Below are 54,314 nucleotides of genomic sequence, written 5' to 3' on the forward strand. Positions count from 1 at the left end.
CGGCGGCTGTGCTGGTGAACACCAGCGAGCAGGTGCTGAGGCAATGGTCCAGGTCTTCGAGCGGCCGGCATTGCACTGGCAGCTCGGGAAAATCCGCCGCCAGAGCTTCCGCCCGTGACACGGTGCGATTGAGCAGCACCAGCGCGCGGCAGCCCTTGGCCTGCAGGTGTTGCAGCAGCAACCGGGACATGCGCCCCGCTCCCACCACCGCCACCTGCTCACCTTCAAGGGAGACGAGGTCGTCGAGGCCGCGGCTCTGGCCGACCTTGAGCTGGGCCAGCTCCACCGCCGCCGAGCTGATCGATACGGCGCCGGTGCCGAGATTGGTTTCGGTGCGCACCCGCTTGCCGGTGCTCACCGCCTGGGTGAGCAGCCGGTTGAGGATCGGGCCGATCGAGCCGTGCTCCTGGCCCAGCCGCACCATTTTCTTCACCTGGGACAAGATCTGCCCTTCCCCCAGCACCAGGCTGTCGAGCCCTGAAGCCACCCGCAGCAGGTGCCCCACCGCCTCTTCGTGGTGATAGGTGAAGAGGTGGGGGGTGAGTTCGCCGAAATCAAGGCCCGAGTGCTGGCTGAGGAAGGAGCCCACGGCCGTGATGCCCTGCTCGGGGTGGCGCAGCAGGGTGTAGATCTCAAGCCGGTTGCAGGTGCTGAGGATGGACGCCTCAAGCACCTGGGCATCGCCGCGCAGGATGTGGAGGGATTCCTCCATCGTCTGCTCCGGGATGCTGAGGCGCTCCCGGATTTCGACTGGAGCCGTGCGATGGCTGAGCCCGACGACGGCGATGTGCATGGGGTGGGGTCAGCGCAGCGCGACGCTTTGAGCGCCGGGCTTGATGTGGATGGTGTCCGTGAAGCGGGCGCTGGAATCGAGCGAGGAAATGATCAGGCTGCTGGTGCGGGTGCAGTCACGCTCGAACTTCACGCCCTTGAACAGCAGGCCATCGGTGATGCCGCTGCCGGCGAACACCACGTTCTCGCCGGAGGCCAGCTCTTCGGCCTCGTACACCTTGTCGATGTCGGTGATTCCCATCTCATTGAGGCGGGCAATGTTGCCTTCCTTGGTGTAATCGGCCCATTCGGAGGTCTGGGCAACCGCCGGGTCGTACACGAGCTGGCCCTGGAAGTGGCCACCAAGGCAGCGCAGGGCGGCGGCGGAGATCACCCCTTCCGGAGCGGCGCCAATGCCCATCAGGCAATGGGTGCCGGTCCCGGAGAAGCCACAGGCGATGGCCGCCTGCACGTCACCGTCGCTGATGGGCTTCACCCGGGCGCCGGTGGCGCGGATCTCGGCGATCAGATCCTTGTGGCGAGCACGGTCCATCACCACGATCACCAGCTCATCGGCAGGCATGCCGAGGCAGGCGCTGAGAATGGCGATGTTTTCAGTGGCGCTCTTGCGGATGTCCACCTTGCCCTTGGCCGCCGGCGGTGCCGCCAGCTTCTTCATGTAGAAGTCGGGGGCGTTGAACAGGCCGCCGCGGTCGGAGGCGGCCAGCACGGCCATCGAACCGTCCTGGGCGTTGGCGCAGAGGTTGGTGCCTTCGCAGGGATCCACGGCGAAATCCACGCCGGGGCCGGTGCCGCTGCCCACTTCTTCGCCGATGTACAGCATCGGGGCTTCGTCGCGCTCCCCTTCGCCGATCACGATCCTGCCCTGCATGGCGATGCTGCCCATCCGCAGGCGCATGGCCTCCACGGCAGCAGCATCGGCTTCATCTTTCTTGCCGAGGCCGGTCAGGTGCGCAGAGGCAATGGCGGCCTGCTCGACAACTTCGAGCAGTTCCTGAATGAGGGTGCGATCCACAAAAGTCCGGCAGGGGGAGGGAGCGGCGGTGCCGAAGCAAGAACCGGCAGACCAGCTGCAGCAGGTTTGTTTCGGTATCTGGCCGTGGCGACTGTATCAGCGCCCCATGGGGCAAGCCGTCGGCTGGGGAAACGGTGCCGTCGTCTTCCTACAATGGGCGCGATCTCTTGCCCCGGTGGCCCCAGCCATGAGCACGAAGCCTCTGGTGATCGCCCCGTCGATCCTGTCTGCGGATTTTGCCCGTCTCGGCGACGAGGTGCGGGCCGTTGACGAGGCGGGGGCCGATTGGATCCATGTGGATGTGATGGACGGACGCTTTGTCCCCAACATCACCATCGGCCCACTGATCGTCGAAGCGCTGCGCCCCGTCACGCAGAAGCCGCTCGATGTGCACCTGATGATCGTGGAGCCCGAGCGTTATGTGGGCGATTTCGCCAAGGCGGGCGCCGATCACATCTATGTGCAGGTGGAAGCCTGCCCCCACCTCCACCGCAACCTTGGCCAGATCAAGGATCTCGGCAAGAAGGCCGGTGCGGTGCTCAACCCCGGCACACCGCTGGAAACGCTCGAATACTGCCTCGAGCTGTGCGATCTGGTGCTCATCATGAGTGTCAACCCCGGCTTCGGTGGCCAGAGCTTCATCCCCTCGGCGGTGGAGAAGGTGCGCCGGCTGCGTCGCATGTGCGATGAGCGGGGCCTCGATCCCTGGATCGAAGTGGATGGCGGCCTCAAGGCCAACAACACCTGGCAGGTGGTGGAAGCCGGAGCCAACGCGATCGTGGCCGGTTCGGCCGTGTTCAACGCGCCCGACTACCGCGAAGCGATCGCTGGCATCCGCAACAGCCGTCGCCCCGAAGCAATCCTGGTCTGATCGACCGCTGACGGTCAGCTGGTTCCCCCGAGTGGCCTCAGGTCGTTCGGGGGCGAGCAGCCTGAAAGCGTTCGGGGCAGAGCAGCCGTTAGGGGTGAGGCCGATGCGGAGCGGGCCGTTTGGGGGTGGGCCGGTACGGGAAACTCTGGGGCCTGCCCCATGGGCTTGCGCTCAGCACTCATCCGGCTCTCGGTCTGCTCTTGGGCTGCATTCGGTCTGCTCCACCAGTCCTCTTGCTTGCTCGCACCGGTTGGGCTCAGGCGCCCAAGAACCAGCCGTAGCTGTGCAGGCCGATGCCGAGCAGATTCACGCCGATGTAACAGACGACGATCACCACCAGACCGGCGGAGGCCACCAAGGCCGGGCGCCTGCCCTGCCAGCCGCGGCTCAGCCGGGTGTGCAGATAGGCGGCATAGACAAGCCAGCAGATCAGGGCCCAGGTTTCCTTGGGATCCCAGCTCCACCAGCTGCCCCAGGCCTCATTGGCCCACACAGCGCCGCTGACCAGGCCCACCGACAGCAGCAGGAAGCCCACGGTGATGGTGCGGTAGCTGAGGCTGTCGAGCTGTTCGCTCACGCCAATCGCCACGCTGCTGAGCTCAAGGCCCGGGCCGTTGGTGGCATTGGCATCGGCGCCCGCGGGCACCCCTGCCAGCTGGGCCCGGCGGAAGCCCCCACTGCCGATCGAACTGCTGCGCAGCTCCAGCTGGCGGCCCCGCTCGGTGAACAGCACCGCCACCGACAGCAGCGAGCCCACCAGCAGGGCGGCATAGCTGACCATGATCACACTCACGTGCATCACCAGCCAGCTGGAGCGCAGGGCTGGCACCAGAGGGGAAGCGGCCTGCAGGCGATCGGGCAGGGCGAAGCTGGCGAAGGCCACACAGCCCAGGCCCATCGGCGTAGCTGCAGCGGCCACCAGCGGGGACGACCAGGAGCGCTCCACCAGCAGCTGGGTGAGCGTGCAGGCCCAGGCCAGGAAGCAGAGCGATTCGTAAAGGTTGCTGATCGGGAAGTGCCCCGATTCCCACCAGCGCAGGGTGAGCTGGGCGGTGAGGCTCACGTTGGCGCCGGCGACCAGCAGGCGCACCACCGTGCTCGAACGGCCACCGCTCAAGCTCCAGAAGGCCAGCGGCAGGGCGATCAGCAGCAAGCCGAAAGCGATCAGGGCGAGGGTCAGAACCGGATCGGTCACAGAAAGCACGATTCCCAGAAAGCAGTTTGGTCAGTCTGCCTGGCGGGCAGGGAGATCAGCGGCTGGCCTGACGGAGCAGCACAAGGCCGCCCGCCAGACCGATGAACACTGGCATCCAGGCTGCCAGGAAGGGAGCCAGGGTGCCTTTCACCCCCAGCGAACTGAAGATGAAGGACATCAGGTAGTAAGAGAAAATCAGCAGCACGCTGATGCCGAACCCCTGGCTGCGGCTGGTGCGGGCATCTGGCCGTACGCCAAGGCTGCTGCCGATCAGGCCAAACACCAGGCAGATGGTGGGGAAGGCGAACTTCTCCTGGATCCGCACCCGCATCCGGCGCGCCTCTTTCTGGTCGCCGGCCTCCCTGAGCAATTGCTCGGCGCTCAGGGCCTCGCCCACCGACATGCTCGCGGCGTCCTTGGGCAAGGCAGCCAGTTTGAGCGGCCCCTGATCGAGCGGGTAGAGATAGCGGTCGAACTTGGCGGAGGTGGTGGTGCCCTGCTCCCCACCCGCCATCACCACCTGGCCGTCCCTGAACTCCCACATCCCCTGCTCCACGTTCCAGGTGCCCTTCCTCGCCTGCAGCATCTGGGTTCCGTTTTCACGGGTGAAATCCAGCACCGTCACATCCTGCATCTCCCCTTTGTCAAATCTGCGGGCATAAAAGAGCTGAGAGAGATAGCGGTCGGCGCCCGAATCATTGTTGGCAGGCCGCAGGCTGAAGCGCGAGTAAATGATGTTGCTGCCTTTCTCGGTGGCAACCGACCTGCCCAGGGCCTCGTTGAGCGTTTCGGCCGCCTGGAGATTGGCAGCGGGCACGATCAGATCATTGAACGCGAAGGTGAGCAGGCTCATCAGCACCGCCACCCCCAGAGCCGGCACCACCATGCGGGTGGTGCTGACGCCGATGCTGCGCAGGGCCGTGAGCTCGCTGCTGCCCGACAGCCGGCTGTAGGCCAACAGCGTGGCCATCAAGGTGGCCATTGGAAACGACAACACCAGAAATCCCGGCAGGCGCAGGCCCAGCACCTGCATTGCCGCCGCTACCGGTAAGCCTGATTCCGCCACCCGGCGCACCAGTTCGAACACCACCCCCACCGACAGCGACACCGTGGTGAAAGCGGCCACGCCGAACACCAGTGGGCCGAGCAGCTCGCCGCTCAGCCAGCGGTCCATCAGCGGCAGGCGCTCCCAGAGCAGCTGCACAGGTCGCAGCAGCCGCCTTGGTGCCATCAAGGGCTCGTGGGCAAGCGTCACAGCTGGAAGCCCTCCCCCAGGTAGTGCTGGCGCACGAGCGGGTTGCTGGCCACCTCAGCCGACGGCCCGGAGGCCAGCAGGCTGCCTTCGGTGAGGATGTAAGCGCGATCGGTGATGGAAAGGGTCTCCCGGACGTTGTGATCGGTGATCAGCAGACCCATGTTGCGATCCCGCAGAGTGCCGATCAGGGTCTGGAGGTCGGCAACGGCGAGCGGGTCGACGCCGGCGAAGGGTTCATCCAGCAGCAGGTAGCGTGGGCCTGCTGCGCCCACCGCCAGGGCGCGGGCCACTTCGCAACGCCGCCGCTCCCCCCCGGACAGCTGGAAGCCCCGTCGGTGCTGAAAGTTGGTGAGGTGGAACTCCTCCACCAGCTGCTCGACGCGCTCCCGGCGTCCCGCCACTGGAGCGCCGCTCTGTTGCAGGGCCAGCTGCAGGTTTTGGCGCACGCTCAGCTGCCGGAACACACTCGGCTCCTGGGGCAGATAGCCGATGCCCATGCGGGCACGCTCCGGCATGGCAAGGCGCTCCACCCGCTGCCCGTCGAGCAGCACGCGGCCCCGATCGGGTTTCAGCAAGCCGGTGACGAGGTTGAACGTGGTGGTTTTGCCGGCGCCGTTGGGGCCCAGCAGGCCGACCACTTCGCCGGGCTCCAGCTCCAGGCTCACCCCCTTGACCAGGGGGCGGCCGCCGAGGCTCAGGGCCACCCCTTCCAATACCAGGCTCATGGCGCGGCCGGCCCCGCAGGCTGGGCGTTCTGCTGGATCCTCAGCTGGCTGAACACCTGTTTGCCGTCGCTGGGTTGGGCCAGCACCCGCTCGGTGTCCACCAGGTAGACCACCCGCTCGGCGCGCAGCAGGTTGCCGCCTTCCTGGACCACGTCCACATCGCCGGTGAGCACGATGCGGCCCTCAAGCGTGAAGTACTGGGCCTGGCGGGCGGTGGCGGCCAGGCGGCGATCGGGATACAGGATCCGCACGTTGCCGGTGGCGGTCACGATGCCGGTGGCGTTGTCGGCGCGTTGGGTGTCCGACTCGATCGTGACCAGCCCGGTGGCCCTGTCCGGCGTCTGCGGGGTGAGCACCGTGCCCTCTGGGGCCGGTCTTGGCGCCGGTGCTTCTGGTGTTCTGCCAGCCGGCCGTGGCAACGCGGGAGCCTCGGGCACCTGGGATCCCAGCGGCAACGCCCGCGCCAGGGAGGGCTGGAGGCTCAAGAGCGCGAGCATCACCGCCGCCCCCGCTGGAGCGAAAGGAGAGCGGGGGCGGCGGCGAATCTCAGGCATGGTTCCGGCAGGGGCAGGAAGGGGGCAGGCGAGGAGCTCCCAGACCAGGCTCAGGGGGAGCGCTTCGGGCGATAAGGGACCAGCAAGGTCAGGGGGTTGGCATCAACACTGGCAGAGGAAGGGCCCCTGGATCGTTCCCCTGTTGCAGGCAGTGCAGCTGGTCGGCCACCCGGGCGCGCAGCAGTGTGAGGTTGAAGCCGAGGGCGTCGGCGGGAAACGGCGCCAGCCGGCCCAGCCCTTCGCCCAGCAGCAGCGTGGCGCCGCGCTGGTTGCCACTCTGCAGATGCAGGTGGGCCACGGCGATCTGCAGAAATCCCTGGAGCGCAGGCCGGTCGGGGCCCTGCGTTTCGTGCCAGATCTCCTCAAACACATCGTGGCAGGCATACCACTCGCCGTCGTTGAACAGCCGGGCAGCCAGCTGCAGACGGGGATCGGCGATCAGGTCGTCGGCAGGGGGCACCGGGCCGGGCTGGCGTGACGCCATCCCCTGGCTCATCGCTTGGCGGCTTTCTTCACCGGCATTTTGCGCAGCCGGATCGATTCCGGGGTCACTTCCAGCATTTCGTCCGGTCCGATGTACTCAAGCGCCCGCTCAAGCGTCATCTGGATCGGGGATTGCAGCGTGTCGAGCACTTCAGCACCGGCCGAGCGGATGTTGGTGACCTGCTTGGCCTTGCAGACGTTGAGCTCAAGATCGGGCGGCCGGTTGTGTTCGCCCACGATCATGCCTTTGTAGACCTTGGTGCCAGGCGTGATGAAGAACTGACCCCGATCCTCCGCGCCCTTGAGGGCGTAGAAGGTGGCGGTGCCTTCTTCAAAGGCCACCAGCACGCCGTTGCGGCGGGCATCGAAATCCCCCTGCATCGGGCGGTATTCAAAGAAGGAGTGGCTCATGATTCCCTCACCGCGGGTGGCGCGCACGAACTCGCCACGGAAGCCGATCAGGCCGCGGGCTGGCACCACGAATTCCAGCTGGGTGCGGCCGTCGTTGCCGGTTTCCATGTTCTGCATCTCGCCCTTGCGGGTGCCGAGCTTTTCGATGCAGGAGCCCACTGCATCTTCGGGAACGTCCATCACCAGGGTTTCCACCGGCTCGCAGGGGGTGCCGTCGATCGTGCGGAAGATCACCTGCGGCTGGGAGACCTGGAACTCATAGCCTTCGCGGCGCATGGTTTCGATCAGGATGCCCAGGTGCAGCTCACCGCGGCCACTCACGGAGAAGCGATCGGGGGAGTCGGTGTCTTCCACCCGCAGCGCCACGTTGGTGAGCAGCTCCTTCTGGAGGCGGTCACGCAGCTGGCGGCTGGTGACGAACTTGCCCTCCTTGCCGGCGAATGGCGAATCGTTGACCACGAAGGTCATCTGAAGGGTGGGTTCGTCCACCCGGATCAGGGGCAGCGCTTCGGGGTGATCCGGGCAGGCGATGGTTTCGCCAATGTTCACCTCATCGAAGCCCGCCACGGCCACCAGGTCGCCGGCGCTGGCCTGCTCGATCTCCACCCGCTGCAGGCCCTGGAAGCCGAGCAGCTTGCTGATCCGGCCACGCTTGATGCTGCCGTCGTCGCGGATCAGGGCGGCACTCTGGCCGGCCTTGATGGTGCCGTTGTGGATGCGGCCAATCATGATCCGACCCAGAAAGTCGGAATAGTCGAGTGTGGTGACCTGCAGCTGCAACGGCTTTTCAGGATCTCCGACCGGCGGCGGCACATGGCGCAGGATGGCGTCGAAGAGCGGCTTCATGTTTTCGCTCTCGGTGGCCATGTCGGGCTTGGCGTAGCCGCCCATACCGCTGCCGAACAGGTAGGTGAAGTCGCACTGGTCGTCGTCGGCACCGAGCTCCAGGAACAGATCCAGCACCTTGTCCACCGCCTGCTCAGGGTCGACGCGGGCCCGGTCGATCTTGTTGACAAACACAATCGGCCGCAGGCCCTGCTCGAGGGCTTTCTTGAGCACGAAGCGGGTCTGGGGCATGGGCCCCTCGTTGGCGTCCACGATCAGCAGGGCGCCATCGACCATGCCGAGCACCCGCTCCACCTCACCGCCGAAGTCGGCGTGTCCGGGGGTGTCAACAATGTTGATGCGCACGCCGGCGTAATCGACAGCAGTGTTCTTGGAGAGGATCGTGATGCCGCGCTCCCGCTCCAGGTCGTTGGAGTCCATCACGCACGTGGGCACAGCCTCGCCGTCCCGGAAGATCCCCGACTGTTGAAGCAGGGCATCCACGAGGGTGGTCTTGCCGTGGTCAACGTGGGCGATGATCGCGATATTGCGAATCGGTGCGCTCTGGGAAGCGGCGCTCATGCGTGATGTCTCCTTCAATCCTTTCTGACGCAACCACTACTGGTTGCAATGAACCTTCACCCTATCCCAGCCCGCTCCGCTGAGATCGCTGCAGCTGTCGGGCCGGTTCAAACATCCGCAGCGCCTCCGCTGAACCCTCGAAGCGCCAGTGCCAGGGCTCATAGGTGACGCCCTGGGCATTGCCGCGGGGAAACGACAGCTTGAAGTGATACCGGTTGGCGTTCTCCTTCAGCCAGCGGAAGGCGGGGGTGAGCTCGAAGCCCTCGCTGAAGTGGGCAGCGGGCCGGCTGCCATCGCCGAGATCGATGGCATATCCGGTGCTGTGCTCGGAAAAGCCCGGTGGCGCGCTCACCAGAGCGCGCTCCTCGGCGCTCTGGTTGCGCTCCGATTTGACATCAAAAAAAATCTGCTGCTGCAGATCCACTGAGCGGAAGCCGCTCAGCAGACGCAGGTCCACCCCGTCAGCGGCCGCCTGCCGCTGCATGGCGAGCAGCTCGCGGGCGGCCTCCTCATGCAGCATCAGGCCCGGTGCCACGTTGGTGAGCCGATCCGGCGGCGCCTCTGCATAGGGGAAGTGGCCCAGCAGCCTGCCATCGCTGCCCAGGCGGGCATCAAGGCCAGGCACAGGGGGCGGGGTGAGCAGCTGGGCCAGGGGCTCGCGAAAGAGAAATCCGAGCGTGCTGCCGCCCACGAGCAACACCAGCAAGGTGCCAAAAACCGTGCGCAGCGATTGCCGGCGGGGCTGCCCGGGGCGCACCGATCGCTGGGCCATCGGGATGTCGTCGCCCCGATGACGCGCGGACATTCGCGGGGGCAAAGGGCGTGGCAACAAGCTTGAAACAATCGTAGGGGCCAGGCCCTGCGGTGCCTCAAAAGCCCGAACAGGAGTGTTAGCTTCCAGCCCAGGATCGTTCCAGCGGAGCAGGTTTCAAGATGTTGCGAGTCGCGGTGGTGGGCGGCGGCCCAAGCGGTTCCTGTGCTGCGGAGGTCCTCGCCAAGGCGGGCATCGAAACCTGGTTGTTTGAGCGAAAGCTTGATAACGCCAAGCCCTGCGGTGGTGCCATTCCGCTCTGCATGGTCTCGGAGTTTGACCTGCCGGAGTCGATCATCGACCGCAAGGTTCGCAACATGAAGATGATTTCCCCTTCCAATCGTGAGGTGGACATTCATCTTGATAACGCGGATGAATACATCGGCATGTGCCGCCGTGAAGTGCTTGACGGCTTCCTGCGCAACCGTGCTGCTGAGCTTGGCACTCACCTGGTCAACGGGCTGGTTCAGAGCATCGACACCGGCAAGAACCGCCAGGGGCCCTACACCCTTAAATATGCGGATTACTCTGCCGGTGGCCCCACCGGCGTGATCAAGACCCTGGAAGTGGATCTGATCGTTGGTGCCGATGGGGCCAACAGCCGCGTGGCCAAGGCGATGGATGCCGGCGACTACAACGTCGCCATTGCGTTTCAGGAGCGCATTCGTCTTCCCAAGGAAGAGATGGCCTACTACGAAGATCTCGCTGAGATGTACGTGGGCACCGATGTGTCCCCCGATTTCTACGCCTGGGTTTTTCCGAAATTCGACCACGTGGCCGTCGGTACCGGCACCATGCAGGTCAATCAGGCGTTGATCAAAGGCCTCCAGAAGGGCATCCGGGAACGGGCCTCCGCTCGCCTGCTCAACGGTGAAGTGATCAAGGTGGAAGCCCACCCGATCCCCGAGCATCCCCGTCCCCGCCGGGTGGTGGGTCGCATGGCCCTGGTGGGCGACGCCGCTGGCTACGTGACCAAGAGCTCCGGTGAAGGTATTTACTTTGCTGCCAAGAGTGGCCGCATGTGCGCCGAGCAGATCGTGGCGGCCAGCGGCGCTGGAGCAACGATTCCCACCGAGAAAGATCTAAAGGTTTATATCAAGAAGTGGGACCGCAAATACGGCGCCACCTACAAAGTTCTTGAGCTTCTCCAGAACATCTTCTATCGCAACGATGCCGCCCGCGAGGCGTTCGTTGAAATGTGCGACGACAAAGATGTGCAGCGCCTCACCTTCGACAGCTACCTCTACAAGCGGGTGGTGATGATGAACCCCTGGCAGCAGCTCAAGCTCACCCTGCTCACCCTCGGCTCCGTGCTGCGCGGTCAGGCCCTGGCCCCCGTCGGCTATGAGCCGGTGAAGAGCGCTGTCCGCACCCAGGCGGAAATGGAGTTGTACGCCGCCACGGGTTCTCTGCATCCACGCCAGGTGGAAGCAGTGCCCGCCGCAGACGCCGTCGCCACTCAGGCCGAGGCCGAGGAGAGGGAACCCGCCTTGATGGGCCACTGACGCGCATCCGTTTTGGTGGCGCCGCTGGATGTCCAGCGGCGTCCTCCTTTGCGTCTGCTGTCAGCCCTCGAGGGCGTTGAAATCGGCGAGCACCTCTGATTGGTTGGTGAGCACCGCCAGCAGGTTCAGCCGGTTGGCGCGCACGGCCAGGTCGTCGCACATCACCATCACGCTCGCCTCGCCATCGAAGAAGGCGGCCAGCGCTCCGGCGCCTCGGCCGAGGCCCGCGGCAAGGGCGCTGTAGTTGATGCTGCCGGCCTCTCCGCAGGCCAGCGGCGCAATGGCCTGCAGCACGGCCAGCAGTTGCGCTTCGCTGCTGGAGGTGAAGCGGGCTGGCTCCACCACGCCGTCCGCCCGCAGCACCTCTGCGCTGAGCCCGCTGTGCTGGGCCAACCGCGCTGCGCGCTGCACGACGGCCTGCACCTCCTTGAGGGCGCCGTTCGCCCGTAGGCCTGCCAGCACCTGGGCCCGCTCCCAGGCGTCGAGCGGATGGCGCAGCAGGCGCTCGCCTTGGGCTGGGGCTCCCGCCACCGCCCGCACCAGATCCGCATCGAAGCCTTCCTCCTCCAGTTGGGCCACGAGCCGCTGGCGCAGAAACTCCTGCAGCTCCAGCGCCAGGGCGGCGGAATCCACCTCCAAGCCCGGCAGCAGCGCCTGCCAGTGCGCCGTGGCGCGCTGCAGCAGCGCGCGCAGGTCGAGGCGCCAGCCCTGGGCGTGGAGCACCTGCAGCAGGCCATTGGCGGCCCGCCGCAGTCCATAGGGATCGGAGGATCCGCTCGGTCGCTCTCCTTTGGCGTAGATGCTGAGCAGCAGTTCCAGCCGCTCCGCCATTGCCACCACCGCTCCGGCAGCGGAGCTGGGCAGGCGATCGCCGGCCCCCCGCGGCAGGTAGTGCTCCAGCACAGCCAAAGCCACGCTGCGCGATTCGCCTTCCTCCAGCACATATTTCGCCCCCATCACCCCCTGCAGCTCCGGGAATTCGCCCACCATCTGGCTCACCAGATCGTGCTTGCAGAGTTCGGCGGCGCGGCGGGCGGCTAGGGCGTCGTCGTCTGCCACCGCCAGTGCCTCCAGCAGCGTGTCGGTGAGCCAGCAGATCCGCTCGGCACGTTGTTTCAGGTTGCCCAGCCCTTCGGCGAAGGTGACCCGCTCCAGCTGGCTGAGGCGGTCGTGGCTGCGCACCCGGCGGTCCGCGTCGAGAAAGAAGGCGGCATCAGCCAGCCGCGCCCTCAGCACCCGCTCGTTGCCCCGGCGCACCGTGGGGGCCGCCGCCTCCAGCCCGTTGCCGATGCAAAGAAAGTTGGGCAGCAAGGTGGCTCGGGCCGAGAGCGCCAGCTCATCGGGCTGAACGCCCATCTGCTCCAGTGGCACGTAGCGCTGGTGTGAGCGCATCACTGTGCTCAGCACCTCGGGGGGCAGGGCCAGGAAGTGCGCGTCGATGCTGCCTTCGATCAGTGAGGGGCGCTCGACCAGATCGACCAGCTCATCGAACAGCGCCTCCGGCAGATCGGGCCGTGCGCCGGCGGCGCCGGCTGCCGCCTCCAGCTCCTGCCTGATCCACTGGGCGCGCTGCTGGCGGTCGACCTGCACCCCGGCGGCGGCCAGCTCCTGCCTGTAGGTGTGTGCCGCGGTGATCGACACCTCCGTCTGCACGAGCCGGTGGCCGCGGCTGAGGCGGCCGCTCTGGATGCAGGGATCGGTGGCCGGCAACTGCACGGGAATCACCCGTTCATCAAGCAGGGCCACCAGCCAGCGCACCGGCCGGCTGAAGCGACTGTCTCCCTGGCCCCAGCGCATGAAGCGCCGTCCCTGCAGGGCATCGATCCAGCCGGGGATCAGGCCGCTCAGCAGCTCGACGGTGGGCTGCCCTTGCTGCCGGACGCGGGCGAAGACGAACGGCCCTTTCGGGGTCTGGCGCACGTCAAGATCGGTGGCGGCCACGCCGCAGCGACGGGCGAAGCCGATGGCGGCCGGTGCCGGCTCCCCGTTCACGAAGGCCTGCTCCGCCGGTGGCCCCTTGCGCTCCTCTTCCTGATCGGCCTGGCGCTCCGGTAGGCCACTCACGCAGATGGCGAGGCGGCGGGGCGTGCTGCCGGACCACACCGCCTCCAGCGGCAGGTTGTGCGCGCTCAGCGCCTGGCGCACCTGCTGCTCCAGCTGGGGGAGGGCCATCCGGGCGAAATCCGCCGGCAGTTCCTCGGTGCCGATCTCCAGCAGGAACGTGGCCACGCAAGCGTCTCAACAGCCACCGACTGTATTGAACGCCAGTGACGACGCGGCTGCTTCGCTACCTTCAAAGAACCTGGTAGCACCAACGTGACCCTGACCCCCAAACGTGTTCGCATGTCCGCGGGGGAGGGGGCGGCCCTGGGCGGCCCTGCAGCGGGTACGGTCAGCAAGGCGGCGGCACAACCAACGGCCGCCACCGATCTGCCACCCACCAAATTCGAGCTGCTCAAGGCGGCCAGTGGCCATCTCAAGGAGCCCCTGGCCACCGAACTGGAGAACGACAAGCCCTTCTTCACCGATGGCGCCGTCCAGATCCTCAAGTTCCACGGCAGCTATCAGCAGGACAACCGCGACAACCGCCAGAAGGGTCGTGAAAAGGACTGGCAGATGATGCTGCGGTTGCGCAGCCCCGCCGGGCGCATCCCGGTGCCGCTGTACCTGGCCATGGACGACCTGTCCAACAACCTCGGCAACGGCACGCTGCGCGTCACCACGCGCCAGGCCTTCCAGATGCACGGCATCGCCAAGGCCGATCTGCGCGAGGTGATCGGCACGATCGTGCGCGCCTTGGGCTCCACCCTGGCGGCCTGCGGCGACATCAACCGCAACGTGATGGCCCCTGCGGCCCCCTTTGAGAAGGGCGGCTACCCCGCCGCGCGTCGGCTGGCGGATCAGATCGCCGATCTGCTCTCCCCTGAGGCCGCCGAGGGCTCCTACCTGGATCTCTGGGTGGAAGGGGATCACAGCTATCGCTTCAAGCCCGACAAGCCGGTGCGGGAGGCGCGCGAGCGCCAGCACGAAGGGGCTCTTTACAGCGGTGATCCCACTGAGCCCCTCTACGGCGGCACCTACCTGCCGCGCAAGTTCAAGGTGGCGGTCACGGTGCCGGGCGACAACTCCGTGGATCTGCTCACCCAGGACATCGGTCTGGTGGTGTTCACCGACCCGAGCGGCCGCCTCAGGGGCTGCAACGTGTATGTGGGCGGGGGCATGGGCCGCACCCACAACAAGGACGAAACCTTTGCGCGCACCGCCGATCCGCTCGGGTACGTGGCCGCTGACCACGTGCTCGATCTCGTCCAGGCGATCGCCGCCCTGCAGCGTGACCACGGCGACCGCCAGGTGCGGCGCCATGCCCGCATGAAGTACCTGATTCACGACCGTGGTATCGCCTGGTTCAAGCAGGAGCTCAAGCGCTACTTCCCCCATCCGCTTCGGGGTCTGCAGAACGAGCCCACCCCGCGCCTCGCCGACTACCTGGGCTGGCATCGCCAGAGCGCCAATCTCTGGTTCGTGGGCCTGCCCCTGCTCTGCGGCCGCCTCGAAGGCGAGCGCAAGCAGGGCCTGCGCCGGCTGGTGGAAACCTTCCAGCTGGAGGTGCGGCTCACCCCCAACCAGGACCTGCTGCTCTGCAACATCGGCACCCCCCAGCGCAGTTCGGTGCGCGCGGCTCTGGCAGAGCTTGGTTTCCAGGCCCCCGAGGCCCCCGATCTGCTGGCTCGCCATGCGATCGCCTGTCCGGCCCTGCCCACCTGTGGGCTGGCGGTCACAGAATCGGAACGCATCCTTCCCGATGTGCTCCAGCGTCTCGATGCCCTGCTGCAGCGCCTGGAGATTGAGAAACCCGTGTTGGTGCGCATGACCGGCTGCCCCAATGGCTGCGCCCGCCCGTACATGGCCGAGATCGGCCTGGTGGGCAGCGGCGTGGAGCAATACCAGCTCTGGCTGGGGGGCACCCCCAACCTCACCCGTCTGGCCACCCCCTTCCTGGAGCGGATGCCGCTGGCGGAGCTGGAGAACACCCTTGAGCCGCTCCTGCGGGGCTGGAAGGCGGCCGGCGGGCGGCGCAGCTTCGGTGAGCACGTGGCCCAGCTGGGTGACGCCGCCGTGCGTGAGGCCCTGCACGCATGTTGATCCGCTCGCTGGGGCTCGCGCTTGCGCTCGCTGCCCTCGGCCTGGCCGGGCCCGCAGCGCACAGCCAGGACCGACGCACCCCGCTCGCCCCGGTTCAGACGTTCGAGCCGGATCCGCTCACCTGCAAGAGCAACAATCTGCTGGCTGCCTACCGGCGCCAACTCAATCAGTTCGCCAGCCAACCGCCGAAGGTGCTTGCCCGCCTGCGGGAGGTGCAACTGGAGATGGGGGAAGCCACCTTGAAACGCTGCGCCGCGCTCGGCTACCTCAGCCGGCCGGACGCGGAGCAGATCTGGCGCGAGTTTCAGCTGATGCCGTTGCCCACCGCCACCGTGCCCTCCCCAGACCCGGCGCCCGTCCAGCGCCCGTAACAGGCCTGCGCAGCGCCGCTGCGCCAGGCCCACAGCTGATCGCCATGGCTGAAGTGCCACCACTCGTTGGGGTGCTGGCTCAAGCCGGCCGCCACCATCACCTCCTGCAGCAAGTGTCGCCGCCGGTGCCAGTTCGCCGCAGGGCTGCTGGGATCCTCTGCGGCGGCGCTGGCGTAGTGCTCAGGCTCTGAGATCGCGCCGATCGCATCGATCGCCCCGCCCATCGCCAGCAGCGCGCCTGCCGGTCCGGCCAGGGTGAGATCCACGGCTGCCCCTGTGCTGTGCGGCGGCGGCGTGGCTGGATCGGCGCTGGGCGGGGCCCAGAAGCGGCCCACCTCTGCGGCCACGGCCTCGCGCTCCGGGCCCGGGCGCTGGGGATCCACTCCTCGGGCCCGGCATTCTTCCCGCAGCGCGTGTTCCACCATGAAGGCCTGCACCGCCAGTGGCCGCCAGGCATCAAACACCGCCAGCCGCCAGCCGTGCTGCTGCTGCTGCAGGGCAGCCTGGGCCTGCAGCAGACGCTCCACCACCCCCTGCCGCAGGCGGAACGGACAGCCGGCCTGGCCATAGGGGGCCCCGAGGGCCACATAGGGGTGGGGTTCGAGCCGGAGCAGCTCGGCCGGGAGTGCGATCAGCGGTTCGCCGTTGTCTTCGATCGGGACCGAGCTCCAGGGACGCGGCACGGCGGCAGACCAGGGGAAGGCTTCAATTCAAGCGAGCTGCTTCCGCCTGCCGCTGGCGCTGTTCGGCCAGGGCCAGGGCCAGCCCTGGATGCCGCTGCAGCTCCGGATCCGCCGCCAGCAGCCCCTGCGCCACGGCGCGTGCCTGCTCCAGCACGGCGCCATCTTCGGTGAGGCTGGCCAGGGCCAGGTCGGGCAGCCCCGATTGACGCGTGCCGAGCACCTGCCCCGGGCCTCGCAGTTGCAGGTCCATTTCGGCGATCTCGAAGCCATCGGAGCTGCGCACAAGCACCTCCAGCCGCTGACGGGCGTCGGCAGTGCGGCTGTCGTTGATCAGCAGGCAGTGGGAGGCGGCGGCGCCGCGGCCCACCCGCCCTCGCAGCTGATGCAGCTGCGCCAGGCCGAAGCGCTCGGCGTGCTCGATCACCATCACGCTCGCCTCCGGCACATCGACCCCCACCTCCACCACCGTGGTGGCCACCAGCACATCGCAGGCGCCGCTGGCGAAGGCGGTGAGCGCCTCCTGCTTCTCGCCGCTGGCCATGCGGCCGTGCAGCAGTCCCACCCGCAGCTGCGGGAACACCTCCTCGCTCAGCTGCCGGTGCACCTCCACCGCCGAGCGCAGGTCGAGCTTTTCGGACTCCTCCACCAGCGGCAGCACCACATAGGCCCGCTGCCCCAGTGCCACCTGCTCGGCGATCAGCCGGTAGGCCTCCTGCCGCTCGCCGCTGCGCAGCAGCCGGGTGCGGATGGGAGTGCGGCCAGGGGGGAGTTCGTCGATCTGACTCACCTCCAGGTCCCCGTGCACGGAAAGCGCCAGGGTGCGCGGGATCGGGGTGGCGGTCATCGTGAGCAGATGGGGTTGGACATCCTTCCCGAGCAGCCGGTCGCGCTGCCGCACCCCGAAGCGGTGTTGCTCATCGACCACCACCAGCCCCAGCCGGGCGAATTGCACCGGATCCTCCAGCAGGGCGTGGGTGCCCACCAGCAGCTGCAGCTGGCCATTGGCCAGATCCTGCAACAGCTCACGGCGCCGCCGCTGCGGGGTGGAGCCGGTGAGCAGGGCCGCGCGCACATGCAGCTGGGGCAGCCAGGCGCCGAGTTTGCGGGCATGCTGCTCGGCCAGCACCTCGGTGGGGGCCATCAAGGCCCCCTGGCAACCGGCTTCGATCGCCGTGAGCAGGGCGGCAACGGCCACCACGGTCTTGCCGCTGCCCACATCCCCCTGCACCAGGCGGGCCATCGGTTGGCCCCGGGCCATGTCGGCGCGGATCTCCGCCAGCACCCGCTGCTGGGCGGCGGTGAGCGGAAAGGGCAGCAGCGCCAGGAAGTTGCCCACCAGGCTGCCGGCGCCGGCATTCACCGTGAGCGGCGTGGAGGGGCGGCGGCTCTGCTGCTGGCGGCGTTGCAGCAGCCGCAACTGCAGCAGCAGAAACTCATCGAACACCAGCCGGTGACGGCTGGCCTGCAGCTGATCCCGGTCGCGGGGATCGTGCAACCCCTGCAGTGCTTCCCCACGGCCCATCAGCGCTTCCCGCTGCCGCAGGCCGGCCGGCAGGGGATCAGGCCAGCGCACCGCTGCCTCAAGCACGGCGCGCAGAGCCTGCCGCAGCCGCTCGGCGTTCAGGCCTTCGGTGAGCGCGTAGACCGGCAGCAGCCGGCCGATCCGGTCGGAGCGCAGCGGCGCATCCGGACCCTCCAGCACCTCCATCAGCGGATCCTGGAAGCAGGGGCCATAGGGCGAGGTCTTGACCAGGCCGCTGGCCACCACCGTGCAGCCCGGCGGGAACTGGCGCTGCTGGGCCTTCAGCCATCCTGGCGTGCTGAAGCGCTTGCCGATCAGAAAGCGGCTCACGCGCAGCCGGCCGGTGATGTCCTGGAGCTGCAGCTCCAGGATCGAGAGGTTGGGATTGCGCGGGCTGGCAAAGGCATGGCAGCGCTTCACCGTGGCCACCACGGTGGCCGTCTCGCCCGCGCGCAGGGCACCGATCCGCGCCAGGTTTGCGTAATCGACGTAGTCGCGCGGGTAGTGGCGCACCAGATCACGGGCCAGCAGCAGCCCCATGGCGGCCAGCTGGGTGGCGGTCCTGGCGCCGATGCCCCGGATTGCCCCCAGCGGTGTGTCGGGCTCGATGGCCGCCTGGCCCCTGCTCATGCCGCTGGTGCGTGCATCGCCGCTGCTGGCACCTCTGCCGCCCGCCGCAGGAGTGGGCGCCTCGCGCCGCGGCAGCCGCGGCGGCGCCACGGTGGCCGGTGGGTCGAAGGAGCGGCGCAGGGCATGCAGCCGCTCGCGGCACTGGCGCACCAGGGTCTGCCGGCGGGCGGGGCTCATGCGGCTGTAGCCCTCGAAGCCAGCAGCCAGCTCGGCCAGGGCGCGTTGATCCTCCGGGCGCCGGGTCAGGCTGTCCGGCGGCTGGCCGCAGCTGCGGGCAAGAAAGGTGCTGAAGCGCTCCTGACGGCCCTGCAGGTCGCTGAAACCGCGTTCCGCCTCCACTCTCAGGGCCTGTTGCAGGGTGGCCAGCCAATCGCCCGCTGGCGAGCCCGGGGTCAGGGTTGAACCGGACCCGCCGTCCGACTGTCCTGCAACCACTGTTGCTCCGCCTCCAGGGCGAGGGTGCGCCGTTGCCAGTGTCGGTAGTTCCGGGCCACAGTGCGAAGTTCGCTGCGCCGCTCTTCCAGCCGGCGCCGGCAGGTGCGCAGCCGCGGCTGCTCCACCTCCAGATCGGGGCTGCGCAGCAGCAGGCCGAGCGCCTCGACCGGCGCTGCCAGGCCATCGGGGCCGAAAGGCAACGACAGACGCAGCAGATTGGCGGGAGCCGGCAGCGCTTCGATCTGCCCGCGCAGCACCGCATCCAGCAGGCTCGCCGGCAACAGGCTGCGCGTGAGGCCCAGGTGCAGCAGTTCGAGGTTGATCGCGTGCGAGAGATTGCGCAACCGGCGCTGAAGGGCGAGGTCGAAGGCCCCCCACCAGTGCAGCAGCTCCAGCGGCTGGCGCGGCAACAGGTATGGCGGGTCGTCGCTGTCGCCGCCGCCGCCGGTCGGCGCGCCGGGCTCCTGGTCGGCGTCAGTGTCCGCCTCGCCGTCGTCATCAAGGCTGTCGTCATCTAGGCCGTGATCGTCGCCATCTCCGCCGCCGCGGTTGTCGCCGATGTCGGTGTCGTCGCCGATGTCGTTGTCATCGCCGTCGCCGTCCCTGGCCGGCGACGGCAGACGCCCCATCGCCTCGCTGGCCATCGCGAACAGCGCTTGCAACATCTGGGCGGGCTCCCCGCCAGAGTCGAAACCACTATCGGCCTCGGCGCCGGCATGATCTGAGGGGCTGCCGCTTCCGTGGCTGCCGCCCAAGCGGTTCCTCTGGCGGCGGTGGCGGCGGCTGTCGTCGTCTATGGCGCCTTGACCTGACTGGCGATCCTCCGGCTCGTGATCACCCGGCTCGCGATCATCTGCCTTGCGATCATCTGTCTTTCGGTCATCTGTCCCGTCGTCGTCGGTTTCGTCGCCGTCCGGGTCGTCGTCCAGGTCGTTGTCTGCGTTGTCGTCGTACGTCGTTGCGCGGCCGCCTTCTTCATCACTGCCGCTGGTGAGCGCGGCCAGGCTGGACAGGCCGCTCAGGCCCGGCAGGCCGGCGGCAAACAGATCGGCACTGAGTGGCAGATCCATGCCCAGCTGAACGGAGCCGCGGGGGAGTCCCGTCGCCAGGCCGGAGCCTGAGGCAGCGCCGATTGGCTCAGACGCGTCATCGTCGTCGCCGGTGGCTTCCCCGGCAGCGGCCGCCATGGCGGCCAGCAAGCGCTTCTGCTCCCGCCGCCGCAGACGCTGCTGTTCGGAGCGCACCTGGCGCGCCAGCACGATCAGCTGCTCCACCGTGAGCAGAGCGCTGCAACGCTGCACCAGTTGCTGCAGGCGCCGCTGCAATTCAAGCCGCTCGGCAGTGTCGAGCGCCATGTAGCGCGCTGGCACCACCTGGGTGGCGAGGTGAAAGGAGGCCTGCTGGACAGCCTGCGGCAGGCCGGCCCTCAGCACCTGGAGGTAGAGGGCCAGATCGCGGTAGAGAGCCGGATTGCTCTGCTCCAGGCGCTGATGCAGCTGGTGCAGGTGGGTCTGGGCTTCTGTCAGGGCCGTGGCGCTGAATTCCAAGGCTGACGCTCCACGGAGGGGGGGACTCCGGTGGAGCCGTTCAAGCGCTTTGACCGCTCATGGCCGCCACTTCGGCAGCGAAATCGCTGGCTTCCACCTGGATGCCTTCGCCAAGGGTGTAGCGGGTGAAGCGCCGCACCTGGATGTTTTCACCGACCTGACCGGCCACCTGCTTCACCAGTTCGGCCAGGGTGATCGCGCTGTCCTTGATGAAGGGCTGCTCCAGCAGGGCGAGCTCCTTGAGCCGCTTGCCGATGCGCCCCTCGACGATCTTTTCCTTCATCTTGTCGGGCTTGCCGGCCAGATCGTCGCGGCCCATTTCGATGCTTTTCTCGCGCTCGACGATCTCCTTGGGGATTTCCTCAGTGCTGACGTATTCAGCGTTCGGGCAGGCCGCGATCTGCATCGCCACATTGCGCAGCAGCTCCTGGAACACATCGCCGCGGGCGACGAAGTCGGTTTCGCAGTTGAGTTCAAGGAGCACACCGACGCGAGCGCCGGTGTGGATGTAGCTGCCGATCGATCCTTCCGCTGCCGTACGCCCAGCCTTTTTCTCAGCGGTGGCAATGCCCTTCTGGCGCAGCCATTCGGCGGCCTTGGTCATGTCACCGGCGTTTTCGGCCAGCGCCTTCTTGCAGTTCATCATCCCTGCGCCGGTTTTTTCGCGCAGTTCCTTGACGAGCTTTGCTGAAATCTCAGCCATGACAGAAACGGAGAGGGGAAAGGGAGAGGACGTGGAGAGGCTGAGGCAGGCGGAGGAGGGCCTCAGCCCTCGTCATCATCGCGGGGTTCCTGGGCACCATGGCGACCTTCGTTGATCGCATCGGCCAGACGGCCCAGCACCAGCTGCACGGAACGCACGGCGTCGTCGTTGCAGGGGATCGGCACATCGGCCAGATCCGGGTCGCAGTTGGTATCAAGCATCGACACCAGGGGGATGTCGAGTTTGCGGCACTCAAGAACGGCGTTGGTTTCGCGGCGCTGATCCACCAGCACCACCACATCCGGCAGGCGGCGCATGTTCTTCAGACCACCCAGATACTTCTGCAGCCGTTCCAGTTCGCGGCGCAGTACGGCGGCTTCCTTCTTGGGCCGCATGGCGATGGCGCCGGAGGATTCCATCCGCTCGAGATCCTTGAGGCGATCGATGCGGGCGCGCATCGTGCTCCAGTTGGTGAGCATGCCGCCCAGCCAGCGCTGGTTCACGTAGGCGGCGCCGCAGCGGGCAGCCTCCAGGGCAATCACTTCTGAGGCCTGTTTCTTGGTGCCCACGAACAGGAACCGCTTGCCGGCGCGTGAGGCGCTGCGGGTCCACTTGTAGGCGTTGTTCATGCAGACGGCGGTCTGCACGAGATCGATGATGTGGACTCCGTTGCGCGCGCAATAGATGTAGCGCGACATCTTGGGATTCCAGCGGCGGGTTTGGTGCCCGAAGTGGGCACCCGCCTCCATCATTTCGGAGAGGGTTACGACAGCCATGGGTTGAGAGGGTTTCGGGTTCGCCTCCACCTGCCTGGGTTCAGCACGAAGCGGCTCAAGGAAGAGCCACCGTTAACCGTGTGAACACCCGAAACGGACAGGTGTGCGGTTTGTGGGGACTCCCCAAATTACCAAATGGCCCTTCAGCGCAGCCCGGCGGCTTTTGCTTCGCGGTAGAGGGCCCGCACGCCGAGCCGGTTGAGCGGCAGCCGCAGCAGCTCCATCGCCAGCCCCGGTTGGCCGCGGCGGATCAACCAGGCCAGCAGGGGGCGCAGCGTGCGTTCGTTCACCAGCCCGCCGAGGGTGAGCAGCTCCCACAGCAGCCGATGCAGCCAGGTGAACTGAATGATGAAGCGCACTCTGAGGGTGGGGTGCTTCCGGTAGAACACCAGGCCCATGCGGGCCCGTTCCTGCTCGATGCGCACCAGATCCGGCAGTTGCTCCAGGCGCAGGGCGGGATGCCAGTGATATCCCGCGGCGGCCGGACAGCGCACCAACTCCACCCCCAGCTGCCGCAGCCGTTCGCCCAGCTCCAGGTCTTCCCAGCCATAGAGCCGGAAGCCGGTGTCGAACAGGCCGGCCTGCTCCAGCAGCGCCCGGTCAATCGCCACGTTGCCGGTGGCGAAGTAAGCCCAGGAGAGATCGCTGAGCTTGTGCGGTTCGCTGCGCGGGTCGTCGAAGTTGGAGGTGTTGATCACCGCGCCGTAGGTGAAGCAGCGGCGATGGCCGTGCCGCTCCCAGTAGCCGACCAGCGCCTCGGCATGGGCCAGCAGGAAGCCGTCATTCACCACCAGATCGCTGTCGATGAACACGATCACATCGCCGCGGGCATGGGCCACGCCGCGGTTGCGCCCTTCCGCTGGACCGCCATGGTCCTGTTCCACCAGCCGCACGTGGGGGAAGCGGCCGGCCTCCTGGCGCAGCCAGGCGGGGGTGTCATCGGTGGAGCCGTCATCGACCACCACCACTTCGTAGGCCTCGATCGGGGCTCCGAGCCGTTGCTGCTCCAGGGCGGTGAGTGCCTTCTCGAGGATGGCCCGGCGGTTGTAGGTGGGAATGACGACGCTGAGGAACATGCGCCTGAACAGAAGGGGGGGGAGGGACGGGGCCGGATGGATGGGCGGATCGAGAGGCAAAAAAAGGGACCCCTCAGGATCCCTTTCAGCTGATCAAAGGGGGTGTCGCGACGGATCAGTCGGCGGCGCCACCGTTGTTGGCGGTGCCGGTGACGCCATTGCCAGCCCCTTCACCGCGACCGTCGTTGCGGAGCTTGCGCTTCTTGAACTTGCGGGCATAGGAGCGGTTACGTTCCTGCTTTTCTTTTTTGAGGTTCCGGCGCTTCGCCATGGACGACCTGGGTACGGGAGATCGTTCACTCTAGCCAATGGGTTCGGAGCAACTTCAGTGCGAGCGGCCTGCACCGTCAGCGCACCGCCCCGGCGATCGCCAGCGGTGCAGACGACAGGCGGCCGTCTTCCATCTTCACGAGCCGGTCGGCCACATCAAGGATGCGCGGATCGTGGGTGACCATCAAGACAGCGCACTGCTGTTCGCGTGCCAGCCGCTTGAGCAGTTCCACCACCTCGCGGCCGCTCTGGCTGTCGAGGGCGGCGGTGGGTTCATCCGCCAGCAGCAGGCGCGGATGGGTGGCCAGGGCCCGGGCGATCGCCACCCGCTGCTTCTGACCACCCGAGAGGTCGTGGGGCAACTTGCCCAGGTGATCGCCGAGCCCCACGGCGCGCAGCCACTCGCGGGCCTGGTCGCGGCGGGCGCGGTAGCCCAGCTCCGGCAGCAGATCCGCTCCCATCTGCACGTTCTGTTCCGCTGTGAGGCAACGCAGCAGGTTGTGGCCCTGGAAAATCATGCCGATGTGGCGCCGCAGCCGCTGCCGCTCGCCGCGGCCACTGTGCTCCAGCGCCTGGCCCAGCACGCGCACCTGGCCCTCCTGCACCTGGCGCAGCGCCCCCACCAGCGTGAGCAGTGTGGTTTTGCCGCAGCCCGACGGGCCGGTGAGCAGCACCACCTCGCCCGCATCGATGCGCAGATCCACGTTCTGAATCACCTGCCGGCGCATGGTCCCCTTGCCATAGGAGTGGCTGAGGCCGTTGATCTCCACCATGGCGGTGGCGGTTTCGGCGCTGGTGGTGGGGGACATCGGCACAGGGCTCAGAAGATTTCAGCCGGATCGGCATCGCCGAGCTTGCGCATGGCCAGGGCGGCAGAGCCCATGCACATCACCAGGATCAGGCCAAAGATCAGCAGCGAGCGACTGGCTTCCATCCCCACCGGCAGCCGGGTGGCGGAACGGACCAGGTGATAGAGGCCAGCGCCGGCGGCGTAGGCCGGCACGTAGCCGAGCACGGCCAGCAGGATGCCTTCCCGGGCCACCACCCCCAGCAGGGTCACAAGTGGGTAGCCCATCGCCATCAAGGTGGCGTACTCGGGCAGGTGGTCGCTGACATCGCTGTAGAGGATCTGATAAACGATCACGCAGCCCACCACAAAGCCCATGGCGGCACCGAGCGAAAAGATGAAGCCGATTGCGGTGCTGCTGCGCCAGTAGTCCTTCTCGGCTTCCTCGAACTCCTGCTTGGTGAACACGGTCACGTCGGCGGGCAGCCGCTCGCGCAGCCGCTGCTGCACCTCGAGCGGGGAGGCCCCCGGCCGCAGCCGGATCAGGCCCAGCTCAATCGCCCCTGAGGGGGTATTGGGCTTGAGTCGCAGCAGGGTTTCGGTGCTGGTGATCAGGTTGCCGTCGGCGCCGAAGGAGGGGCCCAGGGCCACCAGCCCCACCACCCGCACCCGTTTGCCATCCACCTCGGTTTCCACCGTTTTTCCCTCGCGGAACCACTCACCGACCGGCCCGAATTCGGGCCGGGAAGCCTCATCGAACAGCACCCTGTCGCTCTGGGTGAGCAGCTTCGCCTTGGCCGCCAGGCCCGGGTCGGTGAACAGGGGGTCGTTGGGCTCGAAGCCGAGCGCCAGGATCTGGCGGGTGGCGAGCGTTGCAGGGTTGCGCCACAGCAGGAAGCTCCAGTGCACCGGGGTGATGCCCTGCACCGCCGGATCGCCGAGGGCCTGCACGAGGCGGCGGCGCGGAAAGCTCGACATGCTGATCGAGCTCATCGTGCGCGGGCTCATCAGCACAAGGTCGGCGTCGAACAGCCGGTGGATCGTGATGCTGGCGTCGAACAGGCCATCGCGGAAGCCCAGCTGCATGAACATCAAGATGCCCGCGAAGCTGATGCCCGCCAGTGCCACCAGCAGCCGCATCGGCTGACGGGTCAGCAGCAGCCAGGCCAGGGGAATGCGCCGGGCAGCCCAGAGATCCCCGAGCAGGGGAATGCGCATCACGGCAGGCTCCGGCTCATGGATCGAAGCGGGTGATCGTCTTGGTGCCGGTGAGGTTGCGCACCTTCTCGATATCGCCAGGGTCAAGGGCAAGCCGCACCTCCACCACCCGCGCATCGGCATCGCCGGTGGGGTCGGTGGCCAGCACCTCCCGCTGCTGCACCTGGGGACTGATCCGGATCACCCGGGCGCGCAGACTGCCGTCGAAGCCGCCGTTCTCGCTGGTGATGCGGGCGGTCTGGTCGAGGCTCACCCGGCGGATGTCGCTCTCGTACACCTCCGCCACCACTTCCATGCGATCGCTGGCGCCGATCTGGAGGATGCCTTTGTCGCCGGGTCGCTCGCCCACCTGCGATTCCACGTTCAGCACGGTGCCGCTGATCGGAGCTCGCAGCTCACTGTTGACCAGGTCGGTTTCGGTGCGTGCGAGCTGATCTCGGGCTTCGCGCAGGGTGCCCTGCAGCTCCAGCAGCGTGAGTTCGCGGGTTTCCAGCTCGGAGGCAGCCACGGCGCCGTTGCGGGCCAGCTGGCGGTAGCGGTTCACTTCCCTCTCCACCACGGCGACCCGGCGGTTCAAGTTGGCGATGCGGCTCTGCTCGAGGCTCCGTTGGGCCAGCAGCGCAGGGCGGTTGTCGAAGCGCGCCAGCAGCTGGCCGGCCGTGACGCGGTCGCCCTCCTGCACCAGCAGCTCGGAGATGCGGGGGCTGCCGCCCATCTCAGACATCGGCGCGGCCAAATTGCGGATGTCACCGGCCGGCTCGAGCCGGCCGAGGGCAGTAATGGCATCGACCACGGCCGGCCGGCTGCTGGCGGTGGGCAGCGGCGTGGCCGCCGGCCTGGGACGGAACTGCCAGGCCACTGCGCCAACGCCCGCCAGCACGAGCGCCGCCACAGCGAAGCGCAGGGCACGGGGGCGCTGGGATGTCAGGGGAGCTCCGGTGGATCGTCGAACAGAAGCTCCTCGATGTACCGGTCGGCCCACGCTGGGCTGAAGGCCTTCTCCAGCACCCGGCGCGTCTTGTCGTTTCGTTTCTGTTGCTGGCAATACGACAGCTGACCGTGGTATCTGGCAACCGTAGCTGGGTCGTCCCAGGATTGAAAGTGTGCGGCGTTGGCCGCGGCCGAGAGCACGGCCAGAAAGCCCAGCACCTCCTCGATGAACCAGCCCTCCTCTTCGGTGCTTGCCGGGCGCACGAACCGCACATACGGCGAGAAGATCGTGCCCCAGGGCGGCAGCTCCCGGGGTTGGCTGAAGGGATGCACCGGCAGAGCGGCCAGGGCCGTGGCGATGCCCTCCGGCAGCACACCGCAGGTGGGGGAGAGATCGGCGATCGCGGCGGACACGCCCGCTGGCCCGGCCACGATGTCGGCGCCGAACACCGGCAGATCGACGCGGGGATCAGGAAAATAGACGCAGTGAAGAATCTGCAGACCGGCCCCGAGCCGGGCGGTTTCCAGGTGCAGCTTGCGCAGGCCGCGGCACTGACGCAGCTCGTTGTGGATGAACAGCCGTTCGCCATCCAGGCTGCCGCTGATCGCCTCGAGGTCGTCGGCGATCGCCAGCGGCTCCAGCTCCGGCAGCGCCTGCCAGCTGCTGCGGATCGCTGCGGCCAGGGTGTCGACGAGGGGGTGCACCCCGCCGGTGGCTCGGGTCGTGGCGCTCGCCAATGCAGCCTCAGCCAGCAGAATGCTGATCTTCCCACGGCCAGGATCTGAACCGTTGAGCTTTCTGCCTGCCCTGCATGAGGCCCTGCCGACGCCCCATGCCTTCCAACTCCAGAACGGCGTTCAGGTGGTGAGTGTGCGGCAGGAGCAGGCGCCGGTGGTCTGCCTGGATTTCTGGTGCCGCGCCGGCAGTGCCAGCGAGCTGGCGGCCGAATCGGGTCTGGCCCACTTCCTTGAGCACATGGTGTTCAAGGGCAGCGAGAGCCTGGCGGCTGGAGCCTTCGACCAGCGCATCGAGGCGCTTGGTGGCAGCAGCAATGCCGCCACCGGCTTCGATGACGTCCACTACCACGTGCTGATTCCACCGGCGGCGGCGGCGGAAGCCCTCGACCTGCTGCTGGATCTGGTGCTGCACCCGCGCCTGGAGGCCTCTGATTTCGACATGGAGCGCCAGGTGGTGCTCGAAGAACTCGCCCAGAGCGAAGACCAGCCGGAGGACGTGGCCTTCCAGCGGCTGTTGGCGCTGGCCTGTCCTGACCATGTCTACGGCCGGGCGATCCTCGGTGAGCGCAGGGCCCTTATCCGCCACAACCCCGAGGGCATGGCCGCCTTCCACCGGCGCGGCTACCGGCCCACTGCCTGCAGCCTGGCGGTGGCCGGTGCCCTCGATGGCCTGGATCTCGAGGCCATGGTGGCGGGCAGCGCCCTGGCTGACCTCTCTGACGTCTCCGAGGGCGCCGGAACCGGCGCGGCAGGCGAGGCCGCCACTCCATCCACTGCGCCCTCGGTTGCTCCTGCCCAGACCCAGACCCAGACCCTGACGCTGCAGCCCGGCCGCCATACCCTGCGGCTGCCCCGCCTGGAGGCGGCCCGTCTGCTGATGGTGTGGCAACTGCCCGCTGCTGCCGATCTGGAGGCCACCGCCGGCGCCGACCTGTTCACCACCCTGCTGGCGGAGGGCCGCCGCAGCCGGTTGGTGCAGCGGTTGCGGGAGGATCTGCGCATGGTGGAAAGCGTCGACCTCGACCTCAACGTGCTGGAGGCCGGCAGCCTGGCCCTGCTTGAAGCCGTCTGTGACCCTGATCAGGCGGAGGCTGTGGAGGCGGAAATAGGCAAGGTCTGGCAGGAGCTCAGCGCCACACCCCCCAGCAGCAGCGAATGCGAGCGGGCCCAGCGGCTGGTGGCCAACGGCTATCGCTTCGGCCTGGAGGCGGCCTCGCCGGTGGCGGGGCTGATCGGCAACCAGAGCCTCTGGGGGCGGCTGGAGCCGCTGCAGGAGCCGCTCGAACGGCTGCGTCTCTGGACGCCGCAGCGGCTGCACGACGAGATCCTGCCCCTGTTTGCCCCGGAGCGCGCCTGCCGTGTGCTGGCCTTGCCCGCATGAGCACGCCCCCCATCCCCCCCCTGCCGGCGCCTGAAACCTTCACCCTCAGCAGTGGCTGTCCGGTCTGGGTGAGCCGGCGCCCGGGCCCGGCGATTCTGTCGGTGCGGCTGTGGATCAGGGGCGGCAGCGCCGCCGACCCGCCCGGTGAGCGGGGTCGCGCCCAGCTGCTGGCCGGCCTGCTCACCCGCGGCTGTGGTCAGCTCAGTGGCGAGGCGATTGCCGATCTGGTGGAGGGTCTCGGCGATGAACTGCGCTGCGAAGCCAGCGAAGACGCCCTGGTGATCAGCCTGAAGTGCGCCACGGCCGATGCCGCCGCCGTGCTTCCGCTGCTGCACACCATGGTGCGCCGCCCCTGGCTGGCGCCGGATCAGCTCAGCCTTGAACGGCAGCTCAACCTGCAGACCCTCGCCCGGCAGCGGGAAGATCCGTTCCAGCAGGCCCACGATCTGTTGCGCCGCCAGCTCTATGGCGAGGGCGGCTACGGCCACGACCCCCTGGGGGTGGACGACGAGCTCGCTGCCGTGGAGCGGCCCCGGCTGGTGCAGGCCGCCACCGGGCTCGGTGCGCAGGGGGCCGTGCTGGTGATGGCGGGCCAACCGCCCGAGGCGGTGCGGGATCTGCTGGAAGTGGCAGACGAGGGCGAGGAACCCGCCCCCTGGACCACCTTTGCGCCAGCTTCCGGCGCCGGCCCCGCCGGCTGCGGCGGGCCTGAGCTGGTGACGGTGGAGCAGGACACAGAGCAAATGGTGCTGATGCTGGGGGCCGCCACGGTGCCCCTGGCCGATCCCCGCTCCCTGGCCCTGCGCCTGCTGCAGTGCCATCTCGGTGTGGGCATGTCGAGCCGCCTGTTCGTGGCGCTGCGCGAGGAGCACGGCCTCGCCTACGACGTGGGCGTGCACCTGCCGGCCCGCCGCGGGGCGGCCCCGTTCGTGTGCCACCTCTCCAGTTCCGCCGAGCGGGCGGCGGTGGCCACCACCGAGCTGCTGAACGAATGGCAGCGGCTGCTCGATCAACCGCTCACCGCCGAGGAGTGGCAGCTCGCCCTGGCCAAGTTCCGGGGGTCCGCCGCCGTGGGCCGCCAGACCGGCGGCCAGGTGGCCGATCGCCAGGCGCTGGTGCTCGGCCATGGCCTGCCCTGGACCTACGCCGATGAGGCCCTGATCCGCGCCGAAGCACTCAGTCCCGAGGCGCTGCAGCAGGTGGCACGCAGCTTGCTGGCGGCCCCCAGCCTCAGCCTGTGCGGTCCGGCCGCCGCTCTTTCCCTGGCAGAACGGGCCTGGGCCGCTCACCCATTGGGGCGTTCGGCAGGGGGGTCCGCCGCAACGGCGGCGCAGAGCTGAACAGCGTCCAGCAGGAAAGTGCCACGCCGAAATCGCACCGCCAGCTGTCCCAGGGGCTTGAGGCTCACCACCTGACCCACCTCCCCGTTGTCCACCAGATCGGGCGGCCGCAGCATCGGCATGGGATCGGCGGTCTTGAGATAGGCCGGCCGTTCCGCCAGTTGCACCCGGGTACCAATGGCGAAGGCGGGGGATTGCGGCTCGTCCATCGGCAAGGCTGTGCAGCTGACCCCCACTACAGCAGGATGGAGCCAACCAGACCTCCCTTGCTTGCGGGCCTTAGCCAACTGCAGCGGCGCCATCGTCGGACTTCTGCTGATCGTCAGCGGCGGCCTGATCCGTGTCGCTGTGGCCCTGCCCTTCGTGGATGGGGGGTATGCCCTGCGCGAACTGCCGGTCACCGCGCAGGTGCCGGCCCTGCTGCTCACGGCCCTGGTGTGCGGCCCACGGCCGGCGCTGCTGGCGGCAGTGGCCTACCTGAGCCTTGGCCTGCTGGTGTTGCCGGTGTTCCACACCGGTGGCGGCATGGCCTACCTGCTCGATCCGGGCTTCGGCTTTCTGGCCGGTTTCATTCCGGCCGCCTGGTTGAGCGGCCGCCTGGCCAGTCAGCCCGGCATGGGGGAACTGCTGCGCCTGATGGGGGCAGCGCTGTTCGGCCTGGGGGTGATCCAGCTGTGTGGCCTCGCCTATCTGCTGCTCGGTGGCCTGGTGGGCCGCTGGGGTGGGGGGCTGGGCGATCTGCTGCTCGCCTACAGCCTTGGCCCGCTGCTCCCCCAGCTGATGCTCTGCTGCGCCGTAGCGGTGCTGGCCGTGCCGCTGCGCCGGCTGCTGCTGGTCAGCTCGTGAACGGAGTGCCGTCATGAGCCTCGCCGGCCATCGCCGCCGCGCCGCCTGGATCACTGCCCTGGTGGTGCTGGTGCTCGATCAGGCCAGCAAGGCCTGGGCCCTGTCTGCCCTCTCCGGCACGTCGAGCAGCCCCTTGCTGCCCGGCCTGCTGCAGCTGCGCCTGGTGTTCAACACTGGCGCCGCCTTCAGCCTCTTCACCGGCTCCACCAAGGCGCTGGCGCTCATCAGCCTGCTGGTGGCGATTGGCCTGGGGGTATGGATCCAGCGCCAGAGCAGCCTGCGCCGTTGGCAGTGGCTGGGGGTGGGGGCCCTGCTGGGTGGTGCACTCGGCAACGGCCTCGATCGCTGGCGGCTCGGCTGGGTGGTGGATTTTCTCGAACTGGTGCCGGTGCGCTTCCCGGTGTTCAACCTGGCGGATGTGGCGATCAACGTGGCCGTGATCTGCCTGGCCCTCGACCTGCTGGAGGAGAGCCGTGGTCGCGGGACTTGAGCGCCTGAAGCTGCGCCTGGCGCAGCCGCCCGAAGCGGGAGGCGCGGCGCTGGAGGTGTTCCTCCCCGGCCAGCCCTCGCGCCGGCTGGCGCTCTATGGCGGCCTCTATCGCATCGGCCGCGACAACCGCCTGGAGGTCGGCATTGACCATCCGGCGGTGAGCAAGCAGCACGCGCTGCTGGAGCAGGTGGGTGGCGACTGGCTGATCCGCGACGACAACTCCACCAACGGCCTCTATTGGCGCGGCAGCCGCATCACGGCGCTGCTGCTGCGGGACGGCGACGTGGTGCGGCTCGGGCCGCCTTCGGAGCCTGGGTTGCCGGAACTGGTGTTCCAGCGGCGGCCCCTGCCCAAGCTGCTGCGCCTGGCCCGGGCCGGCACCGTGGCCTTGGCGGGGGCTGCCGGGGCGGGCCTGCTGCTGCTGGGCTTGTCGGCGCTGCAGTTGCCGCTGCGCGGCAGCCTGGCGCCGGTGCGGGGTCCCCTGGCCCTCTACGACCGTGCCAACCGGCCCCTGCAATCGGCCGATTCGCGCGAACACCGCGAGAACAAGACCCTCTCCGATTTCCCGCAGGTGTTGCGGGACGCGCTGCTGGCCAGCGAAGACAGCCGCTTCTGGTGGCATCCGGGGGTCGATCCGATCGGCACCGGCCGCGCCCTGGTCACCAACCTGCTGGGCGGGCGCGTGCTGGAGGGGGGCAGCACCCTCACCCAGCAGCTGGCCCGCAGCCTCTACCCCGACCAGGTGGGGCAGGGAGAAACCCTGGCCCGCAAATGGCGGGAACTGTTGGTAGCACTGCAGCTGGAGGCGAGATTCAGCAAGAGCGAGCTGTTGCTCAGCTACCTGAACCGGGTGTATCTGGGCGTGGGCTGGGGCTTCGAAGATGCCGCCCGCAGCTACTTCGGCAAACCCACCGCCAAGCTCGATCTGGAGGAAGCGGCCCTGTTGGTGGGCCTGCTCCCTTCTCCGAACGGCCACGATCCCTGCTCCAATCCCCAGGCGGCGCTGGACGCGCGCAATGCCGTGCTCGCCAAGATGGCCGACACCGGCAAGATCAGCGCCGATCAGGCCCGCCAGGCCCGGCGCCGGCCAATTCAGCTGGGTGCGCAGGCCTGCCGCGGCGGTCCGGGACGCCCCGCGCCCTTCTACACCGATCAGGTGCGCGCTGATCTGGAAACCCTGGTGGGTGCGGACGTGGCGGTGGAGGGAAACTTCCTGGTGGAAACCCACTTCGATCCGGCGCTGCAGCAGGTGGTGGAGCGTCAGCTGCGGCGGGCGCTGGCCCGCGGCGGCGCCTCGGAAGGGGCGGTGGTGGTGCTCGACAGCCGCAGCGGCGGGATGCTGGCGATCGCCGGTGGTCGCGACTACCGCCGCAGCCAGTTCAACCGGGCCAGCATGGCCCTGCGTCAACCCGGCAGCACGTTCAAGCTGTTCACCTTCGTGGCGGCGCTTGAGCGTGGCGCCAAGCCCGGCGATGGCATCGACTGCGGCCCGCTCACCTGGGCGGGGCAGTCGTTCGCCAGCACCTGCCGGGGCGCGATCAGCCAGCGGCAGGCCTTTGCGATGAGCAGCAACACCGCCGCGCTGCGGCTGGCCCGCCGCGTCGGGCTGGAGGCCGTCGAGCAGACGGCCCGCGACCTCGGCATCAGCTCGCCGCTGCACGCCGTTCCCGGCTTGGCCCTGGGCCAGAGCGAGGTGATTCTGACCGAACTCACCGCCGCCTATGCCGCCGTCGTCAACGACGGGGTGTGGCATGCCCCCAGCACCATCCGCCGCCTCACCGATGCCGAAACCTGCGCCGGCCTCGACAGCACGCGCTGCCGCGAGCAGCGGGCCCGGACCGCCCGCAGCGTGAGCCCGGGCCGGCAGGTGGTGAAGCCGCAGACGGCCAAGGCCATGCAGGGGATGCTGCGGGCGGTGGTGCGCTCCGGCACCGGCAGCGCCGCCTACCTGGGCGGCAACGAGGGAGGCAAGACCGGCACCACCAATGAGGCGCGTGATCTCGTGTTCGTGGGTTTTGACCCACGCCGGCACTGGGTGATGGGCATCTGGCTCGGCAACGACGACAACCGCCCCACCGGCGGCTCCAGCGCCCAGGCCGCAGCGCTCTGGGGCGACATCATGCGCGGGGCGCCCAGCGGCACACCAGCAGCCGTCGCCAGGCGCTGATGCCCCGCTTCCGCCTCTGGATCTGGGTGGCGGTGGCGCTGGCCGCTGTCGTGGCGGCCTCCGTGTTGATCCAGGCCGTCAACAACCTGCTGTGGCAACTCAGCTATCTGCTGCCCGCCTGGCTGGTGGGCCCGGTCACCCTGCTGCTGATCGGTGGCGGTGTGCTGCTGGGGGCCCGCTTCGCCGGCCCCTGGTTGCTGGCCTGGCGCCGCCGCCCGCCGCCTGCAGCGCCGCCGCCGCCGGCCGTGGCGCCCGGCAACCGTCAGGAGGCGGCTGAGCGGCAACTGCAGGCGATTGATCAGGTGCTTGAACGGGTTCGGGACGACGTGGCGCGGGCGGCGTTGCGGCAGGAGCGGGAACGGGTGGAGGCGGAGCTGGCCCGTGGCGATCTTGAGCTGGTGGTGTTCGGCACCGGCTCCACCGGCAAGACCTCCCTGATCCGCGCCCTGCTCGATGAAGTGGTGGGGGAGGTGGGAGCTGCCATGGGCTCCACCGGCGATTGCCGCGTCTACCGCCTGCGCCTGAAGGGCCTGCGCCGTGGCCTGCGGCTGGTGGACACCCCCGGCATTCTGGAAGCGGGCAGTGACGGCCGCCAACGGGAGATCAGGGCGCGGGAGCGGGCCGCCCGCGCCGATCTGCTGTTGTTCGTGGTCGACGGCGACCTGCGCGCCGCTGAACTGGAGGTGTTTGAGGCGCTCGCCAGCCTCGGCAAGCGCCTGCTGCTGGTGCTCAACAAATGCGATCTGCGCGGCCAGGAGGAGGAGCGCCGCCTGCTGGAGCTGCTGCGCCGCCGCTGCTCCGGCCGCCTTGCTGACGACGACGTGCTGGCCGCCAGTGCGGCCCCCCAGTCGGTGCCGCTGCCCGGTGGCCGTCCGCACCAGCCGCTTCCTGAGATCGATGCCCTGCTGCGCCGGATCGCCACCGTGCTGCATCAGGACGGCGAGGAGCTGCTGGCGGACAACATCCTGTTGCAGAGCCGCCGGCTGAGTGAGGCCAGCCGTGCCCTGCTCAGCGCCCAGCGCCGCAGCGACGGCGAGCGCATCGTGGATCGCTACATGTGGATCGGCGCTGGCGTGCTGGTGGTGACTCCCCTGCCTGTGGTGGATCTGCTCGGCACAGCGGCGGTGAACGCCCAGATGGTGGTGGAGCTCGGCAAGGTCTATGGGGTCACCCTCACGCGCGAGGCCGGCCAGGATCTGGCGCTTTCGGTGGGACGCACGCTGGCGGGGCTTGGCGTGATCAAGGGCGGGCTGGCCCTGATCGGCTCCGCCCTCACCCTCAACCTGCCGGCTCTGGTCGTCAGCAAGGCGGTGCAGGGGGTGAGTGCGGCCTGGTTCACCCGCATCGCCGGCCAGAGCTTCCTCACCTACTTCGAGCAGGGGCAGGACTGGGGCGATGGGGGCATGCAGGAGGTGGTGCGTCGCCTCTACGACCTCAACCGTCGTGAAGGGGCCCTCAAGGACTTCCTGCAGGCGGCCTTCAACCGGGTGGTGGAGCCGTTGCAGCGGCGGAAGGACCCGCAGCTGCCGCCACGCCCAGGGCCTCGGGGGGAGGGGGAAGCAGGGGGCCGCGGGCGTCGAGCACCGTGATCAGGCCGAGGTAGAGCACCCCGATCAGGATCGAGATCGCCCCGGTGAGAATGGCCACCCAGCGGCCGCGCTGGTCGGAATCAGCCATGGGAGGGCACCCGCTGGGAGGACGGCACGGGCAGTGAGCGGGCCACCACGGCGGCCAGCCGCTCCAGGTGTTCGCTCTGGGTGTGGGGGTTGCCCAGCACTGCTTTGAGGTGATGGTGGCCCTGGTGCAGCGGCCGGGACAGCATCAGCTCCTCCGCCAGCAGCGTGGCGCGGCACTGCTGCGACCACTGGACGCAGGCCTCGGCATCGGCGCCGCTGGGCCGGAAGGCCAGCAGGTGCAAGGGCCCCCCCACCAGGGTGAGGGCGCCGGCCGGGGCTGCGGTGAGCAGCAGCTGCTCCAGTTGCTGGCGGCGGGCGATCGCCTCGCCCACCAGCTGGTCGATCCCTTCCAGCCCGAGCTGGCGCAGGCCAAGCCAGAGCTTGAGGATTTCGGCGCTACGGCTTCCCTGCAGCCCGCACTCGCCGCCGTGGGCGCCACCCCAGCTGGGCTCCATGTAAGGCAGGCCGGTGCCAAAGGTCTGCTGCAGGGCGTCCGGCTGGGCCAGCAGCAGCAGCGAGGAGGTTTTGGTGATGCCCAGCAGCTTCTGGGGGTTCAAGGTGACCGAATCGGCCCGGCCCAGCCCTGCCACGCCGCCACGGTGCACGGCGCTGAGCCCGAGCACGCCGCCGATCGCCCCGTCCACGTGCAGCCAGAGGCCATGGCGTTTGCACAGATTGGCCAGGGGCTCCAGCGGATCCACAGCGCCGCGCACCGTGGTGCCGGCGGTGGCCACCACAGCCAGCACGGGCCGGCCGGCCCGGCGCAGCTCAGCGAGCGCCTCCTCCAGCTGCGCCGGATCCAGCCGCCCTGCCGCATCGGTGGGCAGCCTCAGCAAGGCCTCGGGCGGCAGCCCCATCACCAGCACCGCCTTATCAAGCGACACATGGGCGTCAGTGCTGGTCAGCACCACCGCATCTGCGCGGTGCTGAAGGCCGCGGCTCTGGCGGGCCGTGACCAGCGCCATCAGGTTGCTGAGGCTGCCGCCGCTGGCAGGGATGCCCCCGGCGGCGTCTCCTAGCCCGAGGCGACGGGCCAGCCAACCGCACAGGCCCCGCTCCAGGCGGCTGAGCGACGGGGACAGCTCTTCGGAGAGCAGGTTGTTGTTCAGGCCGGCGCAGACCAGATCCCCCACCAGCGAAGCGGTGAGCGGCGGCGGGTCGAGATGGGCCAGGGCTCCGGGATGGTTGGGGTTGTAGGCCCCATCCATCAGTACCTGCAGATCGGCCAGCAGGGTGGTGCCATCCAGGCCGCGGCGGCGGGGTTCCAGTTCCGGCAGCAGGCTCAGACCGGGGAGCGGCGGGCGGCTGGTGGCGGTGCCGAGCCACTGGCAGAGTTGCTGCACCGCCCCGGTGAGAAACGCTTCCAGCAGCGGGTCGGCCTGGCCTGGCGTCGCGAACGGCAATGGCTCAATCGCCTTGTGCAGGTGTGGCGTGACGGCCAACTGTGGTGCTGGAAGGGGGTTCATTCTCCCTTGTCGTCCCTCAACATGGAGGCACTGGCACGCTGGGTGCCCCACCGGGCCGCCGCAGCGCTGTGCTGAACCCCCCGCCCATTCCTGCCGCGCAGCTGCGTCTTTGGATGGAGCGGTTGCTGCGCCAGGCCCGCCGCGCCGGTGACAGGGGAGAGATCCCAGTGGCGGCTGTGGTTCTCGATGCGCAAGGGCGCTGCCTCGGCTGGGGCAGCAACCGGCGCCAACTGGATCACGATCCGCTCGGCCATGCCGAGCTCGTGGCGTTGAGCCAGGCCGCGGCCCTGCGCGGCAGCTGGCGCTTCAACGACTGCAGCTTGATCGTGACGCTCGAACCCTGCCCGATGTGCGCCGGCGCCCTGGTGCAGGCCCGCATGGGGCGGGTGCTCTTCGCCGCCGCGGACGCCAAGCGTGGGGCCTTGGGCGGCACCTTGGACCTGGCCCGCCACCCGAGCGCGCACCACCATATGGAGGTGGAGGGCGGCTTGCTGGCCGAGCAGGCCAGCCGGCTGCTAGCGGACTGGTTCAGGCAGCGGCGGCAGCGACAGCCGTGCGACCCGACTGGAACGACGGCAGCTCCGTCTCCAGCAGATTGAGCAGCAGATCGACGTTTTCGGCGCGGCTGTTGTAGCCCATCAGGCCGATGCGCCACACCGAGCCGGCCAGGGCGCCGAGCCCGCCTCCCACTTCGATGCCGTGGCGGTTGAGCAGATGCAGGCTGAAGGCCTTGCCATCCACGCCTTCGGGGATGCGCACCGTGGTGAGGGTGGGCAGCCGCAGCGGTTCCGGCACATGCAGCTCAAGGCCGAGGCGCTCCAGCCCGTTCCACAGACGCTCGGCGTTGCTGCGGTGGCGGGCCCAGGCGTGCTCCAGCCCTTCCTCGGCCAGCAGGCGCAACGCTTCGCGCATGCCGAAGTTCATGTTCACCGGGGCCGTGTGGTGGTACACGCGGTTGCTGCCCCAGTACTGGTTGAGCAGCGAGACATCCAGGTACCAGTTGGGCACCTTGCCGCTGCGGGCCGCCAACTTGGTTTCGGCCCGAGGGCCCATCGTGAATGGACCAAGGCCGGGGGGGCAGCTCAACCCCTTCTGGCTGCAGCTGTAGGCGAGATCCACGCCCCAGGCGTCGAGATGCACCGGCAAAGCACCGAGCGAGGTGACCGTATCCAGCAGCAGGAGGCAATCGTGGCGGCGGCAGAGATCGCCGATGCCTTCCATCGGCTGGCATACGCCGGTGGAGGTTTCGGCATGCACGAGCGCCAGGATCGTCGGCTGGTGCAGCTCCATGGCCGCTTCCAGCTCCTCCAGGCTGAAGGCTTCCCCCCAGGGGCGCTCGATCGTGACCACCTCGGCGCGGTAGCGCTGGGCCATATCGACGAGCCGCAGGCCGAAGTACCCCTTCACGGCTACGAGAACCTTGTCGCCCGGTTCGATGGTGTTGGCCAGGGTGGCTTCCATGGCGGCACTGCCGGTGCCGCTCATCGGAATGGTGAGGCGGTTGTCGGTCTGCCAGGCGTACCGCAGCAGTTCCTGCACCTCGCCCATCAGCTCGATGTAGATCGGGTCGAGGTGACCGATTGGTGTACGGGCCAGCGCAGCCAGCACCGTGGGATGGGCATTGGACGGCCCTGGGCCCAGCAGCAGGCGATCGGGGGTGGCGATCGGGTCCAAGGGGAGCCGATGACGATCGTTCACCGGGAGATCGGAAGACTGTGTGACCAAGGCCTGCGGGGCGTCAGAGAAGTGGGTTGAAGCCTACCCAGAGGCCAGAGCTGGCCTTGGGCAACCGGCTCGGGGCGGATTCAGCGGCAGCGCACGTCGAGCGCGGACAGGCCACGGACCATGTGATCGAAGGGGACACGCACCAGCGGAGCCGGATCGAAACCGGCCTCAGCCAGCCGCTCCATCACCACATCGGCCAGCAGGGTGATGCTGCGCACCGTGGGGCCCGTGGGCACTCCCAGGCTCTTGTAGGTGTCGTCGAGGCCGTTCAGGACCCGTTCGTTGAGGATCGTGGCGTCGTCGGCGATCAGGGCGTAGCTGGCGTAGCGCAGGAAATAGTCCATGTCCCGCAGGCAGGCCGCCAGGCGCCGGGTGGTGTAGGCATTGCCGCCGGGCAGCAGCAGTTCGGGATCCTGCTCGAACAGACGCCGACTGGCCTCACGCACGATGTCGGTGGCCCCTTGGTTGATGATTTCCACCGCCATCAGCCGTTGTTCGCCTTCCGCCAGGTAGGCGGAGATGCGATCGATCGCGTTCCGATCGAAATAGCGCCCCAGCTGGTCATACCGGCCGATCAGACCGGTGATGGCATCGCGCATGACGTTGAAATCGACGCACCTGCGCTGGAAGCTAGCACTGTGAAATGCCCAGAACCCTGTCCTGCTGAGGGATCTGCCGAATCTGACAGAAACGGTTACGCAGGCCGTTCGGCCTGTTTCCGTCCCGCCGGCGCCATGGGCCCCGGGGTCATGCTGGTCACAGGTTTTCCGCGAGCGTTCTTCTGCCTGCCCCTTCGCCCATGGCTCCGACATGGCTCTGAGCGTCGACGACGTCCTGCGCCGGCTGCGGGATGAGGCGATCGCACGGGTCGACCTCGGTGTCTGCGACCTGGCGGGCCGCTGGCATCACCTCACGGTGGCGGCCGAGCTGGTCCAGCCGTCCAGCTTCAGCGACGGCCTTTCCTACGTGTCCCTGCCCAACGATGGCTTCGGCGTGGGCGCAGCCCTGGCCGGGCTGGGCGGGGAGCCTGTTGCGGCAGGGGATCAGCAGGAGCTGGTGGTGGTGCCCGATGCCACCAGTGCCTGGCGTGATCCGTTTCTGCCCACCGCGCCGCTCAGCCTGTTCGGCTGGATGCGCGGCCGCTCCGCTGGCCATCCCGGTTGCGCCCGCTCGCTGGCCAGCCGCGCCACTGATGCGCTGGCCAGCTCCGGCCTGGCGGACACGGCCCTGTTCCAGGTGGCTCCGCACCTGCTGCTGCAGGGCGCCGGCGATCGCTCCGCCGGCCGGATTCCCCTGGGGGAGCACGGACCGGCCGCCGCGCTGCCGGAGCGGTCTCTGGCCTTCCGCAGGGAATTGCTCTCGATCCTGGCCACCCCGGCCCCACTCCACCCCGCAGAGCTGCTTCCCGCCGCCGATGGCCTGCTGAGGTTGGGCTACGCCGCCCACCATCTGGCCGCTTGCTGTGGGCTGTCAGCGGCCCTGGTGGCGGCGGAAAGGCCAGCGGAGTCGGCCGGTTGCCTGCCGGTGAACCAGAGCCTGCGCAAGGCCCGCCTGCCGCTGTTCTACGGCGAAGGCACCCGCGCCGATCTCTCCCAGACGGCCCGCTGGTACATCGGTGGTCTGTTGCAGCACGCCCCAGCGCTGCTGGCCCTCACCGGCGCCGGTGCCGGGGGCCGCTGGGGGGGCACTGGCGATGCCGCGCCATGGCGCCGGGCCTACGCGCCGGGGGTCGGCGGCACCGTGGTGGGTCTGCCGGTGGCCCGGCCCACACCGGCCAGCCAGCGGCTGGCCTACGTGGCCTTTGAGGCCGCTGCCAATCCCTACGTGGCCTGGAGCGCCCTGCTGCTGGCGGGCCTCGATGGCATCCGTCGCCAGATCGACCCCGGCGGGATCCTGGCGATCGATGCACCCCATCTGCCGAAGGTCCAGCCAGACCCATTCCCGCCGCTGCCCAGCCACCTGCATGGCGCGCTGGCGGCGCTGGCGGCGGACCACGCCTTTCTGCTGGAGGGTGATGTGTTCAGCAGCGACTGGATTGCCGGCTGGATCGAGCGGCAACGGCGTCGGGTGCGGCTCCCCTTGCCTGAGACGGAGACGTTGCGGCCATCCTGAGCACGCCTTGGTTCCCTGAGCACGTCTTGGTTTCAGTTTGGCCAGGGGAAAGGAACCCTGTCGCTCGCGGCCTCCGCGGCGATCCGCTGGAATGAGGCGAGTGTGAAGGGATGTTCCCGCGCCGCCATGCCCGATGCCGTGAGCAAGCTCGCGTACCAGACGCTTCAGCAGGGCAAGAGCCTGGTGGGGTTGGCGCACAAGGAGCTGAGCACCCGCCTGGGTCAGCTGCTGGCCGCCGACGGCGGCCCCAAGACCGTGCCGGTGCCGCCGGAGATGCTCAACCAGCTGCGCGCTTCGATGGACCGGCTGCTGGAACTCGACTGGCAGGAAGCCGAGCGGGGGGTGTATCCGGCCTCGCTTCTGTTCGATGCCCCCTGGCTCGACTGGGCCACCCGCTATCCGCTGGTGTGGCTCGACCTGCCGAACATCTGGAGCCGCCGCAGCCAACGCAACGTCCGTGATCTGCCGCGTGACGTGGAGCCTGATAATTACCCGGGCTACTACCTGCAGAACTTCCACCACCAGACCGACGGCTACCTCAGCGACCACTCCGCCGCGCTCTACGACCTGCAGGTGGAAATCCTGTTCAACGGCACCGCCGATCCGATGCGTCGCCGTTTGCTGGCGCCCCTGCAGCGAGGACTGCGCGCCTTCGCCGATCGCCGCCCGGGTCAGCTGCGGGTGCTCGATGTGGCCGCCGGCACGGGCCGCACTCTGCGCCAGCTGCGCGGGGCCCTGCCCGGCGTGCAGCTGGTGGGTCTCGATCTCTCGGCGGCCTACCTGCGCGAGGCCAACCGCTGCTTGAGCCAGCTGCCGGGCGAGCTGCCCCAGCTGGTGCAGGGCAATGCCGAGTCGCTTCCGTTTGCCGATCGCTCCTTTCAGGCCGCCACCTGCGTGTTCCTGCTGCATGAACTCCCTGCCGAGGCACGCCAAAACGTGATCAACGCCTGCTTCAAAGTGCTGGAGCCGGGCGGGGTGCTGTTGCTGGCCGACTCGATTCAGCTGGCCGATTCGCCCCAGTTCTCTGCGGCCATGGAGAACTTCCGTCGCGTGTTCCATGAGCCCTATTACCGGGATTACGTGGGCGACGACATCGAGGCCCGTCTGCACCAGGCCGGCTTCGAGGCGGTTTCGGCCCAGACGCACTTCATGACCCGGGTCTGGTGCGCCACTCGCCCCCGCGATGCCGCGGTGCCGGTCTGAGGCGGCCTGTTGCCGTTGCTCAACGCTTCAGCCACAGCGCCAGCAGCATTCCGGCTCCGCCCCAGCGCAGGGCTTTCCACACCACTTCCTCCTGCCAGCGCGAGGTGCGCAGCGCCTTGGGCAGTGGGTCGAGCAAGCGCTGTCCCAGTTCGAGGCGCTGACGCAGGCGCCGGGCGCCGCTGCTGCTGTCGTCCGGCTTGAGCCGCTCGGCCCGGGCGGCCACCGCCAACATGCGCGAGAGGCTGTGCAACCAGCCCCCCGCCTGGCGACTGGAGGGACGGCTGGGAGGGGTCAAACCGCTGCTCATGCCGCCAGGATGGATCCCCGTCCTTGGTTTCGTCCAGTGCCGATGCCCTCCGGCAGCCCTGCCCTCTCCTCTGGCCCCTCCTCCAGCACCGATTCTGCGGTCGGCTGGCCGCTGGGCAGCCGCGAGCTGGCTGAGCAGCTGCAGCGTCTGCTCGTGATCGACGGCCGCGACTGGCACGCGCTCAAGGGCCAGAAGCCCAGGCGCGCGGCCGAGCAGATCGCCTCAGCTCTGGTGCATCTGCTGAGTGATGCCAGCCCAGCCCACCGCCGCGATCCTGCCGGCCATGCGGAGGCAATCGCCTTGCTGGAGCACGGCCTTGGCTGGCTGAAAGGGGAGCGGAGCGACCCCGGCTGCCCGAGCCACGGCCCCGGCTCCCGCCAGTGAGCGATTAGCCGCGTTCAGGGCGCAGCTGCACCGCCAGCTGAAGGCGGTTGCCCCGCTCGCTCCAGCGCACGTCGTCGAAGCAGTGATGGATGAGGAAGAAGCCGCGGCCGCAACAGCAGCCGGGTTCCTCCGCAAGGGCGCTGCTGCGGCGCGCCGTCGGCACCCCTTCACCTTCATCCTGGATCTGCCAGATCATCCAGCGCGGGGTCTGGATGCGGCGGATGCGCAGGCACTTGCCCGGATCGCCGCCATTGCCATGGCGGACGGCGTTCACCAGTGCCTCCTGCAGGCCCAGCTGCAGCTGGGCCAGGTTGTGGGCCCTTCGCATCGGCTCCAGCAGCAGCTCCATGAGCGGCGCCAACTGAAGGGTGGAAGGGGTGATGAAATCTGTCCAGCGCAGGGATGGGACCAAGGGCCGGGGCATCGACTGCGCGTTCCGCTCAGGATTGACCCTAACGCCGTGCGCCGTTGCCCTCTGAGACGTCCTTCACGCGCTGTTGCAGCGCCGGATGGTTGAGCAATGCATCCATCAGGCGCACGCCGCGCAGCTGGTTGATCAGGGGCATGTGACCATCCGGCGCCGCCAGCGACCAGGTGAAGGCCTTGGGGTAGCGGGTCCAGATGCCCTGCTCCTTCCAGCCGAGCTTCGGCCACAAGCGCTCCCAGCGGCCGCCGCAGGTCTGCAGCAGGCGTCCCTGCACGGAGAAGCCGAAGCGGCCGCGCGAATAGCAGAGCCAGAGGCGGTCGAGGGTCTGCAGATCGATGCCGCTCATCGGTGGCACCTCGCTGAAATAAACGTAGCCCCGCTCCTCGGCGGCGGGCCCGGCCAGCTGGCGCAGGATCGAGCTCGTGCAGCGATCGGCCTGCTCGAAGGCCAGTTCGCTCAGGGCTGCCTGCAGGGGCTGGTAGTCGATGCCGCTGCCGGTGGGGGTTTCCAGCCATCCCTGGGGATAGCGGCCGCGGAAATCGGCGGCCAGGGCGTCGGCGTCGCTCAGCAGCCAGTGGATCAGGGCGCCCGGAGCCCAGTCGTCGCCGCTGGCATCAAGGCCAGCCAGGCGATCGATCAGCAAGGGACGCAATTCAGTGAGCCGTGCTTCCAGCTGGGCCACAAGGCTGCGCCGCTGCCGCGTGGAGGCGTTGAGGAACCGCTCCAGCAGTTGATCGGCAGTGACCGTGGCGGAGGCGGGTGGTCCAGAAAGCATGGCGTTCAGCCAGCCAGAGCAGGGCCAGCGTGTTGCCCACTATGTCAGCCAAGCCCCGGCGCCTGGAGACGACGCAGCGTTAAGACCCGCACAGGCTCTGCCTAGGATCAGATTTTCCTCCCGCTGCGATGACGGCCATTCAGTTCTTCCGCGGGGTGGATGAACCCGTGATCCCCGACATCCGTTTGACCCGTTCCCGTGACGGCCGCACCGGTCAGGCGTTGTTCGTGTTCGAGGAGCCGGCAGCATTGGCACCGGAGAGCATGGGGGACATCACTGGCATGTTCCTGCTCGACGAGGAGGGAGAGCTGGTGACCCGTGAGGTGAAGGCCCGCTTCGTGAACGGCCGCGCCAGCGCCATCGAAGCCACCTACACCTGGAAGAACGAAGCAGATTTCGAGCGTTTCATGCGCTTCGCCGAGCGCTATGCGGCCGGCCACGGCCTCGGCTTCGCCGGCCAGGGCGACGAAGCTGCCGCTGAAGCTCCTGACGCGGAGTCGGATCCGGCTTGAACTTCGGCAAATGGCTCGGGCTGGCCGCTACCACCGCTGCTGTCGCGCTGCTCTGGAGTCTGCGCGGCGTGGTGATTCAGGCCTTTGCCGCCGTGGTGCTGGCGATGGCGATCTGCACCCTGGTGGGATTCGTGCAGCAGCGGTTGCGTTGCAACCGTTCGCTGGCCCTTTTGGTCAGCGTGCTCGGCCTGGTGGTGGTGCTGGCCGTGGCCATTGCGGTGCTCATTCCTCCCTTTGCTGATCAGTTCGGACTGCTGCTCACCAAGGTGCCTACCGCCGCGGCGCTGCTCCTGAAGATGGGCCGCGAATCCCTCTCCTGGGGCGGGAAGATGATCTACGGCCAGCAGGAGACCCCCCTCGACTTCGACTGGCTGACATCGCTGCTGCCGTCCGGTGGGGACAGCACCGCCGCCCTCGCCGGTGGCCTGGGCCAAGGGGCCGTGCGGCTGCTGGGGCTGGCGGGAAATCTTGGCAGCGGCGCGCTCCAGTTGCTGTTCGTGGTGGCGGTGAGCCTGATGGTGGCGGTGCAGCCCACCGCCTACAGGGAAGTGGCGGTGTTGCTGGTGCCGTCGTTTTACCGGCGCCGCTTCCGCCGCGTGCTTGAACTCTGTGGCACCGCCTTGAGCGATTGGATGGTGGGGGTGTTGATCAGCTCCTGCTTCGTGGCGCTGCTCTCAGGCATCGGTCTGTGGCTGCTGGGGGTGAATCTGGTGGTGGCCAATGCGCTGCTGGCTGGCCTGCTGAATGTGATCCCGAATGTGGGGCCCACCTTGAGCACCATTTTCCCGATGTCCGTGGCGCTGCTTGACACCCCCTGGAAAGCGCTGGCGGTGCTCAGCCTCTACGTGGTCATCCAGCACCTGGAGAGCTATCTGATCACCCCTTCGGTGATGCATCACCAGCTCAAATTGCTGCCGGGCCTCACGCTCTGCGCCCAGTTCCTGTTCACGGTGATGTTCGGACCGATCGGATTGTTGTTGGCGCTGCCGTTGGCGGTGTGCCTGCAGGTGATCATTCGTGAAGTGCTGATCCACGACGTGCTCAATCCCTGGACGCTGCAGCGCCCGCTTTCATGAAGCCCCGCGCTGTCCTCGGACTTTTCGCCCTGGTGGTGCTGGGGCTGCTCCTCTGGGAGCTCCGCTGGGTGCTGCTCGTGCTGTTCGGAGCCGTGGTGCTGGCCGTGGCGCTCGATGTGCCCGTCACCCAGCTGCGCCGGCGGCTGCCGATCAACCGGCCCACCGCCCTCGTGGCGGTGCTGGTGGTGCTGCTGTTGCTGGGCTGGAAGGTGTCGGAGCTGCTGTTGCCCGAGCTGGTGGAGCAGGCTGGTGAATTCATGCGCCTGGTGCCGGAGCTGGTGCAGCGGTTGGGCGAACTGGCCGGGGGGATCAAGGGGTTCCAGCGGCTGGAGCAGCAGCTCGCCACCTTCACCACCTGGGACACGCTCCAACCGCTCGGCACCCAGTTGTTGGGGGTGGCAGGCAGTACCGCCAATTCCACGATCCAGGTGCTGTTGATGGGGCTGTTGGCCGTGCTGCTGGCCCTCGATCCGCGCAGCCACCAGCGCCTGTTGCTCGCCGCTTCACCGCGATTTGCCCGCCCTGGCGTGGAGAGCCTCCTGCACGATTGCCGTCAGGCCATGGGCGGCTGGCTGGCTGGCATGACCATCTCTGCCAGCACTGTGTTTCTGCTCACCTGGGCCGGCCTGGCGCTGCTGGGGGTGCCGCTGGCCCTGCTCAGCGGCCTGGTGTGCGGGCTGCTCACCTTTGTGCCCACAATCGGCCCCACGGCCGCCACCTTGTTGCCACTGGCGGTGGCCCTGCTGATATCCCCGGCCAAGCTGCTGCAGGTGCTGTTGCTGCGCCTGCTGCTTCAGAACCTGGAAGCCTTTGTGCTTACACCGGTGCTGCTGAGCCGCACGGTGAACCTGCTGCCCACCGTGGCACTGATGGCCCAGCTCTGTTTGGGGGCCTTGCTTGGTCTGCCAGGGGTGCTGCTGGCACTGCCGCTGGTGGTGGTGCTGCAGGTGATCTGCCAGAAGGTGCTGGTGGAAAAGGTGATGGACCGCTGCACACACGAAGCTTCTTAGTCGGCTCAAAGCAGGAGCCGAAGCGGCCGTGATCCCTTCGCCGAAACGGCCGTGATCGTTCACGGACGTGACCGCGTCAGCGGGATTCAGCGGAAGCGGTGGAACAGCTCGGGCGCCAGCACCAGTACGCCGATCGGCAAGGGGTGGCGCCTGACGGCGGCGATCACGGCGGCCAGGGTGAAGTGATCACTGAGCAGCAGGAATTCGGTCCTGAGTTCCAGGAGCGCCAGCAGCACGAGCACCACCGGCACAAGCGGAACTCTTCTCATGGGGAAGCAGTGCTGACCTGGCGCGGCGCGGAGAGCAGGCTGAGCAAGGTGGGTGCCACCCCGATGCTCGACCAACTCCCTACCGAGATTCCCGTGGTAAGCGCCACGGCGAACCAGAACAGGCTGCTGCCACCGAAGAAGATCATGCCCAGCAAGGGCATCAAGGTGGTGAGCGAGGTGTACATGGAGCGCGTGAAGGTGACATCCACGGCCGCATCCACCTGCTCATCGATGGGGAGATGGCCGAGCACGGTTTTCTGCTCCCTGATCCGGTCGAACACCACCACGGTGTCGTTGATGGAGTAGCCCGCCACCGTGATCAGCGAAACGGCGAACAGAGAATCCACCTCCACTCCACGCAACAGCCCCAACCAGGCGAACAGCCCGGCGGTGATGAGCACATCGTGGGCGAGGCACAGGATGGCCAGGGAGGCGAACAGGCGGTCGTAGCGGAAGCTGATGTAGAAAGCGATCGCAGCAAAACTCACCAGCAGGGACACCAGGCTGCTCCTCAGCAACTGAGCGCCGAGGGTGGGGCCGATCGTTTCCACCGAGGTGTCGCCAGGCAGAAACGGGCCGATCCGGCTGTTGAGCTGGTTGACCAATGCTGTGCTCTGGTCGGCGCTGAGCGTGGGCATGCGCAGGTCGATCGAGCGTCCGCCGTCGAGCACCTGCAGGGGCGCCCGCTCCAGCAATGGAGCGGCCACACCGGCTTCGTCGGGCAGCTTCAACTGCGCGAGCTGCTCCTCCACCTGCGGGGCGGTGAGGGGAGGACAACCATCGCCGCAGGCCCGCTCCAACTGGATGCGGGTGCCCCCGGTGAAGTCGAGGCCAGGCTTGAGCGGCAGGCCGATCGACGGATTCAGCCAGCTGAGCAGCAGACCCAGCAGGCTCAACAGACAGGCGGCTCCTGAGGCGGCCCAGGCGAGCCGGCGATGGCGATTGATGCGGAAATAACGGATCGCCGGAGCTGGATCCGCGGCTGTGGGGCTCATGGGAACTCAGGCGGCAGGGGAGGAAAGCTCACGGCCCGGGAGGAAGTAGGTGGGGCGCCGCAGCGAGGGGTAGCTCATCAGCAGCCGCAGCAGTGTGCGGGTGCAGGTGAGAGCAGTGAACAGGCTCAGCACCAGGCCGATGCCAAGGGTGACCGCGAAGCCTTTCACCAGGCCAGTGCCCAGGGTGAACAGGGCCACGCAACTGATCAGGCCGGTGAGGTGGCCATCAATGATTGAGGAGAACGCCAGGGAGAAGCCGGTGTCGATCGAGCGGATCAAGGTGTTGCCCCTGCGCAGCTCTTCTTTCACCCGCTCAAAGATCAGCACGTTGGCATCCACCGCCATGCCCACGCTGAGGATGAAGCCGGCGATACCCGGCAGCGAAAGCGTGACCGGGATCAGGGCGTAGGCCGCCAGGTTGAACAGGGCGTAGAAGAGCAGCGCCAGCACCGCCACGAATCCCGGTAAGCGATAGACCACCACCATGAACACCGCCACCAGCGCCAGGCCGCCCAGGGCCGCCACCAGGCTGGAGCGGATGTTTTCGGCCCCGAGCGTGGGCCCCACCGTACGCACTTCGATGATCTTGATCGGCAGGGGCAGCGAGCCACCGCGCAGCTGCACTTCCAGATCCCGGGCCTCATCGGCGGTGAAGTTGCCGGAAATGCTCGCGGCCCCACCGGTGATGCCGGCTGCCCTGAACTGTTCGCTCACACTGGCCTCGCTGATCGAGCGGCCATCGAGCACAATGCCGAGCAGGCGATTGGTGCCTGCGATCGATTGGGTGAGCCGTGCGAACGCCTCCCCACCGGCGCGGTTGAAGTTCAATGTGACCTCCCAGCCGGGACCGTTGGTCTGTTGCTGGCGGCCGGCACCGGTGAGGTCGCGGCCGGTGAAAGCGGCTGGTTCGTAAAGAGCCACCACCCGTGTGTTCACCTCGGCGAGCAGCAGTTCCAGTTGGTCGGCTTCGCTGGCTCCTGCCGGCACTTCCAGGCCGAGAGCGCTGAAGGCCCTGGCCATTTCTTCGGCGGGGAAGCTGGGGGGCGGCGGTGGCGTGGCGCCTGGGGGAAGGCCGGGTGTGGGGGGCGCAGCGGCGCGCCTGTTCTGCACCCGGGCGAGCACAGCAGAGGCCTGGGTTTTCAACCGCAGCAGCGCCTGCATCTCCTCTTCGGTGTCGGGTTTCTGGACCCGGAATTCGAGCAGGGCGGTGGTGCCCAGCACCTTGGCGGCCCGGCTGGGATCCTGCTCACCGGGCAGTTGCAACAGCAGTTGGTCGTCGCCGACGCGCTGCAGGGTGGATTCGGCCACCCCGAGGCTGTTGATGCGGCGATCGAGCACCTCCTGCACGGCTTCGAGCTGTTCGCTCTGCACCTGACGAATCGCGCCGGCCGGCATCACCTGCAGGGTGAGCTGGCTGCCGCCGCGCAGATCCAGGCCGAGCTGCAGCGGGAATGTGACCAGGACAGCCCCGGCGGCGATCGCCAGGGCCAGGATCAGGGCCACCCATCCTTGTTGGCGTGCCATTTCAGAGGGTGCCTGCTTTGAGCCGCCGGGCGGCATCCACGATCTGGCTGGGCTGAATGATCGTGAGGTTCTCCAGGGCGCCGTTGTACGGCGTGGGGATGTCCTGGCTGGAGAGGCGCAGCGGACGGGCGTCGAGATCATCGAAGCAGTGTTCGGTGATCAGGGCGATCAGCTCGGCGCCGATGCCACCAGTTTTCATGCATTCCTCCACCACGATCACCCGATGGGTCTTGCGGATGGAGCGGCTGATCGTGTCCATGTCGAACGGCTTGAGGCTGATCAGATCGATCAGCTCCACATCGACACCCTCGGCTTCAAGCTGTTGCACCGCCTTGATGCAGTGGTGGCGCATGCGGGAGTAAGTAAGGATCGTCACGTCATTGCCTTCGCGCACCACATCGGCCTGATCCAGGGCGCAGATGTAATCGCCCTCAGGGATCTCTTCGCTGAGGTTGTAAAGCAGCACATGCTCAAAGAAGAGCACGGGATTGTTGTCGCGGATGGCGGCCTTCATCAGGCCCTTGGCGTTGGTGGGGGTGCTGACAGCAACGATCTTGATGCCGGGCACGGCGTGGAAATAGGCCTCCAACCGCTGGCTGTGTTCAGCCCCGAGCTGACGGCCCACCCCGCCGGGGCCCCGCACCACCGTGGGGATCGTGTAGTTGCCGCCGCTGGTGTAACGCAGCATCCCCATGTTGTTGGAGATCTGGTTGAAGGCGAGCAGGAGGAAGCCCATGTTCATCCCTTCCACGATCGGCCGGAGTCCGGTCATGGCGGCGCCCACGGCCATGCCCGTGAAGCTGTTTTCAGCGATCGGGGTGTCGAGCACGCGCAGCTCGCCGTATTTCTCGTAGAGGTCTTTGGTGACTTTGTAGGAGCCGCCGTACTGACCCACGTCTTCGCCGAACACGCAGACGGTGGGGTCTTTCGCCATCTCCTCGTCGATGGCGTCGCGCAGGGCGTTGAACAGAAGGGTTTCTGCCACAGGGGAGTTGCGGGCCCGGCGCGGATGCCGGAAGTGGGGCCAACTTATCTCAGGCCTGCGGGGGCAGTGCTGCGGAGCCTTCTAGCCGCCGGCGGCGAAGGTGGCGAGCAACAGCACCGACAGGATCATCCCCGGTGAGAGCAGCAGGGCCAGCAGACCGAGATCGTGAGGGGTCATCGCAGTGGTGTCGGAACCCGTGGTGCCAGCGAGTTTAGGAAGGCTCTGTGGAGCTGGCAGGCAAGAGGCTGCGAATGAACACCAGGAACAGGCCCAGGCCCACGAAGGCGAAGCTGAAGGTGGCCAGGAAGCTCATGCCCACGATCAGGGTCTTCATCGCGGTGCCGATGCTCTGCGCAAACGGCTTGCTGTAGTGCGGCGGATGGACGGCGAAGTAGGTCACCACCCGTTGGCTGAGCAGCAGGCTCACCCAGGCCAGGGCGCCGCTGGTGAGGGCGCCGGACAGAAAGCTGAGCGGGCCCTTGCGCGGAGGTGCCGTGGAGGAGGCGGTGGCCGGCGCGATGCCGCTGCCGGGATCGGTTTGCTGGGGGTCGCTCATCGTGGGGCGTCGGGATCGGGGACGGAGCCGGCCGGGGGCATGGCCTCATCGTTGACGACCCTGGCACCTGCCGGCGCGAAGCGGCAGCCCCAGGCGTCGAACCCCGCGTCTTGCAAGGCCGGTGTGAGCTGCTGCTGGGCCGCGGCAGCCTCAGCGGCGCTGCTGAACAGGGCGAACAGGCTGGGCCCTGACCCGCTCATCGCCACACCCAGGGCGCCGCTCACGCTGCGCAGCAGAGCCAGGCCCTCGCGCACGCTGGCCTGCTCCGGCTCCACCACGGCCTGCAGGTCGTTGCGCAGAGGCGGCAGCCCGCGCTCCCCCCGCAGGGCGGCCAGCAACGGTCCGCGGCGCAGGTGCTCCCGGCGCTGCTCAAAGTCAGCCTCGCAGTCGAGGTAGAAGTCGCTGCGCAGCTCGCGGCAGCGTCCGTAGGCCCACGGCGTCGACACACTCACCGACGGATCCTTGATCAGCAACACGGCCAGGGGATCGGCTGACGCCGGGAACGGCTCCAGCTGCTCTCCCCGCCCGAAACACAGCTGGCTTCCCCCGGCCAGGCAGAACGGCACATCGGAGCCCAGTTCCGCCGCCACTTCCAGCAGGGTTGCCGGCGGGAGATCCATGTTCCAGAGCTGGTTCAGGCCCACCAGGGCGGCGGCAGCGTCGCTCGATCCTCCCGCCAGCCCGGCCCCGATCGGGATGCGCTTTTCCAGGGAGATCTCGGCGCCGCGCGTCCGCCCCTCCAGCCGTTGCTGCAGCAGCAGGGCGGCGCGGCTGATCAGGTTCGTGCCGTCGGTGGGCAGCCCCGGCTGGTCGCAGCTCAGTTGAAGGTGGCCGTCGTCGCGTTCGCGCAGGATCAGCCGGTCTTCCAGATCGATGCTCTGCATCAGCATCGCCAGCTCGTGGAAGCCATCCGGCCGCAGCCCGAGCACCTCAAGGTGCAGGTTGATCTTGGCGGGAGCGAGAACGGTGAGGCTGCGGCTCAGTGCTGCCATGGGTCGCGTTGGGCTATGGATCGGGATGGCCGCACGCCGCATCCCCGGAGGAAAGGGGGGCTGGCGCTGAGGCTTCGGCCTGATTCAAGCCCTCCGCCAGTGCCACCCAGCGCTGGGGCTCCAGCTCCTGGGGACGCTGCTGCAGATCGATGTCGGCGGCAGCGGCCAGGGCACTGAGCGCCTCCGCCGGCAGTAGGCCCGCCAGGGTGTTGCGCAGCATCTTGCGCCGGGCTGCGAAGCAGCGCCGCAGCAGCCGCTCCACCGTGGCGGCCACAGAAACGGGCAGCCGCTCCGCCGCAGGCAAGGGCTCGATCACGATCACCTCCGAGTGCACCCGGGGCGTCGGCTGAAAGCAACGGGGTGGTACGCCGCACACGCCCTGGCAGCGGGCCATCAACTGCATGCGCACGCTCAGGGCGCTGTAGGCGCTGCTGCCCGCACGGCAGCGGATGCGTTCTCCCACCTCCTGCTGCACCAACAGCACCAGCCGCGTGTAGGACGCGGGGGCAGGGCGGTCGAGCCGGCCCACCAGCCGCTCCAGCAATGGACCAGTGATGTTGTAAGGGATGTTGGCCACCACCTTGGTGGCCGGTGGCAGCTCCAGCTCGAGCACATCCCCCTCCAGCAGGCGGAAGCGGGGATCGGCGCCGAACTGCTGCCGCAACCCGGCCACCAGATCTCGGTCGAGTTCCACCGCCGTGAGGCTGGCCAGGGGGCTCTGCAGCAGCCGTTCGGTGAGCGCCCCCCGGCCCGGCCCCACCTCCAGCACGCGGTCGTCGGCGCGGAGCTCGGCCGCCTGCACGATGCGATCAAGCACGCCGGCATCGGTGAGCCAGTGCTGGCCGAAGCGTTTGCGGGCCCGGTGGCCGCTGAAGGTCATGACCATGGGCGTGAGATCTCCCACATTGCCTTCTGGCGCGGCTAGAGAAGAAGGACTGAAGGGGGGTGATGGCGATGGCTTCATCGGCACCGTTGGTTGCTGTGGCCGCTGGGCGTCCTGCAGCATCCATGCGTGCGCAGACCCGCTTTACGGCCCACGCAGGCCGTCGTTCAGTGGCCTGGGCCGGCTGGATCGCAGCTTTGGCCCTGCCCCTGCTGAGCGGTCCGGCGCTGGCTGGCAGCGCCACCGCTGATTCCGTCTGGGACCGCGACAACGCCCAGCAGCGGGCCCTGCAGCAGGTGCCTGCGGGGGCCAACGTCACCAGCACCCGCTGTGAGGACGTTTCGGTGGGGATGAACACCACTCGCTACCGCTGCACGGTGGAGTTCACCGTTCCCGATCCGGCGGTTCCCGCGAGCAGCACGCCCGGGCCCGGCAACCCGGCCAGTCCCTGAGCGCGCCGTTTGCCCTGAACCGGCCTCCTGCCCTCACCATTCCAGGCGCAGCCAGCGCACCGGCGCCCGGGCCGGTGGCAGCGGCACCAGGGCGCACACCGCCTCCACCGGCACATCCATCCAGCTGGGGTGATCGCACAGCCAGCACGACCAGGCGGCCGCCAGCCGCTGCCGTTTGCGTCGATCCAGGCTGGCCCTCCCCCAGCCATCGGCACCGCTGCGGCGCCGTCCCTTCACCTCCACCAGCAGCAACCGGCCTGGCTTCATCAGAACAAGATCAAGCTCGCCCCAACGGCAGTGCCAGCGTTGGGAGAGCAGCCGCCAGCCCCGCACCTCCAGCAACCGCAGCGCCCGCTGCTCCGCCCAGCGCCCCGGCACGGCGCAGCGGTTGCGCGCCCGGTCAGCGCTCTGTTGCGGTCGGGCTCCTTCCACGTACGGCCAAGGGGTGTGTTCCTAAGGTTCCCTTTCTGTCCCTTGCCGCCATGGCCTCCCCGCTGCGCTGCCGCGCCGGCCTTCCTTGCCTCTCCTGGCTCGCTTCGCTGCTGCTGGTGTTGGTCCTCGGCGTGGTGCTGCTGCCGGTGCCTGCGGCCCAAGCGGCGATGGACTACGCCAAGCAGGTGTTGATCGGCGCCGACTTCCATGACAGCGATCTGCGTGGTGTCACCTTCAGCCTCACCAACCTGCGCGAGGCCGATCTTTCCGGCGCCGATCTGCGGGGGGCCACCCTGTTCGGCGCCAAATTGCAGGACGCCGATTTGCATGGCGCCGACCTGCGCCAGGCCACCTTGGACTCCGCGGTACTGGACGGCACCGACCTGCGCGACGCCTTGCTGGAAGATGCCTTCGCGTTCAACACCAAGTTCAACGCGGTGAAGATCGATGGTGCCGATTTCACCAACGTTCCCTTCCGCGCCGATGTGCTGAAGAAGCTCTGCCTTGATGCCACCGGCACCAACCCCGTCACCGGCCGCTCCACCCGCGCCAGCCTCGGCTGTGCCTGATGGTTCCCCTTCTGTGCCATGAGCTTTGACCCCCGCAGCCTTGAGCGGCTCCGGGAGCTGGGCCGCCAGCTCCCCCAGCCCTTGCCGGCCCCGCAGGTCCGGCCCGCTGCCGCGCCTCAGCCACGGCTGCATGCGGTGGAAACCGAGCAGGACCCCGACAAGCTGTTTCATGAGCTGATCAAGGCGAGCCCCGATGGCAAGGTGCCGCCGCATCTGATGGAGCGCCTTTCGGCGCTCGAAACCGCCAGGCGCGAGCGTCAGCGCCAGCAGCCGCCAGCGGCAGCGAGGGCAGCAACCCCAGCGGCCCCTGGCCCCGCCCGCACCCCCCGGACGCCCCTGGCGGGCGCCCCCGGTGCCGCCGCCATCCGCGAGCACGAGCAGTTGTATCGCGAGTTCCACTCGCTGCTGCTGGAAGACGAGCCAGACAGCTGAAGGCCGTGGAAACCGCCGGGTGACCGCACGGCCTCGCAGTGATCGGCGGCGGGCCATGGTCTGCATTCGCCGATTGAAGCGACTGTGATGTGACTGGCTGTCAATTGTTCGCAATCTTCCGATACATTTCGAGAGCCAACGTTTTGGATCGCGCTTTTGCTCAGGCCGTCGCCCCACGGCGTTGCCTGTTTCGCCGGTCCCTCTTTTCCTCTGATGCCTGTTCAACCCGGTGAATTTGTGCTCCTGGCCAGAGAGGCCGGCACCAGCTTCCAGGTGGTGAGCGTCGACGACATCGACGACCGCTGCTGGGTGCGCCGCTGGCCGCTCACCAGCAGCGGCTCGCCCCCATTTGCTGTGCCGATCGGTGCGGTGATCAGCCTGCGCGCCGCGGCCGCCTGACCCCCCGCACCAGCCCCCTTCTCCCGAGACCCCCATGATCCCGATGCAAGCAATCCTGCTCAACAGCCTGCTCGGC

At 68.2% G+C, this 54,314-nt stretch carries 57 protein-coding genes (1 of these 57 running past the window's edge); 21 read left to right on the plus strand and 36 right to left on the minus strand.

Translation table 11 applies throughout. From position 1 onward, the window contains the following. Both KBY97_RS07165 and glpX read right to left on the minus strand, forming a co-directional pair. Positions 1 to 793, minus strand: the 5' portion of a protein-coding gene (locus KBY97_RS07165; protein WP_255146007.1) for a glutamyl-tRNA reductase. The gene continues 518 nt to the left of window position 1, outside the view; the window shows 793 of its 1,311 coding nt (coding positions 1-793); the start codon lies at positions 791 to 793; its stop codon lies off the left edge, out of view. Positions 794 to 802: 9 nt separating this feature from the next. Next, positions 803 to 1,807 carry a class II fructose-bisphosphatase gene (gene glpX / locus KBY97_RS07170; protein WP_255146008.1) on the minus strand — a complete coding sequence of 335 codons (1,005 nt, stop codon included), beginning with the start codon at positions 1,805 to 1,807 and terminating at the stop codon, positions 803 to 805. Between the two features lie 187 nt (positions 1,808 to 1,994). Here glpX and rpe point away from each other — a divergent pair, with 187 nt between their 5' ends. Beyond that, positions 1,995 to 2,678, plus strand: coding sequence for a ribulose-phosphate 3-epimerase (gene rpe, locus KBY97_RS07175; RefSeq protein WP_255146009.1), 684 nt, complete (start codon positions 1,995 to 1,997; stop codon positions 2,676 to 2,678). Between the two features lie 256 nt (positions 2,679 to 2,934). Here the strand turns inward: rpe and ccsB are convergent, their stop codons facing one another. From ccsB to KBY97_RS07210, 7 genes are all read right to left on the minus strand, one after another. Beyond that, positions 2,935 to 3,873 (minus strand): c-type cytochrome biogenesis protein CcsB, encoded by a 939-nt coding sequence (gene ccsB / locus KBY97_RS07180; RefSeq protein WP_255146010.1) that lies wholly within the window; start codon positions 3,871 to 3,873, stop codon positions 2,935 to 2,937. Between the two features lie 55 nt (positions 3,874 to 3,928). Then, positions 3,929 to 5,104 (minus strand): LptF/LptG family permease, encoded by a 1,176-nt coding sequence (locus KBY97_RS07185; RefSeq protein ID WP_255146177.1) that lies wholly within the window; start codon positions 5,102 to 5,104, stop codon positions 3,929 to 3,931. A gap of 20 nt (positions 5,105 to 5,124) precedes the next feature. Beyond that, entirely contained in the window at positions 5,125 to 5,853 is a 729-nt protein-coding gene (lptB, locus tag KBY97_RS07190) for an LPS export ABC transporter ATP-binding protein (protein WP_255146011.1), read from the minus strand. Then, positions 5,850 to 6,407: an LPS-assembly protein LptD gene (locus KBY97_RS07195; RefSeq protein WP_255146012.1), complete on the minus strand. Its 558-nt coding sequence runs from the start codon at positions 6,405 to 6,407 to the stop codon at positions 5,850 to 5,852. The genes lptB and KBY97_RS07195 overlap by 4 nt, the downstream gene beginning before the upstream one ends. A gap of 88 nt (positions 6,408 to 6,495) precedes the next feature. Beyond that, the gene (locus KBY97_RS07200; protein ID WP_255146013.1) at positions 6,496 to 6,903 is read right to left on the minus strand and encodes a DUF309 domain-containing protein; all 408 of its coding nucleotides are present in this window, start codon (positions 6,901 to 6,903) and stop codon (positions 6,496 to 6,498) included. Further along, positions 6,900 to 8,708, minus strand: a complete 1,809-nt coding sequence (gene typA, locus KBY97_RS07205) for a translational GTPase TypA (protein ID WP_255146014.1) — start codon at positions 8,706 to 8,708, stop codon at positions 6,900 to 6,902. Before typA ends, KBY97_RS07200 begins: the two co-directional genes overlap by 4 nt. Before the next feature lie 61 nt (positions 8,709 to 8,769). Beyond that, a complete protein-coding gene (locus KBY97_RS07210) occupies positions 8,770 to 9,513 on the minus strand; it encodes a D-alanyl-D-alanine carboxypeptidase family protein (RefSeq protein WP_255146015.1) in 744 nt (247 codons plus the stop codon). Positions 9,514 to 9,641: 128 nt separating this feature from the next. On the opposite strand from KBY97_RS07210, the gene chlP reads away from it, so the two are divergent. Then, positions 9,642 to 11,024, plus strand: a complete 1,383-nt coding sequence (gene chlP, locus KBY97_RS07215; protein ID WP_255146016.1) for a geranylgeranyl reductase — start codon at positions 9,642 to 9,644, stop codon at positions 11,022 to 11,024. Positions 11,025 to 11,084: 60 nt separating this feature from the next. Here chlP and glyS read toward each other — a convergent pair whose 3' ends face one another. Further along, positions 11,085 to 13,253, minus strand: a complete 2,169-nt coding sequence (glyS, locus tag KBY97_RS07220; RefSeq protein ID WP_255146017.1) for a glycine--tRNA ligase subunit beta — start codon at positions 13,251 to 13,253, stop codon at positions 11,085 to 11,087. Between the two features lie 114 nt (positions 13,254 to 13,367). On the opposite strand from glyS, the gene KBY97_RS07225 reads away from it, so the two are divergent. Together KBY97_RS07225 and KBY97_RS07230 are read left to right on the plus strand one after the other, a co-directional pair. Continuing rightward, complete coding sequence (locus tag KBY97_RS07225; protein WP_255146018.1) at positions 13,368 to 15,167, plus strand: NADPH-dependent assimilatory sulfite reductase hemoprotein subunit; 1,800 nt, start codon at positions 13,368 to 13,370, stop codon at positions 15,165 to 15,167. Further along, entirely contained in the window at positions 15,161 to 15,538 is a 378-nt protein-coding gene (locus tag KBY97_RS07230) for a hypothetical protein (protein WP_255146019.1), read from the plus strand. Before KBY97_RS07225 ends, KBY97_RS07230 begins: the two co-directional genes overlap by 7 nt. Here the strand turns inward: KBY97_RS07230 and KBY97_RS07235 are convergent. The 11 genes from KBY97_RS07235 to KBY97_RS07285 form a co-directional block, all read right to left on the minus strand. Next, a complete protein-coding gene (locus KBY97_RS07235; RefSeq protein WP_255146020.1) occupies positions 15,472 to 16,221 on the minus strand; it encodes a M15 family metallopeptidase in 750 nt (249 codons plus the stop codon). The two genes, KBY97_RS07230 and KBY97_RS07235, sit on opposite strands and share 67 nt — an antisense overlap. Positions 16,222 to 16,243: 22 nt before the next feature. Beyond that, the gene (gene recG, locus KBY97_RS07240; protein ID WP_399217495.1) at positions 16,244 to 18,769 is read right to left on the minus strand and encodes an ATP-dependent DNA helicase RecG; all 2,526 of its coding nucleotides are present in this window, start codon (positions 18,767 to 18,769) and stop codon (positions 16,244 to 16,246) included. Then, on the minus strand, positions 18,766 to 20,355 hold the full coding sequence (locus tag KBY97_RS07245) for a hypothetical protein (RefSeq protein ID WP_255146021.1): 1,590 nt from the start codon (positions 20,353 to 20,355) through the stop codon (positions 18,766 to 18,768). The genes recG and KBY97_RS07245 overlap by 4 nt, the downstream gene beginning before the upstream one ends. Before the next feature lie 40 nt (positions 20,356 to 20,395). Further along, entirely contained in the window at positions 20,396 to 21,058 is a 663-nt protein-coding gene (tsf, locus tag KBY97_RS07250; RefSeq protein WP_255146022.1) for a translation elongation factor Ts, read from the minus strand. Positions 21,059 to 21,120: 62 nt separating this feature from the next. Beyond that, a complete protein-coding gene (gene rpsB / locus KBY97_RS07255) occupies positions 21,121 to 21,834 on the minus strand; it encodes a 30S ribosomal protein S2 (RefSeq protein ID WP_255146023.1) in 714 nt (237 codons plus the stop codon). Between the two features lie 143 nt (positions 21,835 to 21,977). Further along, the gene (locus KBY97_RS07260) at positions 21,978 to 22,910 is read right to left on the minus strand and encodes a glycosyltransferase family 2 protein (protein WP_255146024.1); all 933 of its coding nucleotides are present in this window, start codon (positions 22,908 to 22,910) and stop codon (positions 21,978 to 21,980) included. Positions 22,911 to 23,025: 115 nt separating this feature from the next. Beyond that, the gene (locus tag KBY97_RS07265; RefSeq protein ID WP_011129965.1) at positions 23,026 to 23,181 is read right to left on the minus strand and encodes a hypothetical protein; all 156 of its coding nucleotides are present in this window, start codon (positions 23,179 to 23,181) and stop codon (positions 23,026 to 23,028) included. Between the two features lie 76 nt (positions 23,182 to 23,257). Next, complete coding sequence (locus KBY97_RS07270) at positions 23,258 to 23,989, minus strand: DevA family ABC transporter ATP-binding protein (protein ID WP_255146025.1); 732 nt, start codon at positions 23,987 to 23,989, stop codon at positions 23,258 to 23,260. A gap of 11 nt (positions 23,990 to 24,000) precedes the next feature. Continuing rightward, the gene (devC, locus tag KBY97_RS07275; protein WP_255146026.1) at positions 24,001 to 25,185 is read right to left on the minus strand and encodes an ABC transporter permease DevC; all 1,185 of its coding nucleotides are present in this window, start codon (positions 25,183 to 25,185) and stop codon (positions 24,001 to 24,003) included. A gap of 16 nt (positions 25,186 to 25,201) precedes the next feature. Next, positions 25,202 to 26,077 (minus strand): HlyD family efflux transporter periplasmic adaptor subunit, encoded by an 876-nt coding sequence (locus KBY97_RS07280; RefSeq protein ID WP_255146027.1) that lies wholly within the window; start codon positions 26,075 to 26,077, stop codon positions 25,202 to 25,204. 32 nt (positions 26,078 to 26,109) lie between these two features. Next, positions 26,110 to 26,853, minus strand: coding sequence for a phycocyanobilin:ferredoxin oxidoreductase (locus KBY97_RS07285; RefSeq protein WP_255146028.1), 744 nt, complete (start codon positions 26,851 to 26,853; stop codon positions 26,110 to 26,112). A 61-nt stretch (positions 26,854 to 26,914) separates the two neighbouring features. Between KBY97_RS07285 and KBY97_RS07290 the strand changes: the two genes are divergently transcribed. After that, positions 26,915 to 28,234 carry a M16 family metallopeptidase gene (locus KBY97_RS07290; RefSeq protein WP_399217497.1) on the plus strand — a complete coding sequence of 440 codons (1,320 nt, stop codon included), beginning with the start codon at positions 26,915 to 26,917 and terminating at the stop codon, positions 28,232 to 28,234. After that, a complete protein-coding gene (locus KBY97_RS07295) occupies positions 28,231 to 29,574 on the plus strand; it encodes a pitrilysin family protein (RefSeq protein WP_255146030.1) in 1,344 nt (447 codons plus the stop codon). The genes KBY97_RS07290 and KBY97_RS07295 overlap by 4 nt, the downstream gene beginning before the upstream one ends. On the opposite strand, the gene KBY97_RS07300 is transcribed toward KBY97_RS07295, so the two are convergent. Next, a complete protein-coding gene (locus tag KBY97_RS07300) occupies positions 29,520 to 29,783 on the minus strand; it encodes a DUF3148 domain-containing protein (protein ID WP_255146031.1) in 264 nt (87 codons plus the stop codon). The genes KBY97_RS07295 and KBY97_RS07300 overlap by 55 nt on opposite strands. 61 nt (positions 29,784 to 29,844) lie before the next feature. Here KBY97_RS07300 and KBY97_RS07305 point away from each other — a divergent pair, with 61 nt between their 5' ends. From KBY97_RS07305 to KBY97_RS07320, 4 genes are read left to right on the plus strand one after another with little or no spacing between them, the layout of a single operon-like run. Beyond that, a complete protein-coding gene (locus KBY97_RS07305; protein ID WP_255146032.1) occupies positions 29,845 to 30,420 on the plus strand; it encodes a biotin transporter BioY in 576 nt (191 codons plus the stop codon). Positions 30,421 to 30,433: 13 nt separating this feature from the next. Beyond that, a complete protein-coding gene (gene lspA, locus KBY97_RS07310; RefSeq protein ID WP_255146033.1) occupies positions 30,434 to 30,910 on the plus strand; it encodes a signal peptidase II in 477 nt (158 codons plus the stop codon). Continuing rightward, a complete protein-coding gene (locus KBY97_RS07315; protein ID WP_399217464.1) occupies positions 30,894 to 33,077 on the plus strand; it encodes a transglycosylase domain-containing protein in 2,184 nt (727 codons plus the stop codon). Before lspA ends, KBY97_RS07315 begins: the two co-directional genes overlap by 17 nt. Beyond that, on the plus strand, positions 33,077 to 34,666 hold the full coding sequence (locus tag KBY97_RS07320; RefSeq protein WP_255146034.1) for a YcjF family protein: 1,590 nt from the start codon (positions 33,077 to 33,079) through the stop codon (positions 34,664 to 34,666). Before KBY97_RS07315 ends, KBY97_RS07320 begins: the two co-directional genes overlap by 1 nt. A gap of 80 nt (positions 34,667 to 34,746) precedes the next feature. Here the strand turns inward: KBY97_RS07320 and KBY97_RS07325 are convergent, their stop codons facing one another. Further along, positions 34,747 to 36,219, minus strand: coding sequence for an aminotransferase class V-fold PLP-dependent enzyme (locus KBY97_RS07325; protein ID WP_255146035.1), 1,473 nt, complete (start codon positions 36,217 to 36,219; stop codon positions 34,747 to 34,749). A 113-nt stretch (positions 36,220 to 36,332) separates the two neighbouring features. On the opposite strand from KBY97_RS07325, the gene KBY97_RS07330 reads away from it, so the two are divergent. Beyond that, positions 36,333 to 36,818: a nucleoside deaminase gene (locus KBY97_RS07330; RefSeq protein WP_255146187.1), complete on the plus strand. Its 486-nt coding sequence runs from the start codon at positions 36,333 to 36,335 to the stop codon at positions 36,816 to 36,818. Here KBY97_RS07330 and KBY97_RS07335 read toward each other — a convergent pair. Then, entirely contained in the window at positions 36,748 to 37,893 is a 1,146-nt protein-coding gene (locus KBY97_RS07335) for a pyridoxal-phosphate-dependent aminotransferase family protein (protein ID WP_399217466.1), read from the minus strand. The genes KBY97_RS07330 and KBY97_RS07335 overlap by 71 nt on opposite strands. A 131-nt stretch (positions 37,894 to 38,024) precedes the next feature. Beyond that, the gene (locus KBY97_RS07340) at positions 38,025 to 38,543 is read right to left on the minus strand and encodes an allophycocyanin subunit beta (protein ID WP_255146037.1); all 519 of its coding nucleotides are present in this window, start codon (positions 38,541 to 38,543) and stop codon (positions 38,025 to 38,027) included. Between the two features lie 211 nt (positions 38,544 to 38,754). On the opposite strand from KBY97_RS07340, the gene KBY97_RS07345 reads away from it, so the two are divergent. Together KBY97_RS07345 and KBY97_RS07350 are read left to right on the plus strand one after the other, a co-directional pair. Continuing rightward, on the plus strand, positions 38,755 to 40,056 hold the full coding sequence (locus KBY97_RS07345; RefSeq protein ID WP_255146038.1) for a hypothetical protein: 1,302 nt from the start codon (positions 38,755 to 38,757) through the stop codon (positions 40,054 to 40,056). Between the two features lie 126 nt (positions 40,057 to 40,182). Next, positions 40,183 to 41,259, plus strand: coding sequence for a class I SAM-dependent methyltransferase (locus tag KBY97_RS07350; protein ID WP_255146039.1), 1,077 nt, complete (start codon positions 40,183 to 40,185; stop codon positions 41,257 to 41,259). A 19-nt stretch (positions 41,260 to 41,278) separates the two neighbouring features. Here the strand turns inward: KBY97_RS07350 and KBY97_RS07355 are convergent, their stop codons facing one another. After that, positions 41,279 to 41,566 carry a hypothetical protein gene (locus KBY97_RS07355; protein ID WP_255146040.1) on the minus strand — a complete coding sequence of 96 codons (288 nt, stop codon included), beginning with the start codon at positions 41,564 to 41,566 and terminating at the stop codon, positions 41,279 to 41,281. 42 nt (positions 41,567 to 41,608) lie between these two features. Between KBY97_RS07355 and KBY97_RS07360 the strand changes: the two genes are divergently transcribed. After that, entirely contained in the window at positions 41,609 to 41,950 is a 342-nt protein-coding gene (locus KBY97_RS07360) for a DUF6439 family protein (RefSeq protein ID WP_255146041.1), read from the plus strand. A gap of 4 nt (positions 41,951 to 41,954) precedes the next feature. Here KBY97_RS07360 and KBY97_RS07365 read toward each other — a convergent pair whose 3' ends face one another. Both KBY97_RS07365 and KBY97_RS07370 read right to left on the minus strand, forming a co-directional pair. After that, entirely contained in the window at positions 41,955 to 42,374 is a 420-nt protein-coding gene (locus KBY97_RS07365; RefSeq protein ID WP_255146042.1) for an ATP-binding protein, read from the minus strand. Positions 42,375 to 42,402: 28 nt separating this feature from the next. Then, entirely contained in the window at positions 42,403 to 43,152 is a 750-nt protein-coding gene (locus tag KBY97_RS07370; RefSeq protein WP_255146043.1) for a GUN4 domain-containing protein, read from the minus strand. Between the two features lie 128 nt (positions 43,153 to 43,280). Here KBY97_RS07370 and psb28 point away from each other — a divergent pair, with 128 nt between their 5' ends. Genes psb28 through KBY97_RS07385 form a run of 3 tightly spaced genes read left to right on the plus strand, consistent with a single transcriptional unit; the run spans position 43,281 to position 45,750 of the window. Further along, positions 43,281 to 43,664: a photosystem II reaction center protein Psb28 gene (gene psb28 / locus KBY97_RS07375; protein ID WP_255146044.1), complete on the plus strand. Its 384-nt coding sequence runs from the start codon at positions 43,281 to 43,283 to the stop codon at positions 43,662 to 43,664. Next, positions 43,661 to 44,740, plus strand: a complete 1,080-nt coding sequence (locus tag KBY97_RS07380) for an AI-2E family transporter (RefSeq protein WP_255146045.1) — start codon at positions 43,661 to 43,663, stop codon at positions 44,738 to 44,740. Before psb28 ends, KBY97_RS07380 begins: the two co-directional genes overlap by 4 nt. Beyond that, entirely contained in the window at positions 44,737 to 45,750 is a 1,014-nt protein-coding gene (locus tag KBY97_RS07385; protein ID WP_255146047.1) for an AI-2E family transporter, read from the plus strand. Before KBY97_RS07380 ends, KBY97_RS07385 begins: the two co-directional genes overlap by 4 nt. Positions 45,751 to 45,836: 86 nt before the next feature. Here KBY97_RS07385 and KBY97_RS07390 read toward each other — a convergent pair whose 3' ends face one another. From KBY97_RS07390 to rsmA, 7 genes are all read right to left on the minus strand, one after another. Further along, positions 45,837 to 46,019 (minus strand): hypothetical protein, encoded by a 183-nt coding sequence (locus tag KBY97_RS07390; RefSeq protein ID WP_255146048.1) that lies wholly within the window; start codon positions 46,017 to 46,019, stop codon positions 45,837 to 45,839. Continuing rightward, positions 46,016 to 47,014 (minus strand): protein translocase subunit SecF, encoded by a 999-nt coding sequence (gene secF / locus KBY97_RS07395; RefSeq protein ID WP_255146049.1) that lies wholly within the window; start codon positions 47,012 to 47,014, stop codon positions 46,016 to 46,018. Before secF ends, KBY97_RS07390 begins: the two co-directional genes overlap by 4 nt. Positions 47,015 to 47,020: 6 nt before the next feature. Beyond that, positions 47,021 to 48,538: a protein translocase subunit SecD gene (gene secD / locus KBY97_RS07400; protein ID WP_255146050.1), complete on the minus strand. Its 1,518-nt coding sequence runs from the start codon at positions 48,536 to 48,538 to the stop codon at positions 47,021 to 47,023. A 1-nt stretch (position 48,539) separates the two neighbouring features. Further along, the gene (locus tag KBY97_RS07405; RefSeq protein WP_255146052.1) at positions 48,540 to 49,523 is read right to left on the minus strand and encodes a pyruvate dehydrogenase complex E1 component subunit beta; all 984 of its coding nucleotides are present in this window, start codon (positions 49,521 to 49,523) and stop codon (positions 48,540 to 48,542) included. A 211-nt stretch (positions 49,524 to 49,734) separates the two neighbouring features. Beyond that, positions 49,735 to 50,079, minus strand: a complete 345-nt coding sequence (locus tag KBY97_RS07410; protein ID WP_255146053.1) for a DUF3082 domain-containing protein — start codon at positions 50,077 to 50,079, stop codon at positions 49,735 to 49,737. Beyond that, positions 50,076 to 51,071 (minus strand): 4-(cytidine 5'-diphospho)-2-C-methyl-D-erythritol kinase, encoded by a 996-nt coding sequence (ispE, locus tag KBY97_RS07415; RefSeq protein WP_255146054.1) that lies wholly within the window; start codon positions 51,069 to 51,071, stop codon positions 50,076 to 50,078. The genes KBY97_RS07410 and ispE overlap by 4 nt, the downstream gene beginning before the upstream one ends. A gap of 13 nt (positions 51,072 to 51,084) precedes the next feature. Then, positions 51,085 to 51,951, minus strand: coding sequence for a 16S rRNA (adenine(1518)-N(6)/adenine(1519)-N(6))-dimethyltransferase RsmA (rsmA, locus tag KBY97_RS07420; RefSeq protein WP_255146055.1), 867 nt, complete (start codon positions 51,949 to 51,951; stop codon positions 51,085 to 51,087). Positions 51,952 to 52,079: 128 nt separating this feature from the next. On the opposite strand from rsmA, the gene KBY97_RS07425 reads away from it, so the two are divergent. Next, positions 52,080 to 52,406 (plus strand): hypothetical protein, encoded by a 327-nt coding sequence (locus KBY97_RS07425; protein ID WP_255146056.1) that lies wholly within the window; start codon positions 52,080 to 52,082, stop codon positions 52,404 to 52,406. A gap of 33 nt (positions 52,407 to 52,439) precedes the next feature. Here the strand turns inward: KBY97_RS07425 and KBY97_RS07430 are convergent, their stop codons facing one another. Continuing rightward, the gene (locus KBY97_RS07430; RefSeq protein WP_255146057.1) at positions 52,440 to 52,838 is read right to left on the minus strand and encodes a YraN family protein; all 399 of its coding nucleotides are present in this window, start codon (positions 52,836 to 52,838) and stop codon (positions 52,440 to 52,442) included. A 50-nt stretch (positions 52,839 to 52,888) separates the two neighbouring features. Here KBY97_RS07430 and KBY97_RS07435 point away from each other — a divergent pair, with 50 nt between their 5' ends. From KBY97_RS07435 to KBY97_RS07445, 3 genes are all read left to right on the plus strand, one after another. Continuing rightward, positions 52,889 to 53,407, plus strand: coding sequence for a pentapeptide repeat-containing protein (locus tag KBY97_RS07435; protein WP_255146058.1), 519 nt, complete (start codon positions 52,889 to 52,891; stop codon positions 53,405 to 53,407). A gap of 18 nt (positions 53,408 to 53,425) precedes the next feature. Continuing rightward, the gene (locus tag KBY97_RS07440) at positions 53,426 to 53,839 is read left to right on the plus strand and encodes a hypothetical protein (protein ID WP_255146059.1); all 414 of its coding nucleotides are present in this window, start codon (positions 53,426 to 53,428) and stop codon (positions 53,837 to 53,839) included. A gap of 213 nt (positions 53,840 to 54,052) precedes the next feature. After that, complete coding sequence (locus KBY97_RS07445) at positions 54,053 to 54,238, plus strand: hypothetical protein (protein WP_255146060.1); 186 nt, start codon at positions 54,053 to 54,055, stop codon at positions 54,236 to 54,238. Positions 54,239 to 54,314: the final 76 nt, after the last annotated feature.

It is taken from the genome of Synechococcus sp. ATX 2A4 (genome assembly GCF_024346375.1).
Classification (GTDB): Bacteria; Cyanobacteriota; Cyanobacteriia; order PCC-6307; family Cyanobiaceae; genus MW101C3.

What these genes read in the sequence shown, in the direction of transcription:
- rpe (WP_255146009.1), top strand. Translation starts at nt 1,995, where the DNA reads ATGAGCACGAAGCCTCTGGTGATCGCCCCGTCGATCCTGTCTGCGGAT.
- KBY97_RS07185 (WP_255146177.1), bottom strand. Translation starts at nt 5,104, where the DNA reads ATGGCACCAAGGCGGCTGCTGCGACCTGTGCAGCTGCTCTGGGAGCGC.
- lptB (WP_255146011.1), bottom strand. Translation starts at nt 5,853, where the DNA reads ATGAGCCTGGTATTGGAAGGGGTGGCCCTGAGCCTCGGCGGCCGCCCC.
- KBY97_RS07195 (WP_255146012.1), bottom strand. Translation starts at nt 6,407, where the DNA reads ATGCCTGAGATTCGCCGCCGCCCCCGCTCTCCTTTCGCTCCAGCGGGG.
- KBY97_RS07200 (WP_255146013.1), bottom strand. Translation starts at nt 6,903, where the DNA reads ATGAGCCAGGGGATGGCGTCACGCCAGCCCGGCCCGGTGCCCCCTGCC.
- typA (WP_255146014.1), bottom strand. Translation starts at nt 8,708, where the DNA reads ATGAGCGCCGCTTCCCAGAGCGCACCGATTCGCAATATCGCGATCATC.
- KBY97_RS07210 (WP_255146015.1), bottom strand. Translation starts at nt 9,513, where the DNA reads ATGTCCGCGCGTCATCGGGGCGACGACATCCCGATGGCCCAGCGATCG.
- chlP (WP_255146016.1), top strand. Translation starts at nt 9,642, where the DNA reads ATGTTGCGAGTCGCGGTGGTGGGCGGCGGCCCAAGCGGTTCCTGTGCT.
- KBY97_RS07225 (WP_255146018.1), top strand. Translation starts at nt 13,368, where the DNA reads ATGTCCGCGGGGGAGGGGGCGGCCCTGGGCGGCCCTGCAGCGGGTACG.
- KBY97_RS07230 (WP_255146019.1), top strand. Translation starts at nt 15,161, where the DNA reads ATGTTGATCCGCTCGCTGGGGCTCGCGCTTGCGCTCGCTGCCCTCGGC.
- tsf (WP_255146022.1), bottom strand. Translation starts at nt 21,058, where the DNA reads ATGGCTGAGATTTCAGCAAAGCTCGTCAAGGAACTGCGCGAAAAAACC.
- rpsB (WP_255146023.1), bottom strand. Translation starts at nt 21,834, where the DNA reads ATGGCTGTCGTAACCCTCTCCGAAATGATGGAGGCGGGTGCCCACTTC.
- KBY97_RS07260 (WP_255146024.1), bottom strand. Translation starts at nt 22,910, where the DNA reads ATGTTCCTCAGCGTCGTCATTCCCACCTACAACCGCCGGGCCATCCTC.
- KBY97_RS07265 (WP_011129965.1), bottom strand. Translation starts at nt 23,181, where the DNA reads ATGGCGAAGCGCCGGAACCTCAAAAAAGAAAAGCAGGAACGTAACCGC.
- KBY97_RS07270 (WP_255146025.1), bottom strand. Translation starts at nt 23,989, where the DNA reads ATGTCCCCCACCACCAGCGCCGAAACCGCCACCGCCATGGTGGAGATC.
- devC (WP_255146026.1), bottom strand. Translation starts at nt 25,185, where the DNA reads ATGCGCATTCCCCTGCTCGGGGATCTCTGGGCTGCCCGGCGCATTCCC.
- KBY97_RS07295 (WP_255146030.1), top strand. Translation starts at nt 28,231, where the DNA reads ATGAGCACGCCCCCCATCCCCCCCCTGCCGGCGCCTGAAACCTTCACC.
- KBY97_RS07300 (WP_255146031.1), bottom strand. Translation starts at nt 29,783, where the DNA reads ATGGACGAGCCGCAATCCCCCGCCTTCGCCATTGGTACCCGGGTGCAA.
- lspA (WP_255146033.1), top strand. Translation starts at nt 30,434, where the DNA reads ATGAGCCTCGCCGGCCATCGCCGCCGCGCCGCCTGGATCACTGCCCTG.
- KBY97_RS07320 (WP_255146034.1), top strand. Translation starts at nt 33,077, where the DNA reads ATGCCCCGCTTCCGCCTCTGGATCTGGGTGGCGGTGGCGCTGGCCGCT.
- KBY97_RS07325 (WP_255146035.1), bottom strand. Translation starts at nt 36,219, where the DNA reads ATGAACCCCCTTCCAGCACCACAGTTGGCCGTCACGCCACACCTGCAC.
- KBY97_RS07330 (WP_255146187.1), top strand. Translation starts at nt 36,333, where the DNA reads ATGGAGCGGTTGCTGCGCCAGGCCCGCCGCGCCGGTGACAGGGGAGAG.
- KBY97_RS07340 (WP_255146037.1), bottom strand. Translation starts at nt 38,543, where the DNA reads ATGCGCGATGCCATCACCGGTCTGATCGGCCGGTATGACCAGCTGGGG.
- KBY97_RS07345 (WP_255146038.1), top strand. Translation starts at nt 38,755, where the DNA reads ATGGCTCTGAGCGTCGACGACGTCCTGCGCCGGCTGCGGGATGAGGCG.
- KBY97_RS07350 (WP_255146039.1), top strand. Translation starts at nt 40,183, where the DNA reads ATGCCCGATGCCGTGAGCAAGCTCGCGTACCAGACGCTTCAGCAGGGC.
- KBY97_RS07355 (WP_255146040.1), bottom strand. Translation starts at nt 41,566, where the DNA reads ATGAGCAGCGGTTTGACCCCTCCCAGCCGTCCCTCCAGTCGCCAGGCG.
- KBY97_RS07360 (WP_255146041.1), top strand. Translation starts at nt 41,609, where the DNA reads ATGCCCTCCGGCAGCCCTGCCCTCTCCTCTGGCCCCTCCTCCAGCACC.
- KBY97_RS07365 (WP_255146042.1), bottom strand. Translation starts at nt 42,374, where the DNA reads ATGCCCCGGCCCTTGGTCCCATCCCTGCGCTGGACAGATTTCATCACC.
- KBY97_RS07370 (WP_255146043.1), bottom strand. Translation starts at nt 43,152, where the DNA reads ATGCTTTCTGGACCACCCGCCTCCGCCACGGTCACTGCCGATCAACTG.
- psb28 (WP_255146044.1), top strand. Translation starts at nt 43,281, where the DNA reads ATGACGGCCATTCAGTTCTTCCGCGGGGTGGATGAACCCGTGATCCCC.
- KBY97_RS07385 (WP_255146047.1), top strand. Translation starts at nt 44,737, where the DNA reads ATGAAGCCCCGCGCTGTCCTCGGACTTTTCGCCCTGGTGGTGCTGGGG.
- KBY97_RS07390 (WP_255146048.1), bottom strand. Translation starts at nt 46,019, where the DNA reads ATGAGAAGAGTTCCGCTTGTGCCGGTGGTGCTCGTGCTGCTGGCGCTC.
- secF (WP_255146049.1), bottom strand. Translation starts at nt 47,014, where the DNA reads ATGAGCCCCACAGCCGCGGATCCAGCTCCGGCGATCCGTTATTTCCGC.
- secD (WP_255146050.1), bottom strand. Translation starts at nt 48,538, where the DNA reads ATGGCACGCCAACAAGGATGGGTGGCCCTGATCCTGGCCCTGGCGATC.
- KBY97_RS07410 (WP_255146053.1), bottom strand. Translation starts at nt 50,079, where the DNA reads ATGAGCGACCCCCAGCAAACCGATCCCGGCAGCGGCATCGCGCCGGCC.
- ispE (WP_255146054.1), bottom strand. Translation starts at nt 51,071, where the DNA reads ATGGCAGCACTGAGCCGCAGCCTCACCGTTCTCGCTCCCGCCAAGATC.
- rsmA (WP_255146055.1), bottom strand. Translation starts at nt 51,951, where the DNA reads ATGACCTTCAGCGGCCACCGGGCCCGCAAACGCTTCGGCCAGCACTGG.
- KBY97_RS07425 (WP_255146056.1), top strand. Translation starts at nt 52,080, where the DNA reads ATGCGTGCGCAGACCCGCTTTACGGCCCACGCAGGCCGTCGTTCAGTG.
- KBY97_RS07435 (WP_255146058.1), top strand. Translation starts at nt 52,889, where the DNA reads ATGGCCTCCCCGCTGCGCTGCCGCGCCGGCCTTCCTTGCCTCTCCTGG.
- KBY97_RS07440 (WP_255146059.1), top strand. Translation starts at nt 53,426, where the DNA reads ATGAGCTTTGACCCCCGCAGCCTTGAGCGGCTCCGGGAGCTGGGCCGC.
- KBY97_RS07445 (WP_255146060.1), top strand. Translation starts at nt 54,053, where the DNA reads ATGCCTGTTCAACCCGGTGAATTTGTGCTCCTGGCCAGAGAGGCCGGC.